Source organism: Lacinutrix jangbogonensis (genome assembly GCF_000797445.1).
Classification (GTDB): domain Bacteria; phylum Bacteroidota; class Bacteroidia; order Flavobacteriales; family Flavobacteriaceae; genus Lacinutrix; species Lacinutrix jangbogonensis.
In genome coordinates this window covers 1-57,671 of record NZ_JSWF01000035.1, presented here as the reverse complement: position 1 = coordinate 57,671, position 57,671 = coordinate 1, and the positions used below count along the sequence as shown (strand labels likewise).

The 57,671-nt window shown below is 32.6% G+C and carries 60 protein-coding genes, 1 tRNA gene and 2 pseudogenes (1 of these 63 running past the window's edge); 19 read left to right on the top strand and 44 right to left on the bottom strand.

All coding sequences use genetic code 11. From position 1 onward, the window contains the following. From RH82_RS14540 to RH82_RS14530, 3 genes are all read right to left on the bottom strand, one after another. Nucleotides 1–1,482 carry the 5' portion of an efflux RND transporter permease subunit gene (locus RH82_RS14540; protein WP_034057067.1) on the bottom strand. The gene continues 1,713 nt to the left of window position 1, outside the view, so 1,482 of the gene's 3,195 nt are visible here — the first part of the coding sequence; it begins with the start codon at nucleotides 1,480–1,482; the stop codon falls past the left edge of the window. A gap of 178 nt (nucleotides 1,483–1,660) precedes the next feature. Next, nucleotides 1,661–2,737, bottom strand: a complete 1,077-nt coding sequence (locus RH82_RS14535; protein ID WP_034057069.1) for an efflux RND transporter periplasmic adaptor subunit — start codon at nucleotides 2,735–2,737, stop codon at nucleotides 1,661–1,663. Between the two features lie 65 nt (nucleotides 2,738–2,802). After that, complete coding sequence (locus RH82_RS14530; RefSeq protein WP_034057072.1) at nucleotides 2,803–4,107, bottom strand: TolC family protein; 1,305 nt, start codon at nucleotides 4,105–4,107, stop codon at nucleotides 2,803–2,805. A gap of 138 nt (nucleotides 4,108–4,245) precedes the next feature. Between RH82_RS14530 and RH82_RS14525 the strand changes: the two genes are divergently transcribed. After that, on the top strand, nucleotides 4,246–5,244 hold the full coding sequence (locus RH82_RS14525) for a metal-dependent hydrolase (protein ID WP_034057074.1): 999 nt from the start codon (nucleotides 4,246–4,248) through the stop codon (nucleotides 5,242–5,244). A gap of 247 nt (nucleotides 5,245–5,491) precedes the next feature. On the opposite strand, the gene RH82_RS17985 is transcribed toward RH82_RS14525, so the two are convergent. From RH82_RS17985 to RH82_RS14485, 9 genes are all read right to left on the bottom strand, one after another. After that, nucleotides 5,492–6,256: a hypothetical protein gene (locus RH82_RS17985; RefSeq protein WP_156112375.1), complete on the bottom strand. Its 765-nt coding sequence runs from the start codon at nucleotides 6,254–6,256 to the stop codon at nucleotides 5,492–5,494. 243 nt (nucleotides 6,257–6,499) lie between these two features. Further along, nucleotides 6,500–6,817, bottom strand: coding sequence for a hypothetical protein (locus tag RH82_RS17980; RefSeq protein ID WP_052158125.1), 318 nt, complete (start codon nucleotides 6,815–6,817; stop codon nucleotides 6,500–6,502). 71 nt (nucleotides 6,818–6,888) lie between these two features. Further along, nucleotides 6,889–8,010 (bottom strand): ABC transporter permease, encoded by a 1,122-nt coding sequence (locus RH82_RS14515; RefSeq protein WP_034057079.1) that lies wholly within the window; start codon nucleotides 8,008–8,010, stop codon nucleotides 6,889–6,891. Next, a complete protein-coding gene (locus RH82_RS14510; protein WP_034057081.1) occupies nucleotides 8,010–9,116 on the bottom strand; it encodes an ABC transporter permease in 1,107 nt (368 codons plus the stop codon). Before RH82_RS14510 ends, RH82_RS14515 begins: the two co-directional genes overlap by 1 nt. Then, the gene (locus tag RH82_RS14505) at nucleotides 9,113–9,841 is read right to left on the bottom strand and encodes an ABC transporter ATP-binding protein (protein WP_081979141.1); all 729 of its coding nucleotides are present in this window, start codon (nucleotides 9,839–9,841) and stop codon (nucleotides 9,113–9,115) included. Before RH82_RS14505 ends, RH82_RS14510 begins: the two co-directional genes overlap by 4 nt. Next, a complete protein-coding gene (locus RH82_RS14500) occupies nucleotides 9,841–10,743 on the bottom strand; it encodes an ABC transporter ATP-binding protein (RefSeq protein WP_034057086.1) in 903 nt (300 codons plus the stop codon). Before RH82_RS14500 ends, RH82_RS14505 begins: the two co-directional genes overlap by 1 nt. Before the next feature lie 3 nt (nucleotides 10,744–10,746). Next, the gene (locus RH82_RS14495; RefSeq protein WP_034057089.1) at nucleotides 10,747–11,637 is read right to left on the bottom strand and encodes an HlyD family secretion protein; all 891 of its coding nucleotides are present in this window, start codon (nucleotides 11,635–11,637) and stop codon (nucleotides 10,747–10,749) included. A 10-nt stretch (nucleotides 11,638–11,647) separates the two neighbouring features. Further along, nucleotides 11,648–12,898 (bottom strand): TolC family protein, encoded by a 1,251-nt coding sequence (locus tag RH82_RS14490; RefSeq protein ID WP_034057091.1) that lies wholly within the window; start codon nucleotides 12,896–12,898, stop codon nucleotides 11,648–11,650. Between the two features lies 1 nt (nucleotide 12,899). Continuing rightward, the gene (locus RH82_RS14485) at nucleotides 12,900–13,511 is read right to left on the bottom strand and encodes a TetR/AcrR family transcriptional regulator (RefSeq protein ID WP_034057094.1); all 612 of its coding nucleotides are present in this window, start codon (nucleotides 13,509–13,511) and stop codon (nucleotides 12,900–12,902) included. 140 nt (nucleotides 13,512–13,651) lie between these two features. On the opposite strand from RH82_RS14485, the gene RH82_RS17975 reads away from it, so the two are divergent. Together RH82_RS17975 and RH82_RS14475 are read left to right on the top strand one after the other, a co-directional pair. Then, nucleotides 13,652–13,963, top strand: coding sequence for a hypothetical protein (locus tag RH82_RS17975; RefSeq protein WP_052158126.1), 312 nt, complete (start codon nucleotides 13,652–13,654; stop codon nucleotides 13,961–13,963). A 128-nt stretch (nucleotides 13,964–14,091) separates the two neighbouring features. Continuing rightward, complete coding sequence (locus RH82_RS14475) at nucleotides 14,092–16,194, top strand: TonB-dependent receptor domain-containing protein (RefSeq protein WP_034057097.1); 2,103 nt, start codon at nucleotides 14,092–14,094, stop codon at nucleotides 16,192–16,194. Between the two features lie 77 nt (nucleotides 16,195–16,271). On the opposite strand, the gene RH82_RS18625 is transcribed toward RH82_RS14475, so the two are convergent. The 19 genes and pseudogenes from RH82_RS18625 to RH82_RS14395 form a co-directional block, all read right to left on the bottom strand. Continuing rightward, the gene (locus tag RH82_RS18625) at nucleotides 16,272–16,421 is read right to left on the bottom strand and encodes a hypothetical protein (RefSeq protein WP_164483823.1); all 150 of its coding nucleotides are present in this window, start codon (nucleotides 16,419–16,421) and stop codon (nucleotides 16,272–16,274) included. Between the two features lie 83 nt (nucleotides 16,422–16,504). Beyond that, the gene (gene trxA / locus RH82_RS14470; protein ID WP_034057100.1) at nucleotides 16,505–16,801 is read right to left on the bottom strand and encodes a thioredoxin; all 297 of its coding nucleotides are present in this window, start codon (nucleotides 16,799–16,801) and stop codon (nucleotides 16,505–16,507) included. An 8-nt stretch (nucleotides 16,802–16,809) separates the two neighbouring features. Then, on the bottom strand, nucleotides 16,810–17,079 hold the full coding sequence (locus RH82_RS14465; RefSeq protein WP_034057102.1) for a heavy-metal-associated domain-containing protein: 270 nt from the start codon (nucleotides 17,077–17,079) through the stop codon (nucleotides 16,810–16,812). A gap of 608 nt (nucleotides 17,080–17,687) precedes the next feature. Further along, on the bottom strand, nucleotides 17,688–19,088 hold the full coding sequence (locus RH82_RS14460) for a hypothetical protein (RefSeq protein WP_034057106.1): 1,401 nt from the start codon (nucleotides 19,086–19,088) through the stop codon (nucleotides 17,688–17,690). Between the two features lie 126 nt (nucleotides 19,089–19,214). Beyond that, entirely contained in the window at nucleotides 19,215–20,045 is an 831-nt protein-coding gene (locus RH82_RS14455) for an MBL fold metallo-hydrolase (RefSeq protein WP_034057109.1), read from the bottom strand. Nucleotides 20,046–20,235: 190 nt separating this feature from the next. Further along, nucleotides 20,236–21,576, bottom strand: a complete 1,341-nt coding sequence (locus RH82_RS14450; RefSeq protein WP_034057110.1) for an amidohydrolase — start codon at nucleotides 21,574–21,576, stop codon at nucleotides 20,236–20,238. A gap of 19 nt (nucleotides 21,577–21,595) precedes the next feature. Next, on the bottom strand, nucleotides 21,596–22,372 hold the full coding sequence (locus RH82_RS14445) for a hypothetical protein (RefSeq protein ID WP_034057113.1): 777 nt from the start codon (nucleotides 22,370–22,372) through the stop codon (nucleotides 21,596–21,598). 154 nt (nucleotides 22,373–22,526) lie between these two features. Continuing rightward, a complete protein-coding gene (locus RH82_RS14440) occupies nucleotides 22,527–24,245 on the bottom strand; it encodes an amidohydrolase (protein WP_034057116.1) in 1,719 nt (572 codons plus the stop codon). 125 nt (nucleotides 24,246–24,370) lie between these two features. Beyond that, nucleotides 24,371–24,532, bottom strand: coding sequence for a helix-turn-helix domain-containing protein (locus RH82_RS19285; RefSeq protein ID WP_394330735.1), 162 nt, complete (start codon nucleotides 24,530–24,532; stop codon nucleotides 24,371–24,373). A gap of 10 nt (nucleotides 24,533–24,542) precedes the next feature. Then, nucleotides 24,543–25,346, bottom strand: coding sequence for a hypothetical protein (locus RH82_RS14435; protein ID WP_156112376.1), 804 nt, complete (start codon nucleotides 25,344–25,346; stop codon nucleotides 24,543–24,545). A gap of 424 nt (nucleotides 25,347–25,770) precedes the next feature. After that, complete coding sequence (locus tag RH82_RS14430; protein WP_034057120.1) at nucleotides 25,771–26,046, bottom strand: ATP-dependent Clp protease adaptor ClpS; 276 nt, start codon at nucleotides 26,044–26,046, stop codon at nucleotides 25,771–25,773. A 27-nt stretch (nucleotides 26,047–26,073) separates the two neighbouring features. Beyond that, nucleotides 26,074–26,910 carry a 50S ribosomal protein L11 methyltransferase gene (prmA, locus tag RH82_RS14425; RefSeq protein ID WP_034057123.1) on the bottom strand — a complete coding sequence of 279 codons (837 nt, stop codon included), beginning with the start codon at nucleotides 26,908–26,910 and terminating at the stop codon, nucleotides 26,074–26,076. A 210-nt stretch (nucleotides 26,911–27,120) separates the two neighbouring features. Then, entirely contained in the window at nucleotides 27,121–27,870 is a 750-nt protein-coding gene (gene tpiA / locus RH82_RS14420) for a triose-phosphate isomerase (protein WP_034057124.1), read from the bottom strand. A 46-nt stretch (nucleotides 27,871–27,916) separates the two neighbouring features. Further along, nucleotides 27,917–28,411, bottom strand: a complete 495-nt coding sequence (locus RH82_RS14415; protein WP_034057232.1) for a TlpA family protein disulfide reductase — start codon at nucleotides 28,409–28,411, stop codon at nucleotides 27,917–27,919. An 8-nt stretch (nucleotides 28,412–28,419) separates the two neighbouring features. Further along, nucleotides 28,420–29,496 carry an ABC transporter permease gene (locus tag RH82_RS14410; protein ID WP_034057125.1) on the bottom strand — a complete coding sequence of 359 codons (1,077 nt, stop codon included), beginning with the start codon at nucleotides 29,494–29,496 and terminating at the stop codon, nucleotides 28,420–28,422. Nucleotides 29,497–29,500: 4 nt separating this feature from the next. Continuing rightward, nucleotides 29,501–30,451, bottom strand: a pseudogene (locus RH82_RS19150) (DoxX family protein); the annotation flags it as partial. Continuing rightward, nucleotides 30,390–30,746, bottom strand: a complete 357-nt coding sequence (locus RH82_RS19145; RefSeq protein ID WP_394330734.1) for a MauE/DoxX family redox-associated membrane protein — start codon at nucleotides 30,744–30,746, stop codon at nucleotides 30,390–30,392. The pseudogene RH82_RS19150 and the gene RH82_RS19145, both read right to left, overlap by 62 nt. Before the next feature lie 171 nt (nucleotides 30,747–30,917). Further along, nucleotides 30,918–31,271 (bottom strand): four helix bundle protein, encoded by a 354-nt coding sequence (locus RH82_RS14400; RefSeq protein WP_034057128.1) that lies wholly within the window; start codon nucleotides 31,269–31,271, stop codon nucleotides 30,918–30,920. Between the two features lie 57 nt (nucleotides 31,272–31,328). Continuing rightward, on the bottom strand, nucleotides 31,329–31,877 hold the full coding sequence (locus RH82_RS14395) for a DUF1599 domain-containing protein (protein ID WP_034057129.1): 549 nt from the start codon (nucleotides 31,875–31,877) through the stop codon (nucleotides 31,329–31,331). 105 nt (nucleotides 31,878–31,982) lie between these two features. Here RH82_RS14395 and folP point away from each other — a divergent pair, with 105 nt between their 5' ends. The 4 genes from folP to RH82_RS14375 are packed head-to-tail and all read left to right on the top strand — an operon-like array spanning nucleotide 31,983 to nucleotide 35,124. Further along, nucleotides 31,983–32,804, top strand: a complete 822-nt coding sequence (gene folP / locus RH82_RS14390) for a dihydropteroate synthase (RefSeq protein ID WP_034057132.1) — start codon at nucleotides 31,983–31,985, stop codon at nucleotides 32,802–32,804. Continuing rightward, entirely contained in the window at nucleotides 32,804–33,499 is a 696-nt protein-coding gene (locus RH82_RS17970) for a hypothetical protein (protein ID WP_052158127.1), read from the top strand. The genes folP and RH82_RS17970 overlap by 1 nt, the downstream gene beginning before the upstream one ends. 35 nt (nucleotides 33,500–33,534) lie before the next feature. Continuing rightward, nucleotides 33,535–34,326 (top strand): diadenylate cyclase, encoded by a 792-nt coding sequence (locus RH82_RS14380; protein ID WP_034057134.1) that lies wholly within the window; start codon nucleotides 33,535–33,537, stop codon nucleotides 34,324–34,326. Next, entirely contained in the window at nucleotides 34,327–35,124 is a 798-nt protein-coding gene (locus RH82_RS14375) for a DUF3667 domain-containing protein (RefSeq protein WP_081979142.1), read from the top strand. On the opposite strand, the gene RH82_RS14370 is transcribed toward RH82_RS14375, so the two are convergent. Together RH82_RS14370 and truA are read right to left on the bottom strand one after the other, a co-directional pair. After that, nucleotides 35,121–36,887 (bottom strand): ABC transporter ATP-binding protein, encoded by a 1,767-nt coding sequence (locus tag RH82_RS14370; protein WP_034057136.1) that lies wholly within the window; start codon nucleotides 36,885–36,887, stop codon nucleotides 35,121–35,123. The genes RH82_RS14375 and RH82_RS14370 overlap by 4 nt on opposite strands. Further along, the gene (gene truA / locus RH82_RS14365) at nucleotides 36,880–37,632 is read right to left on the bottom strand and encodes a tRNA pseudouridine(38-40) synthase TruA (RefSeq protein WP_034057137.1); all 753 of its coding nucleotides are present in this window, start codon (nucleotides 37,630–37,632) and stop codon (nucleotides 36,880–36,882) included. Before truA ends, RH82_RS14370 begins: the two co-directional genes overlap by 8 nt. A 234-nt stretch (nucleotides 37,633–37,866) precedes the next feature. Between truA and RH82_RS14360 the strand changes: the two genes are divergently transcribed. Then, nucleotides 37,867–38,364, top strand: a complete 498-nt coding sequence (locus RH82_RS14360; RefSeq protein WP_034057139.1) for a metallophosphoesterase family protein — start codon at nucleotides 37,867–37,869, stop codon at nucleotides 38,362–38,364. 337 nt (nucleotides 38,365–38,701) lie between these two features. Here the strand turns inward: RH82_RS14360 and RH82_RS19020 are convergent, their stop codons facing one another. Together RH82_RS19020 and RH82_RS14355 are read right to left on the bottom strand one after the other, a co-directional pair. Next, nucleotides 38,702–38,833: a hypothetical protein gene (locus tag RH82_RS19020; protein ID WP_262494833.1), complete on the bottom strand. Its 132-nt coding sequence runs from the start codon at nucleotides 38,831–38,833 to the stop codon at nucleotides 38,702–38,704. Nucleotides 38,834–38,943: 110 nt separating this feature from the next. Beyond that, entirely contained in the window at nucleotides 38,944–39,354 is a 411-nt protein-coding gene (locus RH82_RS14355; RefSeq protein ID WP_034057141.1) for a DUF4293 domain-containing protein, read from the bottom strand. Between the two features lie 204 nt (nucleotides 39,355–39,558). Between RH82_RS14355 and rho the strand changes: the two genes are divergently transcribed. Together rho and RH82_RS19280 are read left to right on the top strand one after the other, a co-directional pair. After that, nucleotides 39,559–40,929 (top strand): transcription termination factor Rho, encoded by a 1,371-nt coding sequence (gene rho / locus RH82_RS14350; protein ID WP_394330714.1) that lies wholly within the window; start codon nucleotides 39,559–39,561, stop codon nucleotides 40,927–40,929. A gap of 109 nt (nucleotides 40,930–41,038) precedes the next feature. Next, nucleotides 41,039–41,317, top strand: a complete 279-nt coding sequence (locus tag RH82_RS19280; protein WP_394330715.1) for a hypothetical protein — start codon at nucleotides 41,039–41,041, stop codon at nucleotides 41,315–41,317. Between the two features lie 202 nt (nucleotides 41,318–41,519). Here the strand turns inward: RH82_RS19280 and RH82_RS14345 are convergent, their stop codons facing one another. The 4 genes from RH82_RS14345 to proS form a co-directional block, all read right to left on the bottom strand. After that, nucleotides 41,520–41,885, bottom strand: a complete 366-nt coding sequence (locus RH82_RS14345; RefSeq protein WP_034057143.1) for a hypothetical protein — start codon at nucleotides 41,883–41,885, stop codon at nucleotides 41,520–41,522. Between the two features lie 168 nt (nucleotides 41,886–42,053). After that, a complete protein-coding gene (gene rpsT, locus RH82_RS14340; protein WP_034057236.1) occupies nucleotides 42,054–42,305 on the bottom strand; it encodes a 30S ribosomal protein S20 in 252 nt (83 codons plus the stop codon). Between the two features lie 31 nt (nucleotides 42,306–42,336). Further along, a tRNA-Glu gene (locus tag RH82_RS14335) sits at nucleotides 42,337–42,408 on the bottom strand. Between the two features lie 149 nt (nucleotides 42,409–42,557). Continuing rightward, nucleotides 42,558–44,036: a proline--tRNA ligase gene (proS, locus tag RH82_RS14330; RefSeq protein WP_034057145.1), complete on the bottom strand. Its 1,479-nt coding sequence runs from the start codon at nucleotides 44,034–44,036 to the stop codon at nucleotides 42,558–42,560. A gap of 99 nt (nucleotides 44,037–44,135) precedes the next feature. Here proS and RH82_RS18910 point away from each other — a divergent pair, with 99 nt between their 5' ends. Both RH82_RS18910 and RH82_RS14320 read left to right on the top strand, forming a co-directional pair. Further along, entirely contained in the window at nucleotides 44,136–45,122 is a 987-nt protein-coding gene (locus RH82_RS18910; protein WP_034057148.1) for a hypothetical protein, read from the top strand. 39 nt (nucleotides 45,123–45,161) lie between these two features. Continuing rightward, nucleotides 45,162–46,679, top strand: a complete 1,518-nt coding sequence (locus tag RH82_RS14320) for an OmpP1/FadL family transporter (RefSeq protein WP_034057150.1) — start codon at nucleotides 45,162–45,164, stop codon at nucleotides 46,677–46,679. Between the two features lie 89 nt (nucleotides 46,680–46,768). Here the strand turns inward: RH82_RS14320 and RH82_RS14315 are convergent, their stop codons facing one another. Continuing rightward, nucleotides 46,769–47,782, bottom strand: coding sequence for a glutamine synthetase beta-grasp domain-containing protein (locus RH82_RS14315; protein WP_034057152.1), 1,014 nt, complete (start codon nucleotides 47,780–47,782; stop codon nucleotides 46,769–46,771). Nucleotides 47,783–47,974: 192 nt separating this feature from the next. Between RH82_RS14315 and RH82_RS14310 the strand changes: the two genes are divergently transcribed. The 3 genes from RH82_RS14310 (at nucleotide 47,975) to RH82_RS14300 (ending at nucleotide 52,430) form a co-directional block, all read left to right on the top strand. Then, a complete protein-coding gene (locus RH82_RS14310) occupies nucleotides 47,975–50,161 on the top strand; it encodes a glutamine synthetase III family protein (RefSeq protein WP_034057154.1) in 2,187 nt (728 codons plus the stop codon). 123 nt (nucleotides 50,162–50,284) lie between these two features. Further along, nucleotides 50,285–51,463 carry an AIR synthase related protein gene (locus tag RH82_RS14305; RefSeq protein WP_034061748.1) on the top strand — a complete coding sequence of 393 codons (1,179 nt, stop codon included), beginning with the start codon at nucleotides 50,285–50,287 and terminating at the stop codon, nucleotides 51,461–51,463. Between the two features lie 25 nt (nucleotides 51,464–51,488). Further along, a complete protein-coding gene (locus tag RH82_RS14300; protein WP_034057155.1) occupies nucleotides 51,489–52,430 on the top strand; it encodes a DUF3078 domain-containing protein in 942 nt (313 codons plus the stop codon). Here the strand turns inward: RH82_RS14300 and RH82_RS14295 are convergent. Beyond that, nucleotides 52,427–52,717: a hypothetical protein gene (locus RH82_RS14295; protein ID WP_034057157.1), complete on the bottom strand. Its 291-nt coding sequence runs from the start codon at nucleotides 52,715–52,717 to the stop codon at nucleotides 52,427–52,429. The two genes, RH82_RS14300 and RH82_RS14295, sit on opposite strands and share 4 nt — an antisense overlap. Nucleotides 52,718–52,827: 110 nt before the next feature. Between RH82_RS14295 and prfA the strand changes: the two genes are divergently transcribed. The 3 genes from prfA (at nucleotide 52,828) to RH82_RS14280 (ending at nucleotide 55,658) form a co-directional block, all read left to right on the top strand. Beyond that, complete coding sequence (gene prfA, locus RH82_RS14290; RefSeq protein ID WP_034061746.1) at nucleotides 52,828–53,904, top strand: peptide chain release factor 1; 1,077 nt, start codon at nucleotides 52,828–52,830, stop codon at nucleotides 53,902–53,904. A gap of 93 nt (nucleotides 53,905–53,997) precedes the next feature. Continuing rightward, nucleotides 53,998–54,819: an orotidine-5'-phosphate decarboxylase gene (pyrF, locus tag RH82_RS14285; protein WP_034061744.1), complete on the top strand. Its 822-nt coding sequence runs from the start codon at nucleotides 53,998–54,000 to the stop codon at nucleotides 54,817–54,819. A 47-nt stretch (nucleotides 54,820–54,866) separates the two neighbouring features. After that, a complete protein-coding gene (locus RH82_RS14280; RefSeq protein WP_034057158.1) occupies nucleotides 54,867–55,658 on the top strand; it encodes an ABC transporter substrate-binding protein in 792 nt (263 codons plus the stop codon). Here RH82_RS14280 and RH82_RS18455 read toward each other — a convergent pair. The 3 genes from RH82_RS18455 to RH82_RS14270 form a co-directional block, all read right to left on the bottom strand. Beyond that, the gene (locus RH82_RS18455) at nucleotides 55,633–55,779 is read right to left on the bottom strand and encodes a hypothetical protein (RefSeq protein ID WP_156112491.1); all 147 of its coding nucleotides are present in this window, start codon (nucleotides 55,777–55,779) and stop codon (nucleotides 55,633–55,635) included. The two genes, RH82_RS14280 and RH82_RS18455, sit on opposite strands and share 26 nt — an antisense overlap. Nucleotides 55,780–55,848: 69 nt before the next feature. Then, nucleotides 55,849–56,046 (bottom strand): Lacal_2735 family protein, encoded by a 198-nt coding sequence (locus RH82_RS14275; RefSeq protein ID WP_034057159.1) that lies wholly within the window; start codon nucleotides 56,044–56,046, stop codon nucleotides 55,849–55,851. A gap of 256 nt (nucleotides 56,047–56,302) precedes the next feature. Continuing rightward, nucleotides 56,303–57,010, bottom strand: coding sequence for a DUF4197 domain-containing protein (locus RH82_RS14270; protein WP_034061741.1), 708 nt, complete (start codon nucleotides 57,008–57,010; stop codon nucleotides 56,303–56,305). A 143-nt stretch (nucleotides 57,011–57,153) separates the two neighbouring features. On the opposite strand from RH82_RS14270, the pseudogene RH82_RS14265 reads away from it, so the two are divergent. Then, nucleotides 57,154–57,671, top strand: a pseudogene (locus RH82_RS14265) (transposase); the annotation flags it as partial.

Here is a 57,671-nt window from a genome sequence, read left to right as displayed (position 1 = left end):
TACAAATAGGGATAAAATCATTGCAATTGACGCTCCAATTGGCATTGGTGCCATATATGGTCCCATCAGTCCAGATACAAAAGCCATTGGTAATACAGATGCAATGACAGTAAATGTTGCTAGAATTGTTGGGTTTCCAACTTCGTTAATGGCATATAAGGCTGCTTGTTTAAAAGGCAAGCGTTTCATTTTATAATGCCTGTGCATGTTTTCGGCAATAATAATAGAGTCATCTACTACAATTCCTGTGACGAATACCAAAGCAAACAATGTGATTCTGTTTAACGTATAATCCATCATATAGTAACTCAATAACGTTAATGCAAACGTAATTGGAACAGATAAAAACACTACCAATCCACCACGCCAGCCCATCGCCAACATTACAACCAGAGTTACTGCAAAGATGGAGCCTATGAGGTGCCACAATAATTCGGACACTTTATTGGATGCAGTTTCTCCATAATTTCTAGTAACTTCAACATGTACATCGTCAGGAATTAAAGTAGCACGCAAATGTTCTACTTTATCTATAATGATTTCAGCAATTTTCATGGCATCTGCACCTTTTCTTTTTGCAACTGAAATGGTTACAGCAGGATATTCCGATTTATAATCTGAAGACTTTATACTTCCTTTTCCAAACCCTAAACTCACATAGTTTTGAGGTATTTCTGGACCATCAATAATTTCTGCGATTTGCTTTAAATAAATAGGCTGGTTTTGTTGTACACCAACCACCAAGTTTTCAACATCTGTAACAGATTCTAAAAACTTGCCAGTATTTATCAGGAATTCGGTATCGTTTTTATCAAAACTTCCAGCACTCATTTGACTGTTGCTTGATGTAATCATTTTAGAAACAGACAAGAAATCTAATCCGCTTGATGCTAGTTTATCTTTATCTAAAACCACACGTAATTGTCGATTTCTTCCTCCAATTTTATGCGTAATCGCTACATCGTTTACCTTTTTTATTTCAGCTTCAAGCTCTTGAGCCATTTGGTTTAATTGGTAATCATCATAATTCTCGCTCCACAATGTTAAGCCTAACATCGGGACATCATCAATAGCACGTGTTTTTACTAACGGAAACGTTACGCCTTCTGGCATTTCGTCCATGTGCTTATTAATTTCGTTGTATAATTTTACAAAAGAACGCTCAATATCTTCGCCAACATAAAATTGTACGATAACCATTCCTTGTTCTTTCATAGATGTAGAATACACATATTCCACGCCTTTAATATTCGAAATTAATTGCTCTAATGGCTTAATCACACGTGATTCTACTTCAGTAGGACTTGCACCAGGATAACCTATAAAAATGTCTGCCATTGGCACATCAATTTGTGGTTCTTCCTCACGCGGAATTAAAAACGAACTATAGACTCCAACGACCATAAACACAATCATTAACAATATTGTTAACTTCGATTGCATAAAGACTTTGGCTATTTTTCCTGCGATTCCTTCTTTCATTGCATTATTTTTTTTCCATTCCCACGAAGGTGAGAATCTCAATTCTGTATTTTTTTGGCCGTTTTAACAGGCTATCCACTATATCTTTTTACTTGTTCTCGATACAAATTTGCTAAGGCAAATGCACTCGAACTGACGTAAAAAGGATGCCGTTTCTATCCTTAACGGAACTTTTTAATTATTGAACACTAACTTTCGCTCCATTAAATAATTTTCCTTCGGCAGAAACAATGTAGGCTTCATCTGCATTTAAACCAGATAATACTTCTATTTGATTTCCAAAAGTTCTACCTAAACGCAACCAACGTAATAATGCTGTTCCACTTTGACTTACTGTGTAAATCCCAGATAATTGTCCTTTGGTTACTATTGCTTCAGTTGGAATTAGAACGAGTTCTGATTTTGCTTTTCTTTCTACAGGAAACTGAACCGTTGTAAACATTCCAGATAAAATATTTGCATCTGTTTTGTCTAAATCTATTTTTACTAAATATTGTCCTCCTGTATTTTTGGCAGATGTACTAATTTCTGTCACTTTTCCTTTAATAGTTTTGTTAATGGACTTTACTAAAACATCAACTGTAGTCCCTTGTTTGATTTCAGATATCTCTGTTTCTGGAACCATTGCCATCACTTCAAAATCACCTGGAGTTTCAATACTTATTAGTGGTATTCCAGGATTTGCCATATTTCCAGCTTCAACATTTTTACTAGTTATTGTTCCGTTAAAAGGTGCTGTAATATTACTATACACAAACTGTGCATTAATTTCGTTTTTCATTTGGTTTGTAGATTCTAAACGTGCTTTTGCTATTTCAAAATTAGCAGTCATATCGTCCATTTCTTTTTGCGATGCACTATTATCAGCAAACAAGTTTTTAAAGCGTTTGTAGTCTTTTTGAGCATTATTATAAGCAGCAGTAGCTTCTGTAATTCCTGCATTTACTTGAGCACGTTTTGCTTGTAGATCAGAATTATTTATGGACATTAATAATTGTCCTTTGCGCACTTTATCTCCAACATTGACGTGTATTTTATTAACGTAACCCATCATTCTGGTGCTTAAATCTGCACTATTTGTTGCTTGAATTTTTCCGCTAACGCTTAAAAACGGACTGTTACTATTGGCAACTACTTTGCTTGTTTTTACACTTATTGCTGGCGAATTGCCCTCAACTAATTTTTTATCTTCGCTACCACAACTCGCTAATAATAAAGCCACAGAAAGTGTAACAATTGTATATATTTTTTTCATCTTATATTTTTTTTAGCAAGAATATTTGTCTTGGCTCTTGGTTCTATTATCTTGTTTCTCTTTTATTATTTAGTTAAAAATTGTAAATACGCTTGTGTGTAATTGTATTCAAATATGGTTTGGTAATACTCTAATTGTTTTTGCGAATATTGTGTTTCAGCCATTAGTAAATCTGATGTTTTTTCTAAACCTTCTTTAAATCTGTTGGTTCTAATTCTTAAAGACTCTTCAGATTGTTTTAATGCTAAAGTTGTTAGTTTTAATTTGTTTTTAGCATCTAAAAAAGCACGTTTTGCTTTATTTAATTCTAAATTGCTTTTAGATACATATTGCTTGTATTCTAATTTAGATTGTTCGAATTTCGATTTGCTTTTTTGTGCTTTTCCAAAACGCTTAGAACCTTGAAAAATATCCCAACTTAATTGTGCTCCAAAAAGATAGCCATTAGAATCACCTTGAAAAATTTTGTCATCATACAGTTCATAACTTCCAAAAGCGTTTAGCCTTGGTAAAAAAGCCATTTTATCAGCTTTGGTGATAGCTTCGTAAGCATTTGAAGCTAGTTGCATTGCTTTGATGTCTGAACGGTTTTCAGAGATTACTTTGTCTTCAATTGTAACGTTTGAAACTTCCAAACTATCTGTTGGTGTGTATATCACATAGGACTCGTCATTCATTAAAAAAGATAAATAATTTGAAGCATTTTGCACATTACTTTTTGCTGTTTGTAACTGGTTTTGCACCTCTGTTACGCGTACTTCAACATTCAAAACATCTGCACGTTGTAAGTACCCTTGTTTAAAACGATTATCTGCTAATTTTTGATTAGCATTAGCCGCCGTTAACGCTTTTTCTAAAACAGCAACAGCTTTGTAGGCTAATTGCAACTGCATGTATGCTTTCTCAACCTCAAAAGCTAGAAAATCTTGTGTGCGTTCTGTTTTTAAAGAGATGGCTTCCATTTTCGACTTAGCAGCTTTACGTTGATAAATACCGTCTAAATTTATAAGTGGTTGCAAAATCTCAAACTTTGTAGCATAATTTTCAATTTGAGTAGGATCATTTAATAATGCAGGATTAAAATCGCTTTGAGTTAAAATTTCCTGATTTAATTTAGACCCAAAAGCCATTAACGGATTTGTAGTTGCCATTGCAGTATGACTAGCTGTAATGTTTGGCAGAAACACAGCACTAGTTTGTTTGTAATCTGCTTTAGCTTGCTTAAACTCTTCTTCAGAAATCTTAATGCTAGTGTTGTTTTCGGAGACTTTAGATAAGACTTCTGTTTTTGTAATTGGAACCAATTCTTGCGCTTGCGCGGATAAAGTAAAAACTGAGAGTAATAATGGTATATAAAAAGGGTTTTTCATTTAAACTAATAATTTGATACTACAAAAGTATACTTAAGAAAGGTAGAAGTCAGTAACAAAAGTTACCAACCAAAAAGGGCACTTATAAGAAAGTATAGTATGTTTTTTGGTTTGCATGATTTACTTTTGTAGAACACTATGGATTCACTTACTCAAATAATATTAGGAGCAGCAGTTGGAGAGGTTGTTTTAGGTAATAAAGTTGGAAATAAGGCTATGCTTTATGGTGCTATTGCTGGAACTATTCCAGATTTTGATGTTTTTGCTTCTTACTTTACAGATACTGTTACAGCACTTTCCATTCATCGTGGATTTACACATTCTATTGTGTTTTCTGTGCTTTTTGCGCCCATACTTGGTTGGCTTGTGTCGCGTTATGAAACTTTTAGAAATTTTAAAAGTTGGTCTTGGTTGTTTTTCTGGGCATTTGTAACACATCCTATTTTAGATGCGCATACTACTTGGGGAACACAATTATTTTGGCCTTTTGATTTAAGATTGGCTTTTAAAACCATTTTTGTTATCGATCCGCTTTATACTTTGCCTTTTTTAATGTTTTTAGTTTTGGCTATGCGACAAAAGCGAACGTCTAAAAAGCGTCAATTTTATAATAGAATAGGCTTAATGGTGAGTTCAAGTTATTTAGTGCTTACATTTCTTTTAAAATGGATTGCGTTTATTCAATTTCAATCTGCTTTAGAAATTCAAAACATAGAGTATTTGCAATTAGATACTAGACCTTCTCCAATGAACACAATCCTTTGGAGTGCTAATATTGAAACAGAAGATGCTTATTTATTGGGGAATTATTCATTTTTTGATACGCAACCAATAACTTTTGAATCTTATCCTAAAAACCATGAGCTATTAGGTAATCTTGTTAATCACGAAAATGTACAGCGGATGATTTCTATCTCTCAAGGATGGTACACAATAGCGAAAGAAAATGGGAGTCTTTATTTTAACGATTTACGCTTTGGTCTTTTAAGTTTGGAACCAAAAGCTCAAAACTTTGTTTTTAAGTATAAAATAGAAGGAGATGGTTTTGGAAATGTTCAATTTGTAGAGGCGCCTAAAGATAATCGTGATGGAAAAAAGTTGTTATCTCAATTGTGGTTGCGCTTAAAAGGGAATTAAAAATAGAAGTAGAATAGTTGTAAGATAACTGACAACAAAAAAGCACTTATAATTTCTTATAAATGCCTTTAACTAACTAACCAAAACTGATAACCACATCAGTTTACTTTTCTCGTGTCTCCGTGATCTTCAGTTACAACATTCATTATTTTTATATTTAAATAAATGAATTTAAAAAACTGAATGACTGGATTCATCGTTTTAAATTTTTGATATTTTGATTTGTATTTTTGATCATCTAATTATTTTAATTTTTATAAATAGTTACCTTAAAAACCTTACTGCTAGCTTTACTTTGACTTCCATTATTATTGAAGAAAATATTCTCTTTTGTACTCTCAATGGCACCATAAATATAACCGACTAGATTGTTTCCTTTTTTTAGCTTATTGAAATTTAAAATATCATTTTCCAAATACATGTTTTGACTTTTTATAGGAATAAACTCTGCTGCAGACCCTAAAAATCCTGGCATTTTTACGCCTAAATTTTTTTCTACCATAGTGCTGTCTTCATGTCTTACTATCATGCTAATTGTTTTAACAAAAGGAACATCGTCATCTTGAACTAACGCACCAGCTTCATTAAACTGAAATTGACTCATGCCACCAAAAAAGATGGTGTACATCTCATTTTTTTTAGAATCATACATAGGGATTTTTGCACTATGATATTGACTGAGAAGTTGACGAAATTCATTATTTACTTTATAACCACTTTCATTTATATCTACCGAGTTTAACCATGGGAGATTAACATCGTATTGAAAAACGCCACTAAAAATTGTAAAGCCTTGTTCACCATTTGGGAATATTTGAGGCACCATATTATAATCTCTTCGATGTAAGTTTTTTTGGTCTTTAGTGGCAGAATAATTGTTTATTGAAAGATTAATACCGTCATCACGGATTTCAAATTTTCTAATCTCATCTGTATAATTCTGTATAAACCCTGGTCCGTGATCTGGTTCCATTGGATTGTATCTTCCTTCAAAATATTGTCCTCCACACAAATAAAAGGTGTTATTTAAGTACCCTAACTGTCCACCTGTTACAGCTAAATTATCATTGCTTATTTGTCTAAAAAAAGGAGTAATGCTGGTTTTATTGATAATTGCATCTGCTAAGCCATCAATATCTATTGCTGTTAAATTATTGTATGTAACATGGTCCTGTGCAGTTTCACTGTAACCATAACCACCAATAACATATAATGTATTCTCTCTATGATGAAATTCTTGGTTTGTAGCTTGTAATTACTCAAAAATAGAAGGAGATAAAACGCTTAAATCTGTACTCCAGGTTTTATTGTTTTCTGGGTCTATTAAGAAAACATTTTTATTATTCTCATTTTGTCTAAAGGCTTCAAAAGGTCTCATTTTATGAAGTCCTTCAATTCTGCCTCCTAGTATTAACCATTTTCCATCACTTGTTTTCCCTAACGAATATGAGTGTACTCCTGGTGCATCTGTAATTGTTAATGGTTCAATTTTGACCATAGATTGTTCTTGAGCAGAGTTGCAGCTTATTATAAATAAAGCGATAAAAAACGAAAAAATTGTATTTGTTTTCATTGAGTATTATTAATTATAAAACAAATTTAGAATTAATAAAAAGCTTAAAATGTATCTAATGTTACACAAGGTTAATTAGTCTTCTTGTAGCTCCAAACAGCCAAACCATTCATAACTACAGCATATAACAATGTTTTTAGTAGTTGTGGAAGAATATCTGTAAATCCAGAGCCTTTTAGCATGACCATTCGCATGACTTCTACAAAATATTTTATTGGATTAAACTCGGTAAATATTTGAGCCCATTTTGGCATACTCTCAATTGGTGTAAATAATCCACTCATTAAAATAAAAATAACCTTAAAAAACCAAGCGATAAACATGGCTTGTTGTTGTGTGTCTGTAAAATTTGAAATGAAGAGTCCTATGCCTAAAATCACTAAAATATAAATGGACGTGTATAAATACATCAATGATAAACTACCAATCATAGGAACATTAAATATGAGTCTTGCTAATAGTAATCCAACAGTTAATAAGCCCATTCCTATAACCCAAAACGGAAAGAGTTTTCCAATAATAAACTGACTTTTCTTAATGGGTGTGACGTTTATTTGTTCTAAAGTTCCTATTTCTTTTTCGCGTACAATATTCATTCCTGAAAGGAAAAGTGTAATCATAGTTACCAATAAAACTAGTATTCCAGGAACCATAAATGTTTTATAATTTAAGGTTTTGTTATACCAAAACAGTGGAATGGTTTCTATAGTTATAGGCTGAACCTGTTGGTCTGAAACTTGTACTAAATCGACTTTTAAATGTTGATTAAAGTGTTGAATAACCTGCGTGACATATACATTTTCAACACCAGCTGCTGCGCCATCAATTGCGTTAATGGTAATGCCTAAATTATTGTGTTTTTCTTTTTGTAAATCGCGTTCAAAATAGTGTGGGATTTCTAAAATAATATCTACTTTTCCTTTTAGCATTTCCGAACTTGCTAATGCTTCCGAAGGAAAATCTGTTAATACATCAAAATAAGTAGAAGCATTAAATTTTTCGACTAATGCTCTAGATGTGGATGTGCGATCATTATCGATGTAGCCAAATTTGATATTCTTCACTTCAAAAGTTGCGGCATTTGATAATATAACCAGTTGCAATAATGGCAAAATGAATATTATAGGAAGCATGCCCTTATTTCTAAAGATTTGCTTAAACTCTTTTTGTATGATGTATAAGATTGTTTTCATTATTCCAGTCTAATTTTATATTTCTTAACACTTAATGCTATAAAAAACACAGTCATTCCCAATAAAATCAAGGTTTCTTTCCATATATATTGGAGTCCAACGCCTTTTAGCATGATACCTTTAATGATGATAATAAACCATTTAGCAGGAATAATATTACTAATCATTTGCAATGGTAATGGCATACTTGTAATAGGAAAAATAAATCCTGATAGTAAAATTACAGGAAGCATTAATCCCATTAAAGAAATCATCATGGCCGTTTGTTGTGTTGCTGAAATAGTTGAAATTAATATACCTAAAGCTAAAGCGCTTATTATAAAAAGAATACTTTCTAAACCTAATAAAAACAAGCTGCCTTGAACTGGCATTTTAAAAATAAAAATACTTAATAAGACGATTACTACTGCGTTAATAATGGATAGAAAAATGTAAGGAAATACCTTGCCAATAATGACCTGAATTGGTTTTAATGGTGATACTAATAGTATTTCCATTGTTCCTAATTCCTTTTCTCGGGTAATGGAAATGGAAGTCATCATTGCTGAAACTAACATTAAAATAATAGTCATTACTCCAGGAACAAACATATAGACACTCTTTAATTCTGGATTGTAAACCATACGTGTTTGTGGAACTATTTGGTATGCAATAGTAATGTCTTTATTTAATTCTTTTTGATACTTTTGAAGAATAGCATTTAGATAATTACTTATTGTATTTGCTGTATTTGGATCTGTAGCATCTGTAATAATCTGAACCGTTGCTTTGTGGTCTTTCATTAGGTTTTTACTGAAATCTTTTTCGAAATTTAAAACGGCTTTAACTTCACCTTTTTTAAATACCGAAGCAATATCTGCTTCGCGATCAACCATTTGTTTAACACTAAAATATTTTGAGTCTGAAATTTTATTGATAATTTCTTCTGTAGTTGCATCTTTAGAATGGTCTAAAACAGCAATATCTACATTGTTTATTTCGTTAGTTATTGCGAAGCCAAACAGCAATATTTGTGCGATAGGCATTCCGAAGAGAATAAACAACGAGCGTCTATCTCTAAAGATATGGTAGAATTCCTTTTTTATAAAGCCTTTGAAACGTTTCATCCTCTTGCTAATTTTAAAAACACATCGTTCATATTTGCAACCTTAAACTGTTCTTTTAGCTTTTTTGGAGTATCTAAAGCTTCAATTTTACCATTAACCATAATTGAAACACGATCACAATATTCTGCTTCATCCATATAATGTGTGGTTACAAAAACGGTTGTTCCATTGTTGGCTGCTTTGTAAATCATTTCCCAAAACTGTCTTCTAGTAATTGGATCAACGCCCCCTGTTGGTTCGTCTAAAAACACGATTTTAGGATCGTGAAGCAAAGACACAGAAAAGGAAAGTTTTTGTTTCCAACCCAATGGTAAGGAGCCAACTAATTTGTTTGCAACCTGCTCAAGGCCTAATTCTTCAATTAAAACATTCGATTTTTCTTTTATTCGTTTTCTCGGTAATCCATAAATACCACCAAAAAAAGTAATATTTTCTTTAACGGTTAAGTCGTCATACAATGCAAATTTCTGACTCATATAACCAATATTCTTTTTAATGTCTTCTGCATGTTTAAATACATCGAACCCTGCTACTTTTGCCTTCCCAGAAGTTGGTTTAGAAATACCAATAAGCATTTTCATAGCAGTGGTTTTTCCTGCACCATTTGCGCCTAGGAATCCAAATATTTCACCCTTATTAACTTCAAAAGTAATGTCGTTTACAGCTGTAAAATCTCCAAACATTTTAGTTAATCCTTCTACTTGTATGACTTTTTCGTTGCTCATTATTTTGCTAGTTCCATAAAGGTGTCTTCAATCGTTGCTACTGTTTTTTTAATTTCAATATCAATTAGACTTTTAGATTCTAAAAACACCTTTAAATTTTCAGGATTAAAATCTGTTCTACTGTTTGTATAATGCACAAACTCGCCAAAAGGATATACGCTATGGTTGTATTCGTATTCTTTTAAACTATTAATAAGTAGGTACATATTATTTGCACGTACATTATAAATTTGTTTTGTGTAATTTTTCACAATGGCTTCTGGTGAATCAATCTCCAAAATTTTCCCATCTTGAATTAATGCAATTCTATCACATAGAGCTGCTTCATCCATATAAGGTGTAGATACCAAAATGGTGATATGTTTTTGTTGTAATCGTTTTAACATGTCCCAGAATTCTTTTCTAGAAACAGGATCTACTCCTGTTGTAGGTTCATCTAAAAACAATACTTTAGGTTTATGGATTAATGCACAGCATAAAGCGAGTTTTTGTTTCATTCCACCAGACAATTTGCCAGCACGACGATCTTTAAAAGGTTCTATTTGTACATAGATTTCTTTTATTAAATCGTAGTTTTCTTCTATGGTTGTTCCGAAAATAGTAGCAAAAAATTTTAAATTCTCTTCAACTGTTAAATCTTGATAGAGCGAGAATTTTCCAGGCATATAACCAACATTTTTCCTAATGCTTTTGTAATCGTCAACCACATCAAAACCAGCAACGGTTGCATTACCTTCATTTGCGATTAAAAGCGTGGTTAAAACTCTGAACAACGTTGTTTTTCCAGCTCCATCTGGACCAATAAGCCCAAAGAGTTCACCTGGTTTTACATCAAAAGAAATGTCTTGTAAAGCTTTTGCTTTTTTGTAAGATTTTGATATGTTAGAAATGCTAATACTCATTCTTTAATTTGTTAGCCATAATTCTGCTGGCATTCCTATTTTAAGACTGCCATCATTTTTAACGTCAATTTTTACTGCATAAACCAGTGCAACACGTTCTTCTTTAGTTTGAATTATTTTTGGTGTAAATTCGGCTTCTGAAGCTATCCAGCTAACCATCCCATTATAAGATTTCATAGTATCTGCATCATCAATTTTAACAGAAACTTCTTGTCCTATTTTAATATTGGCTAATTGTGTTTCGCTAATGTACACGCGTAATTGCATGGTACTTAAATCTGCGATTTTATACAATGGTTTTCCAAAAGCGGTAATTTCATTGGGTTCTGTGTATTTGGTTAAGACTGTTCCGTTTATAGGATTTGTAATTTTGCTTTTCTGGATTTGGTCATCAATCTGTTTTATTTGAATATCAATAGATTTAAGTTCGTTAACCACGGGTGCATTTTGGATTTCTACACTTCTAATTTGACTTTTAATAACATCCATTTCTCCTGAAACATCGTCTAATTGCTTTTGCGTTCCTGCATTATCTCGAATTAGGTTTTCAACTCTAGTTTTGTTTATTTTGGCTGTTTTAAACTTGGAGTTTAGTACAGATATTTGAGATAGCACACCTTTTGATTTTGAGCTAATAACAGTTTTAGATACTTCTAATTGTTCACGTTTTAATGCCAGTTGAATAGTATCGATATAGCCTATAAACTGTTCTTCTTCGAGCACATCTCCTTCGTTAATAGTAAACGGCATTAGCTTTCCGTTAGTTTCCGCTGAAATGGTTATTTCTGTAGCTTCAAAATTTCCGTAACCATCTGCTTTTCCATTGTCGTTTTCACATGAAAACAAGCTAGTCGTCATGATGCTTAATCCTAAGATATAGTTGTAGTTTTTCATGTGTCTGTTTTTATTGTCCTTTGATGACATTGTAATTTGATTTTGTGAGTTTTAACTGAATTTCATGTCTTACCAACGTGTTTTCATCTTGGTATAAATTGGTGAGTTCTGTAACATATGCTGAAGACGTAATCACTCCATTTTTAAGTTGCGAATCGGCTGTTTTTAATACTTCTTTTCTAAGCTTAATAATTTTAGCATCAGATATAATGATCACTTCCATTTTATCTATTTCTTTTTGGAGCTGATTTAATTTGATATTGGTGTTTAGTTTAAAGATTTCAGTTTCATTATCTATAAGGTCTTTGTTGATTACTAAAGACTCACGTTGCTTCTTATTTGAATGCCAGTCAAATATATTCCAATGTAATTTTACGCCAAGTGTGTAGAATGTTTGAAACGAATTATCGAGCATATTCAATCCTGGATTACCATAGCCACCAGTTGCGAAACCAATTAATTTTGGTGCGTTTTGCTTGGAGATTAGTATTTCTGAACTTTCAATTTCTTCTTTTTTAAGTTGAAGTAATTCCAATTCAGGTCTTGATATTTCTGTTTGTAATTGTGTCTCTATAAGTGGGTTTTGAAATAGGGTAGCAGCATTTAATTGTTGACTTATTAAACTTGAAAGTGTTTCAATAAGTGCAATTTTATTGCTTTCTAATTCTTGAAGTTGCTGGCTTATTTTTATTAATTCGGCTTCCAATATTAAATCCGAAGTTGGTAAAATTAAACCATACTTAATCCCAGATTGTACTTCTTTGTGTTTTGCTTGCACTTGTGTTTGCTTGGCGTTTAATAATAATTCAGATTCCTGTGCGAGTAAAACAGAAAAATAGAGTTGATTGATTTGTTGTTTAAATTGATATAAACTTATTTCAACCTGTTTTTGTTTGGTTTTTAATTGAGCAGATTTAACCTGTAATGAAGCGTCCGTTAAACCTCCATTATAAATGATTTGATTTACTGAAACTGTGGCACGATATTGATCCTTGTTTAAAGGTTCTATATTAGCATTTGGTATAGGGATTTCGATAACTTCCGATTGATAAGTTACTTGAGCATCCATACTAAATTGTGGTAATTTTGAATTGGATATAACATCTGAATCTATCTTATTTTGATCTTCAAATAGTTTACTTTGTTTGGCTAAAGGGTAATTGGTTTCAACTAAGTTATAACACGTATTTAAAGTTATGCTTTCTTGTGCTATAACAGAGAAACTAAACGTTAGTGCTAATATGAATACTAACTTTTTCATCTTATTTTTTTATTGAGTTAATAATAAAGTTGGCAACTTCTATTTTGCGTGCTTCAATTATTTGGTTAAAAGTCACTTCATCAGTGTTAATTAGCGCTTTTATTAATGGTCTGCCCACAAAAGGGAACACACAAAGTGAGAGGGTATTTATAAATAATTGTTCTCCACTAATGGATGTTATAATGTCTTTTTTAACCTCTTCATAGACTTGCTTTTTAAACTTTTCTAAATTTGGAAAACCAGTGTTGTTCTTCATTTTTAAAATAAAATCTTCATTCCTATTAAGTTCCTGAATAATAAAATTTGGCAAATACGGATGCTTCATCATAAACGTAATATAGTTAGATGTGAATTTTTTTATTTTTTCCTCAATAGAGGAATCATCATTTAAAATAGCATTTAATTGCGGCGCTAATAGCGAAAATGCATTTGTAAAAACGGCTTCAAAAAGTAACTGTTTGCTTCTATAATAATAATGAAGCATGGCTTTATTAATTCCAGCTCTATCTGCAATTTCTTGCATACGTGCGCCATCCATTCCTTTAGACTGAAATATGTTTTTTGCAGCATCTAGTATTTTTACTTCAGTATTTTCGTCTTTCTTTTTTTTCATTTCAACTATACGGTTTAACCATTTGGTTAACAAATACACAAAAAATAATTATACTAGTATTTGTTTTGATTTTCAAAACTAAATTTAAAACATGACAAAAATCAGTTGTATTAAAAACACGATATATTATTTTTGTGCCAATGAAAATAAGTGCTTACATATTCTCTGTTATTTTAACAACACTACTACTTTTTAATAGTACTAGAGTTACATTAACTTATGCTTATTACAATATAGATCCTGTTGGTTTTATTGAGGCCCTATGCGAAAATAAAGACAAGCCAGAACTTAAATGTAATGGTAAGTGTCATTTAAAAAAAGTTACAAAGTCTCTAGATAAAGACCAAAAAACACCTGAGAGTATTATCGATTTTAAAGAGCTCATTTTATTTTCAAGTGCTTTTGAAGTTGTTGTGTTTCAAAAATATAACAACAAAAAAAAAGTCCTATAGTTTATCAAAACCTATACGCTTTTACAAGTGTAAACAATTGTTTTCATCCTCCTCAAGTATAGTTATTCTTTTATACGAGGTAGTTTTTTCTACCAAAATTACTTAAGTTAACTATAATATTACTATACATGAAAACATTATATAGTGTGTTGTTATGCGCACTAATTACAGCTATGTCTTTTGGGCAAGAACAAACCGAAACTCAAAAAGACACCACAAAACAAAAAATTAATACCTTAGACGAAGTACTTATTACTGGGAACCTAAAAAAAGATCCAGTACTTACAATTGTTGCCAATAATTATGAAAAGGATATTGTGCAACCAAAAAACGTAGCAGATTTATTTAATGACATCAACGGACTCTCTGTTATAAAAAGAGGGAATTACGCAATAGATCCTTCTTTTAGAGCATCTCAATACGAGCAATTGAATATTCAGTACGATGGTGGTACTAAAGCCATGCATGCGTGCCCTAACAGAATGGACCCAATTACAACACATATTATTCCAGAAGAAATTGCTAAAATTGAAATTATAAAAGGCCCATACACAGTAAGATATGGAGCAACTTTTGGCGGTGTTGTTAATTTGGTAACTCAAAAACCAGATTATGAAGATTATGGTTTACACGGAAAAGTTTCATCTGGATATGAAAGTAATGGAGACGCATTAGTAAACTTAGCACAATTACAATACATTCAAGAGAAATATGACATTGTAGCTAATGTTGGTTATAGAGATTTTGGTAATTATGAAGATGGAAATGCTATCGAAATACCTTCGTCTTTTAGAAGTACAGACTACGGAATCAAAATAGGTTATAATTTGTCTGAAGACGAACGTTTACAGGCACATTGGAGACAATCTTTTGGTCGCGATGTTTTACACGCTGCCTTACCAATGGATACTGAATATGACAACAGTAGTATTTTAGCTTTAGATTATAAACTGGATAATATTGGTGAAATAGCAAAATCATTAACTGCAAAAGCCTATTATAGCTATGTAGATCATTTAATGACAAACGATAATAGACCTTCTTTTATGATGATGGAAGCAGTTTCTGCAGTAGAAGCAACAACTATTGGTGGTAAATTAGAATTAAATTGGAAACCAGCAGAAAAACTGAATGTGTTTTCTGGTTTAGATGCCATGCATATTGCTAGAGATGGCGGAAGAACCAGACTCGTGAAAGTTATGAACGGAAGCCCATTACCGATGCCAATGACTTTTAATGATAAGGTTTGGCAAGATTCTTATATTACAGATTTAGGTGTGTTTACGGAAGCAAAGTATACTATTAATGCTAAAAACATTTTTACAGTTGGCGTTCGGTATGACAATGTAACTTCAGACATAAAAGATCCCGAAGCGGATTTTGCAGCGTTATACAAACTTGAAAAAAGAACAGAACATAATGTAAGCGGAACAGTCTCTATTAAAAACAGAGTATCAGATCGTTTTACTTTAGAAGCTGCTTTTGGACGCGGAGTGCGTTCTGCTAATATGATAGAGCGTTTTATTAACCACTTTACTGTTGGTCAAGATCCTTATGAATATTTAGGGAACCCAAATTTAAAAGCAGAAGTAAATAATCAATTTGAAATAGGTTTTAAAGGAAACGAACCGTTAGAAAATGGTTTTAATAGTTTTAAATATGAAACGTCCTTTTATTATTCATCATTCGAAAACTATATAGTTGGAGTAGTAGATCCTACAATTACACGCAAGTTTATGCCAATGGCACAACCGAAATATGTAAAAGTGTTTCAAAATATAGATGAAGCTTATAAAACCGGGTTTGAAGCTATGGCTCAAGTCGATTTTTTAAAGGATTACTATTTTAGAACTGAGTTTGCCTATGTTTATGCAAAAAACAAAGATTTAGGAGAGTCTTTACCTTTAACACCTCCTTTAAGTACCAAATTAAGTTTAGGCTTTCAAAAAGAGAAATTTTGGGCAAACATAAAGTATAACCTTATTTCTAAACAAGATAATATCTCTAAAAGTTTTGGTGAAACAGAAACCGATGGCTACCAAACTTTAGATATCCGTTTTGGTGTAAAACCAATAAAGAGTATAACGCTAGGTATTGCTGTAATTAATGCATTAGATGAAGCTTATAACAGTCATTTAAATTTCTCTTTTACTAATCAAGCAAATTTTGGAAGGACTCCAATTACAGAGCCAGGACGAAATTTTTCAGCGTTTTTACAATATAAATTTTAACACATAACTTTCGGTAACCAAAAAAGGAGTGCATTTTAAATGCGCTCCTTTTTTATAATTATTAGTTCAACTGTGAACTATCTTTCTTTAGGTTCATCTTTATCTCTATCACTAGTAGCCATAAATTTTATTAATAAACCGACAAGAATTGCACAAACGAGTGCAAAAACAGCGATCATTACTACTCCGTTATTATAGTTTTGTAACGCAATGCTTAGAGATGTCATAGTATTATAATTTAGTGTTATTTTAATAATGTAAAATTATTATATAGCTTTTATATTAAAGATGATATTTATCATTAAATCTATTAATTTGAAGCTTCTATTATTTTAATTATTTCATCTTTTTGTAATACACCAGATTGCCTCCAAACTTGTTTTCCGTTTTTAAACAATAGCATCGTTGGCACACCTTTAACTTGATACTTTGATGCCAACTCTTGGTTTTTATCTACATCTATTTTAATAATAGATACGTTTTCCTTTAATACATCTTTTACTTGTTTTAAAATAGGAGTCAATGCTTTACATGGTCCACACCATGTTGCAAAAAAGTCTACTAAAACGGGTTTGTCTTGGTTTATTATTTCTGAAAATTTACTCATAATTCTAATTATTTTGAAAATTTACCAGTCGCACAACTTACAAAAGATTTAGCTTTAGATGTCAATGAATTATTGGCTTCTATTGAAGGATAACCTAATGCTTTAAGTTTGTTTTTTACAGCTAGAGCATCTACTTCGTTTATATAATTGAATGATACTTTACTTTTATCTATACCTATATTAATATCTGAAATATTTTCAATTTCTGATACTTTTGAAGTAATTGTACTTGCGCAACCACCACATTTTAAGTTTTGTACTACTATTGAGGTTTTCATTTTTAAGGCTATTTTAAATTTCGGAAAATGAATTTTATTTATTTGCCATTCCTGTTAAATATATTTTACAAAAATAGGAAAACACTTTGTTTTACGCAGTAACATAAGTTACACTGAAGGCAATCTTTTAAAATAAAAGAAGATGATTTATTAAAAACAGATATGATTTAGAATGGATTATATAATCTCTGCACTAATTACAGATTATAAAGCGCTGTAATAGCGTTTTTACCGAGATTTAAAAATATATTATGGACTCTTATTCCAAGAATATATCGAAATAAGAACAAATAGGAGTTTTATGAATCTCATTGGTTTTACAATTAAAAGTTAGTAATAAAAAGACGAACAGGTAATATTCTAGTTTTCATCTCTATTTTAATTTATAGCTTATAAGCTACTCCCAAGCCTATTCCCCAAGAATTGTAACTGTTAAATTTTAAATCGTTGAGAAGGTTAGCAATCAGTTCTAAATTATGATTGATGCGCAGGCCATATTCTAAAACAGCTCTTACTATAAAAAAGGGCTGTTTTTTTGTGTATTCTGAGCCTAATAGGAAACTAAAATGATAAATATTATCGATTGTTTTTAATCTAGAAAATCAACTTTATTCTGTTGCCTTTTTTATTTTGTTCTTGATATTGTCTGCTAGCGGAATCTTTAAGCCGATTATAAATTGATAACGCTTATAGGACAGGCTAGAGTCTTGCGTGGTATTTAGGTCTAAACCTGATAAGTTTAAATTAAAGGGGTTTTGAAAACTTGAAGAACCAGAGGCATAAGTCACACCTAAAACAATATTTGCCCAAGACATTTTCCAATCAATTCCTCCGCTTAAATGATAATAGTCTGCTGCAATAGCTGTATTCTCTGCATCATCAGTACTAAGATCAAAAACTGTAGCACTAGATTTATAAGCATTGAAATCTGTTGAAAATCCAAAATAGGATTTAAATTTATCGCTAACATAGACCTCACCACCAACCCCAAAATTAAGTACAAATTGTCGCTCTTCGTTAAAAAATATGGGTGTTGATGAAGCATCTCCGATTTCAATATTGGGAACATTAATTCTTGAATAATTTGAAAGGCCAGAGACAAAATCTATGTTTAAATGAATTTTGCTTCTTTTAATTGGTATGCCTGCACCTAATGAAATACCTAATGGTTCTTTAAGGTTAGCACTAAGGTCCTCAAATTCGTAATCATAAAAAACATCAAATCCATTGCCTACTCCTGAAGTTACTTCATTGAAGTTATAGCCACCTTCGTTATAGATTTCTATATACGGGACGTTAATATTTAAACCTAAATCGATGTTATTTAGTTTATAAAAAGCACCAAGCTTTATATGAAAACCATACGACTTTTGATCAAAGCCTGTTTTAGTTAGAAAATAGGCGACAGCATCTTCATTGTACTGGATCGTATGATTTACACTTCTGACGCCATTATAACTATAGGATGATCCAAATACAGAAATTCCTAAACTAAAGTTTTTAGAAATTTCCTTTGCCCAGGTTAGACCGTACCAGTCTTCATCCACTTTGCTGTTTATTGAAGCTTTAAGATTATAGGTTTCAACATCAGGATATAATTCGGTAATATTATCTGTAATTTCTCGACTAGATAAACCTAAATTAAAGTTAGATCTTCTTCGGGCTAGAAAGGAGTATGCAAAGCGCTCACCAAATAATTTAAATGTTCCGCCTGCTAATGATGGAACGCCTCCAAAGGATGTATTGTCTAGTTGACGTTCTTCATCAAATATCGTAGTCAACTTTAAAGAATTTATCTGATAGGCTTTAGCGTTAAATTCAAACCCTATATTTTCTAATGCTGTTAATCTTGCTGGATTATAGTAAACGAGACCAATATCAGACACACTACCCGTAACATTTCCAGATAGCAAAATAGATCTGTTCCCAAAATTATTAAATTTATAATTGCCTTCTTGACCCCAAGAATACGCCGAAATAATAAGAAATAGGAGTGTTGTGGATTTCATTGATCTCGCAATTAAAAGTTAGCATTAAAAAGACAAATAGGAAAAATTCATTTTTATGTTAAGTTCTGGGTATTCTAATTATTTTCAAGTCTAGATTTTGATATTTGTAGCGTTCAATTGGCTATTTCAAAGTTCAATCGACATACCTTCACGAGCAAGTGAACAGTTTTTAAATCGAGCTTGGCATTCTTTTTCTATCTTCCTAAGACATTCATCATCATGATCGGGATCGTGATGTGTCATTATGAGTTGTTTCGCTCCAGCGCGTTCTGCCACTTCAATGGCTTGATTGAAACTACTATGGCCCCATCCTTTATGACGTAGTAACTCCTCATCTGTATATTGTGCTTCATGTATTAAAAGATCAGCATCTTTGGCAAAAGCAACGATATCTTCGTTAATAGTATCGCCATGTTCTAGGTCAGTACATACAACAATGATGCATCCTTCAACTTCAAGACGATATCCAAAGGATCCTCCAGGGTGATTTTGTTTAATTGTTTTGAGTAGGATGCCCTTGTTTTCATAAATGTTATCTTCTTTGAAATCAAAGTTGAATTTGGCTCCCATATTTTCGAGCTGAATCGGAAAATATTCTTCTATCATGAGATTTTTGAAAATTTTTCGAAGGTCTGTAAATTGACCACCCTCTCCTAAAGCCGCAATATTAATTGTTCGATTTGGATTATATGCAGGATCAAAAAACGGTAAGCCTTGAATATGATCCCAGTGAAAATGAGTAAAGGCGATATCAATAGCACTTTGCTCAGAAAAATTCTCATTAATATGTTTGCCTAGGGCTCTGATGCCTGTTCCCGCATCTAGGATGCTAATACGGTTGGTGCTATGCATAAGGAAAGCGATACAGGTGGTGTTACCTCCAAACTCAAGATATTTAGGGTCACAAATGGGAATAGACCCTCGAGTACCGTAAAAAGTAGTTGTGATGCGTGCCATAAATAATGTTTGTTATTATGAATATCAAAAAGTATGAACTATATCTGTCTTAAGCTTGTTTTTAAGTGTATCAGCTTTTAATCGTTTTCTTCTGAAATAGGCCTGACTCAAATAAGCCAATTCATTAAAAAGCACAGCATAGAAACTCTTTTATTTTGTTACAGTTGTTTTAATTTTAACACACGACAATCTATTGATTAAAAATCGCCAACATAGATGTTATAGCTACCTTAGAGCCAAATGGAATGGCAGTTAAATCAACTTCAAAATTACCGTTGTGATTATTAAAAGGGAGTTGTCCTTTTTTGAAGGCGTCTTCAAAACGTTTTGGATTGGCAATACCAACATTGATATAAGCGTAGTCTTTTTTAGCATTATTAATAACCAAATGATGGACATCCTCAGAACCCATAACTGATGGTACTACAGTTTCATCTAAAACAAACTTTTTATCTGAAACTAATGGATATATAGACTCCCTGACAACTTTAGTTAATTCCGTATTATTTTCTAGTGGATACGACCAGCCCTTAAATTTAATAGTAGGATATTTTTCCTTAGGTAAATCGTAGGCATGAGCGATACCTTCATTGATTCGTGTGATGCCATCAATCATCAACCTTCTGTCTTTCTCGGTAAACCATCTCAGATTAACTTTTAGTAATGCCGTATCAGGAATTACATTATTATCTTTTCCTGCTTCGATTGAACCTACCGTAATCACAGCAGCACTTTTTGCATCAATACCTCGACTTATTATAGCTTGATACTGCATGATTGCAGAAGCAGCCATAAGAATTGGGTCTTTAGATAAATGCGGATTAGAGCCGTGACCACCTATACCGTGAAAAGTGACATCAAATTGATCGGTTCCTGCCATTCTAACTCCTGAAGCAGCAGCGACCATACCTACTGAAATTGGCATAGAGTGAATTCCGAATAAATAATCTGGTTCTGGGATTTTATGTGTGGTGTATAAGCCATCTTTAACCATTGCCTCAGCTCCAAGTATTGGTTCTTCTGCAGGCTGACCAATAAATATAACAGTACCTTTCCAAAGCGACTTATGTTCTGCCATAAACTTTGCAGCAGATAACATCCAAGTTACATGCACATCGTGTCCACAAGCATGCGTGACCGGTGTTTCACTACCATCATCTAGCTTTACTATTTTAGTGCTTTTATAAGGTAAGTCGGTTAGTTCTAATACCGCATTGCAATCCATATCGGCACGATACATCACTATTGGACCATCTCCGTTTTTGAGTACACCGGCAACACCAGTGATACCAATTTTTTCTGTCACTTTATAGCCATACGACTTTAGTTCTTTAGCGACGATGCCAGCAGTTCTTATTTCCATAAACCCTAGTTCTGGGTTTTCGTGGATATCTTTGAAGATAGCAACGTATTTGTCGTTACTCAAATTTACGGCCTGCTCTATGGTTGTTTTTTGATTCTGTGCTATTAGTGCAGTTGAAAAAAATGAGAAGACTAAAACTAATACGCTGTTGAAATATTTGGTCTGCATAAGGTGTTGTTTTTAAAATTTATATGAAAAAAGTGGCCCCAAGTCTAATGGTATTCAATTCGTTAGTGAAATTAGGAAAGTATCCAATATTCGCTTTTAATTTGTTCTGAATAATCATATGGTTTAAGTTAAATTCCCCAGACCAAGCTTCGTTCCATTCACCATTTGTATTTAGCATGGTCACAATTGGATTAACAAAAAGAAACCAGCTTTTATTGAATCTTATACTCATATTGGCTTGAGTCAAAAAACCTGTACCTGAAAATTTAAACGCATCAGGAATTAAATCTGTACTAGGCTTTGTTACATGAACAGCACTCAAACCAGGGAATAGCATAATTTTTTTAGAAACTGAAAACCCATAAACAACGCCAGCAGATAACACAAAACTACTTGAGCCTAAACCGTTCTCAAAAGAACCAGTTGGTAAAGTAAGGTCAATAAAAGGTGCAATTACATGAAACTTTTCTGCAGTCATTACGCGTTTTGCAATTGTAAAATAACGGACTCTAATATCACTTAGCCCAAAAGAACTTGTGGCATCATTGTAGAGTAAAGGGATTTCTGCTAAGACTAAATTGTTAGGGTCGAATGAATATTGAACATTTGCCCTCATACCGTAGAGATGAGTACCATCTTTTAAAGATGTATATTCTCCTAATACATTAACTTGAGTATAAAGATTAGTTGGGTTAGAGGCATCAACCTCTGTTGATTCCGTGGTTGCTTTTTCTTGCGAATTCACTGTAGTTATTGAAAGAATAGCTAATAATAAAATTACAGTAAACTGTTTCATTTTAATTTTTATTGTTTTTTAGAAATACGATGTACTTCATTAATGATTTTTACCACATTATTGTATTTAATGGTTTTTCGGTCTTTAGTATTTCTACTTGTGTCATCTAATGCGGGTAAAATAGCAATTTTAATTCAAAGTCTTATAGTACTTACTATTCTCTCTCAAAAACAATAGTTCCTTCTTTGATTGTTTTTAATACCACAATATCTTTGATGGCATCAATATCAACTTTTAATGGGTTGTCAGAGAGCACCACTAGATCTGCTAATTTTCCTTTTTCTAAAGTCCCTTTTTTATCATCTTCAAAATGCGAGTACGCAGACCAATCGGTAATACATTTTAGCGCTTCATAAGGCGTTAATCTTTCATTAGCTCCCATCACCATACCACTTCTTGATGTTCTACTGGCAGCTATCCAGACTACTCGCATTAAGTTTGGTAAAGCAACTGGTGCATCTGAATGTATGGTTAGTCTTAAGCCTTTATCTAAAGCTGTACGTGTAGGACTAATTTTCTTAGCGGCTTCTTCACCAATGATTTCTACGTGCCAATCTCCCCAATAATAGGTATGCAAAGGAAAAAGTGAGACTGTAACATTTAGCTCTTTTAAAGCATCTAATTGGTCTGGTCTAATGTATTGCCCATGAAGTAAAACGTTTCTTAAATCCTTTTTACCATATTCCTTTTCTGCAGCTCTCAAACCTCTAATTAATTGGTCTATTGCGGCGTCGCCATTGGCATGAGAATTAATTTGCCAATTGTTTTTGTATACCATTTTGTATAAATCAGCAATTTCTTGCTCATCTGCTATTGCTGGATACCCTCTATAGTCTGCTTTACCTCCCTCTGGCGGCACTAAATAAGGTTCCGTTTTCCATGCGGTTTGTACTTGAGGCGCTCCATCTAGTGTCACTTTTAAACCTGCAACTCTGTAATGATTTTTATAATCTTTTGAATTCCATTCGGTGTCCATGTGTTGTGCAACCGTATAATCTAGGTACGACACAATATCAATATCAAATAATCCTTGATCAGCGAAAGCTGTTAAGGCATTAAATGTCTCCATGGTCTTTCCGTCTTGGAGTGTCGTATATCCATAACTTTTTGCCATTTCTACTCCCATTTTAGTCTGTTTTGCTAACTTTACTGGATCAGATGCAGCCAAAGCTGTGGCGATATGAGGTAATGCTGCTAGTTCTTCAAGCACTCCGTTTGGTTCGTTACTATTTGGCATTCTTCGAATAATACCGCCGTCAGGGTTTTGTGTATCTTTAGTAATGCCAGCTAACTCTAGTCCTTTACTGTTCATTACAACAAAATGTGCTGAAATATGCATAATGAGAACGGGATATTCTGTAGATACCTTATCTAAATCTTCTTTTGTAGGAAACCGTTTTTCTGCCAATTGCGTTTGATCGAATCCAAGTCCGAAAATCCAACCTGTAATCTCCAAGTTTTCCGGAGTTTCTGCCCAAGTTTTTAATTCATTAACGAGTTCATCTATATTTTTAACACCTCCATCCGGTGGTGGTAATAAATTTGTTCCAGTGGCTTGTGGTCCAAATGCAAAAAAGTGTGCATGAGCGTCAATAAAACCAGGAAGCATTGTTTTTCCTTTGAGGTCATTCATTTTATGACCTTCTCCCGCTATTTTCATAGCCTCTTCACTAGTTCCAATAAACAGAATAGTTCCTTCTTTTTCAACTAGTGCTTCTTGATAAGTAGGTTCGTCTCCAACCATATCAACGATATCTCCATTATAATATACAGTTGCTGTAGATGTGTTATCATCATTTTTGCTGTTACTCTTGTCGTCTTTGCAACTCGTTAGACATAATAAGAAAATGAATAAATACGTAAAATGCTTCATCGTTTATTTTTTAATTTATTAATAATCAAAAATAAGTCGATGTTAATATATGTGGAGTATAATTAAAGAAAAACCTGTTCAAGATTTAAAATTTGAACAACATTTATAAGTGTTTCAAGTGAAGCCTATGAAATCGTCTTTTTATATTGAGAAGGCGTAGTCCCTGTTTTTTCTTTAAATGCTTTTATAAAAGTGGTTCTAGATTTGAAACCTACTTCAAGGGCTACTCCTTCAAGACTATAATTTAACCAATCTAAATTACTAAACTTTTTTAGGACAACATCTATCCGTTTTTCGTTAATGAGTTGGTTGAAAATTTTTTTGGTAAAGTTGCGTCGTTATTTGAGATAATTCCTTTTTTGGAATGCTTATAAATTTTGCTAAATCGTCTTGTCTGAAATCAGGTTTTAGGTAGCTAATTTCAGAAGTAAAAAAACCTTCAATTTGTTCTCGGTAGCCAATTAAATCTTTAGGTTCAAATTCTATATTTGTGTCTTGAGTGCCGCTAATTTTTTTCTTAACATCGATTAAAGCGCCATATAAAATTCTTGGTTCAAAAAAAGGATATAAAAATATAATAATGATATAGAGTGCAAAAACATAAGACGCGAGTGAGTGCGTGTCGAAGGAGGTTGAATCAAAAAGGAGAGAGATTATACCTATAAAGTTTCCTATAAACATAAGTGACGATACGCAAATGAGCCAAATAATTTCACTTTTTGACTTGCTCTTATCTCTTATTCTTTTTGTAAGCATATATATGGCGGTAGAACTAAATAGCATACCTACCATAAACTGGGTTAAAAAATTCCAATAGGCAGATATATATCCTACGGTTATATAAAATATTGAATCTTCGTTATTCAGTATAAATTGGATATGATCTATTTTAAACTCAACGGACTGAAAATAGAAAGGAGCTACGCCTATGAAGATTAGTATAGGAATACACAACAAAATTAGGTCTATTCGTTTTGGTGCCTTAATATTTTTTACGGTACTACGCACAAACAGCATAAATGTTACAAGATGTACAAAGTTAACTGGTGGTCCCGTGCCTCGTAGATGAGGGTGATTTATAATTAAACCTGTTTTTACCAAATAAACTAAAGCAGAATAATAAGTTAAAGAGAGTACATATACTAAAAGTAAGATTTTTTGATAGGTGTTTCTCTTATGCTTAAATACAATAACCAAGAAGGTTATAACACCTATGATTACGGCACATATTTGAATTGTCTTTAGCATATAATCTTCTAAATAAACTAGATGTTGTGTTTGAAATTTGACATAAATTGATTTTAGAAAAAGAAAAAGAAAAAGAAAAAGAAAAAGTTAATTAATTTGAATTCTAAATAAGCGGGTTAAATACCAAAATGTTTGTTTCTTATTATTAGAAATACTTTTTAATTTTCGATTTATTTTAGGGCAAATATATTGAAAATTATGCTAATTGAATTTTGCCACATATTGAAAATAATAAACATTATTTTAACGTACTAAAGTCGTTTTGTCTCATGGTTTTTTAGACGATCTCAGCACTAAGTCCTGCTTCTAACAACATACTACATCTTGGTTTAAGTTCTTTTAAAGCACCAGTTTTAACGGTGCATTTTCCTTTGTAATGCACTAACAATGTACATTGTTCTGCCTGTTCTGGCGTATGATCACAAGCTTTAATAAGTGTTTCTATAACGTGATCGAAAGTGTTATAATCATCGTTATAAACAACAATTTCGTTGTTAGGTTTTTCTAAAGTCTCAACTTCGTGATGTTCTTGTATTTTTTCTTTTGTACTCATTCTTAAAGTTTTACAAACACTAAAATATTAATTTTCGAAATGCAATGCAACCCAATTGTTACGATTTAACTTATTTTTTAACTTTAAACCGTTTGTGTTACATTCGGCTTCTATTATCGCGATATCAGTTTCGTAGAAACCACTTAGAAAAAGAGAGCCGTTATTGTTTAGGCAATTGGCGTACGTTTTAATATCGTTTAAAAGTATGTTTCGGTTTATATTGGCTATAATAGTATCGTATTTTTTATTTTCTAGCAAACTAGCATCGCCTTCGTAAACACTAATATTTTTGCAGTTATTACGTTCTGCGTTTTCTACACTATTTAAATAGCACCAATTATCTATATCTATTGCGTCTATTGGGTTTGCGCCTTTCATTTCTGCTAGAATTGCCAAAACTGCTGTACCACAACCCATATCTAAAACAGATTTTCCTTGAAAATCGTTTGCTATTATATGTTGAATCATCATGTGAGTGGTTTCATGATGTCCTGTTCCAAAACTCATTTTTGGTTCGATAATAATATCGTATTCTGTATCTGGTTTTTCGTGAAATGGCGCACGAACAGAACAGAGTTTATCTACAATGATAGGATTGAAATTTTTCTCCCATTCGCTATTCCAGTTTACTTGTTCTATTTCATCGAAAGTATAAGAGATTTCAAACTCTTCGCTAGTTAAAACGTAAATATCTTGTAAAATGTTTTCACGCCACTCTTCTTTTTGAATGTAAGCTGTGACTCCAGTTTCGGTTTCAACAAAACTTTCGAATCCTGCATAACCAAGCTCTGCAATTAGAATTTCGGTTGCTGGTTGTAATGGTTTTACTGTAAAATAATAACCTATGTAAATTGTATTTGACATTGAATAGTCTTTGTTTCTAGCAGGTAATCCTGCGTTAGCGGTTGTAATGGCATCCTTTTTTTTGTTCTTAAGTTAATATCCTTTTTAAAAATTGAAAGAAGATTAGTTTAAAACGGTACTAAAACAAGTTCAGTATAAAAAAAAGATACAATGGAAGACGCGACCAAGTCCTGCTTTTTTGCAGGGCTTGGTAACGCCCAAATTATTTAATTAAAATGCGTTAATAATAGCGTAAAAATCTTCAGCGTTTAAAGCAGCTCCACCAATTAATCCTCCGTCTACATCTGGTTTTCCAAATATTTCTTTAGCATTAGCCGGTTTTACACTTCCACCATAAAGGATGCTCATGTCTTGAGAGACTTGCTCGCTGTATTTAGTATTTAGTGTTTGTCTTATAAACTTGTGCATGTCTTGTGCTTGCTCAGGACTTGCTGTTTCTCCAGTGCCAATGGCCCAAACAGGTTCGTAGGCTAAAACAATGTTTTTAAATGCTGATGCGTTTAAATGAAACAATGCATTTTTAATCTGATTCCCGACGACTTTTTCTTCGTTACCAGCTTTTCTATCACTTAATTCTTCGCCAAAGCAAAAGATTACTCGCATATCGTTTTTTAATGCTGTATCTACTTTTTTAGCAAGTAGTTCGTCAGTTTCATTAAAGTAAGCACGACGTTCGCTATGCCCTAAAATGACAGTGTTTATACCAACGCTTTTTAACATTGATGCACTAACTTCTCCTGTGTAAGCTCCGTTTTCTGCAAAGTGCATGTTTTGTGCTACAACTTCTATGTTAGAGTTTATTGTGTTATGGAACGCTTGAAAAAGATTTACTGCTGTTGGAGCAATCATAACTTCTGCACGCGACGTTTGATTCTGTTTTAATAAGTCTGCTATTAATGCTTCGGTTTGTGGTAAATCGTTATTCATTTTCCAATTCCCGGCTACTATATTCTTTCTCATATTAATATTCTTATTAAGCCTTTATAATGAAAAGGTTTTGTTGCTGTTATATTTTTAATGCTGATTTTAATTTTTGGTCATCTGCTTTTACTGCTCTAAACAGTTTTATGTTTCCTGTTTTGTCAATTACTAAATAGCGAGGAATCCAGTCTAAATCTAGAAAGGATGCGAATTCACTTTTCCAGCCAGATTTTATGAAATAATGTTCCCCTTCAATGGTATATTTCTTAATGCCTTTTTTCCATGCTTCTTCACTTTTATCGAGTGATAGAAAAAGAAAAACGGTCTCTTTATTGTTGGTTTGAAGTTTCTTAATTTTTGGCATTCCTTTTACGCAATCTTTACACCAAGAGGCCCAAATATCTATAACAATTTGTTTGCCCTTGTATGCTTTTAAAATTTTTGAAAAAGCAATTTCATCACCTTTTGTGTCAATAAAAATATCTGCTAAAGCTTTCTCAGTAAAAACTATTGGTTCTTCTTGAGCCTTGCAATTTGTAATTGCTATAAAAAGGATTAAAATAATGACAATTTTTTTCATAGTATTTTTTATTCTAATTTCACTTTTGGATCTAGCCAAGCGTAAATTATATCTACAAAAATATTGATAATTATAAAGAGTAAGGCTATAATTAACACAGAACCCATAATTACTGGTAAATCTAATGTGTTTAATGCGTTTACTATTTCTTTTCCTAATCCATTCCAGCCAAAAATATACTCTACAAAAACGGCTCCTGCTAACATAGAAGCAAACCATCCAGAAATAGCTGTGACTACTGGGTTTAATGCGTTTTTTATGGCATGTTTTTGTATGATTTGAAACTCGCTTAAACCTTTCGCTCGTGCGGTACGAATGTAATCTTGGTTAAAGACTTCTAACAACGAATTTCGCATAAGCTGAATGACAACAGCCAAAGGACGGATACCCAAAACAATAGCGGGAAGTATTAAGTTTTTCCATTTAATGTTTACTTTTTCACCAAAGTCATCAAGTTCGAAAAGGCTGCCTGTCATTTCTAGATTCGTATATTTATGAAGTACAAAACCAAAGAGCCAGGCAAATAAAATGGCACTAAAAAAGGAAGGGATACTCATGCCAATGGTGCTTAAAATTTGTATTGCTTTATCTATAAAAGTGTCTTTTTTTAAAGCAGAAATCACGCCCAAACTTATACCTAGTAGCAAAGCAATGCCAATAGCTGAAATTGCTAGAACGAATGTGTTTGGTAAAGTTTCGGATAGAACGGTACTTACTTTTTTTCCTTGTTTTGTAAACGATTCCCTTAAATACGGAAACTTTAAAGCGGTTGTTGTATTTCCAATGGTGAACAGTTTTACTGCTGAATATTTATGGTCTCTTAAAAACGTATAATCATCTTCTGTATTAGAATGAAACGAAATAGGAGCGAGGTCATTTAAGTAATAAAAGTATTGGGTACCTATAGATTTATCGAAACCGTACTTTTTTTTCACGATAGCTAACTGCTCGCTGTCTTCGTTTTGTCCCAACATCATTTGTGCTGGATCTCCAGGTAAAATATTAAATAAAAAGAATATAACAGTCACTACTCCAAATAATGTGAGTAGTGCATAGAATATTTTATTTAGTAGGTAGCTTAGCAGATTATTATTCTTTTAATGTGATTTTTATTAATCCTGTATAGTTGCTAGAGGTCATTGAATTAAGGATTTCTAGTTCTGGGCCTTCTTTTAAAACATTCATACCTCCTATAGTAGTAGGATCTAAAGCATCTATTTCTGCTTTTGTTACTTCTTCGTCATTAAGAAAGTACGCGATGTTATCTAAAACAACCGGTTCTGGTTTGCGTTCTACTTTTGGTAGCTCTAAATCCTCAGCATCATTAAAGTGTTCTTTTTGTATTACAGTTCCTTTTTCCAACTTTAAAATCCCTGGGTTAGAACGGATAACAGTTTTTAATGCTTTTTCATCACATAGGTAGAAATCGAAATTTAAGTCGTAAGTCTGTTTTATGTATTGTTTAGCTTCAGCACCAGAAGCCGATAAGCCAATTACTGTGTAACCATTTTTAATAGCTTTGTCTGTTACTTTTTTAATGTTTTTCAAGCCTTCTTCATTTGCTTTTTCAAGGCTGTAGGCCACAACCATAACGAGATGGTCTTCAGCTAAAAATTTAGCGGTGAAATCTTGATCAACAGTTTCAATAGAAAAATCTTTAACAGGAGGATCGTAAGCTTCTACTATAATTTTTGTTTCCACACCAACATAGTCTCCATCCACAGTTGGGTAACTTCCATCTGTAAGAAACTCTAGGTTTTCTCCACCAACATTAAAAGTCCATGTGAATTCTTGTACAGCCTTTTGCGCGTCTTCTGGTACAAGCATACCATCGGCAATATTTGCACCTACTTTATAGGCTCTAAAATCCCAAGTTGGTAAATGTGTTAACACATGGTATCCAAACCATAAACTACCAATAAAGCCTAATAAAGCTAAAAGTGTGGTTGGGAATTTGCCGAAAATTGGTTTTATGTGCTTAATTCCAAATACCAAAACAAGAATAAGAATAAGGAGTATTATGTCTTTTCTGAAACTCTCCCAAGGTTTTAGTTTTAAGAAATCTCCAAAACAACCACAGTCTTTTACTACTTCGAAAAAAAGCGGCGTAAAAGGTTAGGAATGTAAAAAATACAATCGTTGCTAAAAGCATCCAAATTGTGAATTTGCGCTTATACCCAAGTAATAAAAACACACCCAAAACAACTTCTAAAACAACCACAAATACTGAGATTCCTAAAGCATAAGGATCTAAAAAAGGTAAATTTAAAACCTCTGTGCTAAAATATTCCTGTAGTTTGTAGGAGAATCCTAAAGGATCGTTTAGTTTTATCATTCCCGAAAAAATGAATAATCCTCCAACTAATATTCTGCAAATGTGTACTAAGTATTTCATAAATTTTTTATTAAAAATTTTTAAATTCCAAATAACAAAAACTAAATTCCAAAAGGCTTAATCGGATTTATAAATTCCAAACTTGCTTAGGTGTTTTTAAAAATTCAAAACTTATTTTAATTTATTAATTATTGCTGATAATATTTTTCTTAATTCTGAAGCTTCAGCAATTAATTGTTCAATTTTTTGTGTTTTATCTTCATTTAGATCTCTCAATAATTTTAACCAATATTCACTTTCTTTAGCTTCCTTTCTTGATATTTTTAGTCTGAATTTTAAATCTTTATCTCCAAGTTTTTCATTCGCTTCTATATAATTCGCTCCAACAGATCCTGAAGATCTTATTAATTGTTTTCCATCTTCAATATTAGATGTTGTATTGTGTAAACTTCTAACCAAAAACCGACAATCTCTTGCAAATTCATAAGTGCGTTGTTCAAGATTATATTTTTTTTCGTTATTCAGAATTTTTAGATATTTTTATTTTTCAACACCAGAGTAAGTTTGGAATTTAGTTTTTTGTTATTTGGAATTTGATATTTCGAGATGAATCATTGCAAAAATCGCATAATTAATCATGTCTTGATAATTTGCGTCAATACCTTCACTTACAATTGTTTTACCAGCATTATCTTCAATTTGTTTAACTCTTAATAATTTTTGTAGAATCAAATCTGTTAAAGAACTCACGCGCATATCTCGCCAAGCTTCACCATAATCATGGTTTTTATCTTGCATTAATTGTTTGGTACTAGCTACTTTTTTATCGTATAACACGGTAGCATCTTCGGTGGATAAATCTGGTTGTTCTACAACACCTTTTTCAAGTTGAATAAGCGCCATAATAGAATAATTTATAATACCGATAAATTCGCTTTGCTCACCTTCATCAACCTTTCTAACGTCATTTTGTTGCAAACTTCTTATGCGCTGCGCTTTAATAAAAATCTGATCTGTAAGCGATGGTAATCTTAAAATTCGCCACGCACTTCCATAGTCACTCATTTTATTAATAAACAGACTGCGACAGGTTTCTATAACAGCATCATATTGTTTTGAAGTATCTTGCATATGTTGTTTCAAATTTCCGTAAATTTCGCATAAAATTGTTTAAAATTCAAGGTTTCACGTTTATAGTTTTTAAATGTGTTATAAACAACAAACTTAAAGGTATCAATGACCATTAATTGTAAAGGCAAACTTATCGATTTATATACTCCAAAAGTAATGGGTATTCTTAACGTTACTCCAGATTCTTTTTTTGATGGTGGTTTCTATAAAGACGAGTCTAAAATCATTAATCAAGTACAAAAAATGTTGAATGATGGGGCAACTTTTATAGATGTTGGAGCTTATAGTTCTAAGCCAAATGCAGATGAAGTGTCTCAAGAAGAAGAACTCCAGCGCATACTTCCAATTATTGAATTATTGATTAAACATTTTCCAGAGATTCTAATTTCTGTAGATACGTTTCGAGCCGAAGTTGCAAAACAAAGTATTGCAAAAGGTGCTGCGATTGTTAATGATATTTCTGCAGGACATTTAGATGAACATATGATGCAAACAGTTGCGAGTCTTCAGGCGCCATATATTATGATGCATATGCGAGGTACACCACAGACAATGCAACAACAGACTAACTACGATAATATTCTAAAAGATATTCTATTCTATTTTTCTGAAAGAATAGCATCTGCAAGGGCTTTAGGAATTAAAGATATAATTTTAGATCCAGGTTTTGGTTTTGCTAAAACATTAGAACAGAATTTTGTATTATTAAACGTGCTCGAAGGCTTTGAAATAACAGATTTACCATTATTAGCAGGACTGTCTAGAAAATCTATGATTTATAAAACACTGGTAACGTCTGCAACCGAAGCTTTAAATGGAACAACAGCATTACATATGATAGCTTTGCAAAAAGGAGCAAGTATTTTACGCGTTCACGATGTTAAAGAAGCTGTGGAATGTATTACACTTTATAATAAACTTAATTAATGAAACATCTATTATATACAATTGTTCTGTTTGTAGTATTCTCATGCGGAAATGAGAAGTCCGTATTACTTCCTGAAATACAGAATGCTGAAATTACTGAAATTAGAGACGTGTCTCCAGCTTATCTTTTTTATGATGAAACGAAGCCAGACAGTTTAGAATTAAACAGAAGTAATTTAATAATAACTACCAATTGGTTAGTAAATGTTGACAAGCGCTTAACACTAAAGCAAGCGATTCCTTCGATTATTAAGTTGCAGGATAAAAAAAGAAATTCTGGACATAAAAATAAAAGTGCTCGTAATTATTATACGTGTAACGACACCAGTATTAAAAACTTAGGATTTATTGATTTTACTGATGTGGTTTATAGAACATATCTGGATAAGGATGAAGGAATAATCCCTACAAATGATGCGCTTCATGTTTCTCTTATAATTAAAAATCTTGACGAAATATTTATCAGTTCTTATTTTAATCATAATACCATTAAAGTCAATGATGTTGTTAGTATTCTCAAAGAAGAATTAAATTCGCTAGATTTAGATGATCCAGATCATGGAGCAGATTTTATTTCGCTCAACTTAAGCTTTAATCGAAACTTAAGCTTTCAAGATTATATAAATATAAAATCGAAATTAGTTAATTTCGAGATGGAGAATGTAATAGTTAGAAACATCGAATACATTTATTAACTCAATTTCACTAAATTTACAAAAACCACTTTCTATTGGAAATTTTCGACAACATCTTAAACTTCGGTATAAAAGACTATATAGATGTCTTTCTTGTTGCCTTGCTTTTGTTTTATATTTATAGATTAGTAAGAGGAACGGTTGCTATTAATATTTTTCTTGGTATCGTCGTTATCTACTTTATTTATTTAATTGTAGAGGCTTTACAAATGGTGCTACTTACTAAGATTTTAGGTGGCTTTATTAGTGTTGGTTTTATTGCGTTAATAGTGGTGTTTCAGCAAGAGGTTAGAAAGTTTTTACTAATGATTGGTTCTACAAACTTCGCCTCTAAACGTGGTTTTCTAAAGCATATAAAATTTTTAAAAATGGATGGCGTTTCGGCATTATCAACAGATGTAGATGTGATTATTGCAGCTTGTAATAAAATGTCAACCACTAAAACTGGTGCATTAATTGTTTTAGAGCGAAACAATAATCTGGATTTTCTGGTAACGACAGGAGACGAAATGAACATTAAAGTGACGCAACCAATTATCGAAAGTATCTTTTTTAAAAATAGTCCACTTCACGATGGTGCTATTATTATAGAAAATAATATTGTAAAAGCGACACGTGTAATTTTACCTGTAAATAACGAAAAAACTATTCCGCAACGTTTTGGATTAAGGCATAGAGCTGCAGTTGGTATTACCGAAAAAACAGATGCTATTGCAATAACAGTTAGTGAGGAAACTGGTCAGATTTCATGTTTTAGAAATGGGACATTTGTCGCTTTTAAAGATCCTACAGAATTAATAGAAATTATAAAAGAAGATTTAATTTAAATGGTTTGTAAAAATTGTAAACGGTTATTACCACAACAAATAAGCTTCTGTAATGGTTGTGGAGCAAAAGTGATTAGAAATAGGTTAACGCTCCGTAATCTGTTTGAAGATTTTGCATACCGTTACTTGAATTATGAAAATCAATTTCTAAGAACTTTCTTGCACTTATTTACAAAGCCAGAACTGGTTATTGATAGTTATATAAGTGGTACACGTAAAAAGTATGTTAACGTTATTAGCTATTTTGCTATTGCGATAACATTAAGTGGTTTTCAAATTTTTATTCAACAAAAGTTTTTTCCTGAGTTAATGGATATGTCTGCATTTGCTCAAAAAGGACAAGAAGATGCGATGGCAGATTACATGTCATTTGTATCTGAATATCAATCATTAATATTTATTATCACAGTGCCGGTGTATGCCTTTATATCTAAAATTGTGTTTTTTAATATTAAGAAGTATAATTTTACTGAGCATTTGGTTTTAAACATGTACACGTCTGCTCATTTATCAATTTTAACTATAGTTATTGTTTTTATTTCTTTAATTTTTGGCATACAGGTTGTTGAGCTAAGTATAGCAATATTACCAATTCAGGTGCTCTATACGGCATTTGCTTTTAAGCGCGTTTTTAAACTGAGTTTTAAACGTATCGCTATAAAAACAATTCTGTTTATGGTTTTACTAACGACTCTTTTTATAATAGCAATGATAATTGGCGGTTTGTTAATGTTTGCTTTTGGAGGCTTAGACGAGATGATGGAGGCTGCTAAAGCAAAAAATGCTTTAAATAATTAAGCAACATCAACCTTTAAAAATTGAACCTCGTAAAGATTTCTGTAATAGCCGTCTTTCTTTTTCAGTAGCTCTACATGAGTGCCTTGCTCTACAATTTCACCAGCGTCCATAACAATTATTTTATCGGCTTTCTGAATAGTCGCTAGTCTATGTGCAATCACAATAGAAGTTCTACCTTTTGTAATTTTATCTGTTGCGTTTTGTATTAATTCTTCTGAGTACGAATCTACAGAAGAGGTTGCTTCGTCCAAAATTAAAATACTAGGATTTGTAACATAGGCTCTCAAAAAAGATATTAATTGTCGTTGCCCAGAACTTAACATGGCACCACGTTCTTTTACATTGTAATGATAGCCATTTGGTAAACTAGAAATAAATTCGTGAATACCAATATCCTTTGCTGCTTGTATTACTTGCGCTTCAGTGGTTTTTGGATGATTTAAAGTAATATTGGCCATAATCGTGTCTGCAAACAAGAAGACATCCTGTAATACCACAGCAATCTGACTTCTTAATGACCCTAATGTAACTGATTTAATATCAATGTTATCTATTGAAATTTTACCACTATTAATTTCGTAAAAACGATTTAATAAGTTGATAATAGTTGATTTCCCAGCGCCTGTTGAACCAACAATAGCTACTGTTTCTCCAGCTTTTACATCAAGAGAAATACCTTTTAGTACTTCTTCATTCTCAACATAACTAAAGTGTACCGTGTTAAAAGTGATACCGCCTTTAAAATGTGAAGCTTCTATAGTTCCTGAATCATCAATTTGTGATGTTGTATCAATAACTTTAAAAACACGTTTGGCTGCGACCATTCCCATTTGTAGCGTATTAAACTTATCTGCAATTTGCCTTAAAGGTCTAAACAATAGCGGAATCATCATCATAAACGAAAATAATTGACCTACAGTTGCAGTATTTTCAACAACAACCATTAATGCGCCGTAGTATGCCACTAATCCTGTAGTGATACTAGCGAGGAAATCTGCAATTGGAAAGAAAATTGAATTATACCATATAGTCTTTAGCCAACCTTTTTTATGTCGCTCGTTAATAGCTTTAAAGTTTTTGTTCTCTGTGTATTCTCGTGTAAACAATTGAAGAATTTTCATTCCTGTTACGCGTTCCTGCACAAACGAGTTAAGGTTAGAAACTTCTGTTCTTACTTCCTCAAAAGCTGTTTTCATATAACGCTGAAAAACCTTTGTAGCATACAAAACAATTGGCAAGGTTACAAACACTATTAAACTAAGCATTACATTTGTAGAGAGCATATAAATAGATATTACTAACATAACAGTTAAATCTCGCATAATCATAAACAAGCCTTGACCAAAAATATCGGCAATACGCTCCATATCAGTAACAGCACGTGTTATTAACATTCCAACCGAAGAATTGTCATAATACTTCATCTTAAATTTTAGCATATGATTAAACAATAGCACACGAACATCTTCAACAATATTTTGTCCGAGCCATGCGGCATAAAATTGAAAGAAAAATTGAAAAATTGTTTGCACTAGAAGCAAAGCAATCATTAAAATAATATAATACAAGAAACCTTCTTCTTGAACAGTTTTTATATGCTCGTCTATTACTATTTGCAATAGTTTTGGTGTCGCAATACTTAGACCAGCAATAATTAATACAGATAATAGCACACCGTAAAAAACAGTTTTGTACGGTTTTGTGTATTGAAACAAACGTTTAAATAGCGTGATGTCGAATATGTTTTCTTTTTTATTACTCAATGTTGTACTTTATAGTTTCTGGATATTCAATTTCTGTTAAATATAATGCGTGAGCAGGAACAGAAAATCCAGCTTCACTTCTGTTTTTAGATTTAATGATATCGTGAAGCATTTCTACTTCAACTTTGCCAATACCAATGTTAATTAAGGTTCCAACAATAGCACGCACCATGTTTCTTAAAAATCGATCTGCTTTAATTGTAAAATGAAGCTCATTTTCAACAACTTGCCATTCGGCTTTCATTATATTACAATTATACGTTTTTACGTCTGTATTACTTTTAGAAAAGCATTGAAAATCTTTATAGTCTAATAATATTGTGGTTGCTTCTTTTAGTTTGTCAAGATCTAATTTTGGTTTTAACAAAAAAGCGTGTTCAGTATTAAACGGATTCTTTTCTAGGGCAATTTTATATAAATACTGTCGACTGAGAGCATGAAATCTTGCATGGGCATCAGCCTTTACTTTAAAAATGCTTTTAACTGCGATATCTTCTGGTAAAAATGAATTTAATTTATATGTAATTGTAGATATGTCAAAAGAGGCTTCGGTTTCAAAATGTGCATACAGTTGTTTGGCGTGCACACCAGCATCCGTTCTTCCAGCTCCCATTGTAGTAATAGGTTCTTTTAATAAAGTTGAAACACTTTTTTCTAAAATTTCTTGTACAGAGATTGCATTAGGTTGTATTTGCCAACCATGATATGCTTTTCCGTTGTATGAAAGTTCTATAAAATATCGCAAAGAAACTTGTATTTTTGTTTTTTCTGAAGAAACAAAGATAATTGTTTTTGTTCCTAATGAAATGCTAAATAATAATTAAAAGACTTTCGTTTTCTAATTATAGAAATTGAAAAGAACGGTCACACACAGGATGTCGAAGTGCGTTTGAAAACAATTTTATTTTTAACAAATAATAAGATACTGAAAGTAATAATAGAATTCCCACTTTCGTGGGAATGAATTTAAAGAAATTCAATGAAAAAAATCCTACTACTATCAGACACGCATAGTCATATTGATGACGATATTCTGAAATACGTTAAACAAGCCGATGAGGTTTGGCATGCTGGAGATATTGGCGATTTAAAAGTAACAGATGCAATAGAAAAACTAAAACCACTAAAAGGTGTTTATGGTAATATTGATGGTGATAAAGTACGATTAGAATTCCCAGAGAACAATCGGTTTATGTGCGAAGATGTGGATGTATGGATTACGCACATTGGAGGCTATCCAAATAAATATAATGTAAGAGTAAGAGAAGAAATATATAAAAATCCACCACGTGTTTTTATTAGTGGACACTCACACATTTTAAAAGTAATGCCAGATAAAAAACTAAATCTAATCCACATGAATCCTGGCGCAGTAGGTAAACACGGCTTTCATAATGTAAGAACAATGTTGCGTTTTACAATAGACGGAAAGAAGATTGAGAATTTAGAAGTTATAGAGTTTCCAAAAAAACATTAAATAAAAAAGCCTAAGATCTTCACCTTGGGCTCTGTTTAAATTATTTTTGAATTTTAATCGCTAATAATTATTGTTCTGGTACAATCTTTAGTTCCTTCAGTACATTTAGTACATCCCTTTTTTGCGTTTGGAATACAGCCAGTTTCACTATTAGAACATGATGTAGAAGTACAAGATATTCCCTAGAAAACAAGCACTTTATTTGAGTTTACCTCTAATAAAGAAGTTGTTACTTTTTCTCCATGAAAAGATCTTAAATAATATTCTCCATCAATTTTAACAAGTTTTGACGATGTAAAGTTAATAGGGATTAAACTTTTCGTTGTAAAATCAGCTTCTAACAATTTAACAATTCTGTTTTTTCTGCGTCTAATAAAGAAGGCTCTTCATTATTTACGTCATCTTTATTACAAGAAATAAATATAATAGATACTAAAACAAGCATCATGATTTTTTTTAAGTGGTTCATAATATTATTTAGATTAAATATAATATAGTATAATACCCAAATTTTAGGGCACAAAAAAGCCCAAGATCTTCACCTTGGGCTCACGCACTAATACTACTAAGATGTTAGGTTTAACGTAACCTATCTACAGATTTTACGAGATCTTCATCCTTTTTAATAGCCTTATTAGCCAGAGCCAATAATACTATAGACAGAATCGGAAGAAAAATCCCAATACCTTTCTCAGAAACCAAAGCTTCTCCAGATACATTTAGAGATTGATATACAAAAAATCCTAGTAAAATAAAGTTTAATATCATATTAAGGCGTCCCAATACAAATTGCAACTTCCTGTTTTTGAACATAACTAAAGATAACAAAGACAAAGCTGAAGACCCTAAAAAGAGTCCAAAAAATAAAAGCTCATCCATAGCGAAGATTTTTACATCCTCGTTAGTTATCCATAAATGAAATACAAAAATCAATCCAGCCGAAATTCCAGCGGCAAGCAGTAAATAGACAGATTGAATACGTTGTATCATTTATTTTAATCGAATAATTTCAGCATCAAAAATATAACTTCTTTTGGGAAATGTTGCTAAAAACTTAAAATAAAGTCGTATTATTGCATAGGCGACTTGCAACTTTCACATTAGCAATGCGTTAATTCTTCAGAATCACAAAATATTTTTCTTCGGAAATTTTCAACAACATAATTTTTCAAAAAATATTCAATTAAACAATTCATGTTTGAAATCTCACAATTAAAAGAAATGAAGCTTCCTGAGTTACAGGACATGGCTAAAAAGCTAAGTATTCCAAAGTTTCGTTCATTAAAAAAATTAGACTTAGTTTATCAAATTTTGGATAAACAAGCAGCTAACCCAAAGGCCGTTGAAGTTGTAAAAGCAGATATTCCTGCTCCTGTAGCACAAGAGAAACCCAAAAGAGAACGTGTACAACGTCCTGCGGCAAATAAGCCAAGGCCTCAACCAAAAGCACAACCAAAACCTCAGGTAAAACCTCAGGCAAAAGTGCAACCAAAACCTCAGGCAGAAGTACAACAAGAAGCTATAGCTTTTAAAGAGGAGGAAAGCAGAGACACTACTGAAGTTAAAGACAGTATAGAATCAAAAGATAGTAAGGACGATAATAAACAAGTAAAAGAACCAGTTAAGGCACAACAGCCAAAGCCTCAGCATAAAAAACCTGTTCATAATCATCAAAATAAAAAAGACGACAAAAAGGATAATAATCCAAATCGTCAAAACACTCAGAATAAAAATCAGAATAAAAACCAGAATACTAATCAACGTAGTCAAGGTAAAAACGGAAACACACACGGAACCAGTGAAACACGAAACCGTTACCGTGAACCAGATTTCGAATTCGATGCTATCATAGAAAGTGAGGGTGTATTAGATGTTATGCAAGATGGTTATGGCTTTTTAAGATCTTCAGATTATAATTACCTGTCTTCTCCGGACGATATTTATGTATCGCAATCTCAAATTCGTTTATTCGGATTAAAAGTTGGAGATACAGTACTTGGAAATGTTAGACCTCCAAAAGAAGGCGAGAAATATTTTCCACTTATTAAAGTAAATAAAATTAACGGACAAAGTCCAGATGTGGTTAGAGATCGTGTATCTTTTGAGCATTTAACACCATTATTCCCAGAAGAGAAATTTAATATTGCAGGAAAGCAAGCAACAATTTCTACGCGTATTATGGATTTGTTTGCCCCAATAGGTAAAGGGCAACGTGGTATGATTGTGTCGCAACCTAAAACAGGTAAAACAATGTTGCTTAAGGATGTTGCTAATGCAATTGCAGCCAATCATCCAGAAGTATACCAAATGATCTTACTCATCGATGAACGTCCAGAAGAGGTTACAGACATGCAACGTAATGTTCGTGGAGAAGTTATTGCTTCAACTTTCGATAAAGAAGCTCACGAGCACGTAAAGATTGCAAATATCGTATTAGAAAAAGCAAAACGATTAGTAGAATGTGGACACGATGTAGTGATCTTATTAGATTCTATAACACGTTTAGCTAGAGCTTATAACTCAGTACAACCAGCTTCAGGGGAAAATACTTTCAGGTGGTGTTGATGCTAATGCATTACACAAGCCAAAACGTTTCTTTGGTGCTGCACGTAATATAGAAAATGGAGGTTCGCTTACTATTATTGCTACTGCTTTAACAGAAACTGGTTCTAAAATGGACGAAGTAATTTTTGAAGAATTTAAAGGAACGGGTAACATGGAGCTACAATTAGATCGTAAGATTTCTAACCGTCGTATTTTTCCAGCTATCGATTTAACATCGTCAAGCACACGTCGTGATGATATATTATTAGACAAGGTTACGATTCAAAGAATGTGGGTAATGCGCAAATATCTTGCAGATATGAATCCAGTAGAAGCTATGGAATTTATCAACGAGCGTTTTAAGCAAACAAGAAACAACGAAGAGTTTTTAATCTCAATGAATGGTTAGAAGTCTATTCTCAATTAAATTTAGGAATTCACTCCAAAAATAAAAAAGCCCTGATTTATAGTCAGGACTTTTTTTTTGCAGTCTAAAATCTTAGTTATTATTTTGAATCAACTTGAAAAGAGTTTGTAGAGTAATATAAACGAGCAAGCCTTTGTATCTATATACAAAGGCTTGCTCGTTGTATTTAAAAATATATTAATGTTTAATAAGCCATTAAAAGCTCTTTGTATTCTCTTAAGTCTGAAATATTGTCTTTGTTATTAAGGTTTTTTGTAAGCGATAATAAGTATTTAAGACTTTCTACTGGAGAAGCATCATTTTTTTCTTCAACGACATCTTCTTCTTCATCTATAGGCTCATCTTCAAGAACGGGTATAAGAAATGATTGGTGCTCTTCTATGTGCTCATAAGCAAGCCTAAGTACCTTAACCACTAAAGGCACTTCCTCTTCCAGAGCAAAAGCTCTTAATGCTTTAATATCATCTATTAGTGTCTCTGTATTGATGCCAGATTTATCAAGGTTTTTAATAATTTTATCAATTGCCTTAATTGCGTTTGTGTTTTCCAAAAGAGTTATATTTAAGTGAATGGTTAATTATTGCAAATTTATACTTTTTGAAATTAAATAACAGACCTTATTTCGAGTAAATTCCTTTATAAACTAAAAGAATTTTGAAGTAATAAAAAAGCCTATCGATTTCTCGATAGACTTTTATTTATTGTAGAATTAATTTAACTATATCGCTGAAACGAACTTAGTTAAACCAGACTTTAAGTTAGCAGCTTTGTTAGCGTGTATAACGTTAGTCTTTGCTAATCTATCTAACATAGAGCATACTGACGGTAAAAACGCTTCAGCTTCTTTCTTATCAGTTAACTCACGTAATTTTTTTATCGCATTACGAGTTGTTTTATGCTGATACTTATTTCTTAAGCGCTTAGTTTCGTTTTGTCTAATTCTTTTTAACGCTGACTTATGATTTGCCATTTGTTTCTTTGTTTCTTTATTATAAAAATTGTAGCCCGTAGGGGAGTCGAACCCCTCTTACATGGATGAAAACCATGCGTCCTAGCCGATAGACGAACGGGCCATTTATTTAAGAGTGTGCAAATATAAATTATATTTTTATTTCTGCAAAACTTTTCAAATAACTTTACAACGTTTCCATTGCGGATGCAAAAATACAACTATTTTCTACTTTTGCAATACCTAAGTAAACTTTTTTTAAAAAAAGTTTACTTAATATGCTTTTGCAAACAATACTCTACGTTTTGAAGGCTTTCCTGAATACACACAAACACCATCTTCTAGCTTCCCTTCTAATGGAAGACATCTAATTGTTGCTTTTGTAATTTCTTTTATTTTATCTTCAGTCTCTGGTGTTCCGTCCCAATGTGCTGAGATAAATCCTCCTTTCTCTTCTAAAACAGTTTTAAAGGTGTCGAAATTTTCAACTTCCGTTGTGTGAGTATCTCTATGATTTAAAGCTTTATTAAATAGGGATTCTTGAATTTCGGTCATTAACCCTTCAATCTTTTCAGTTAATGAATCTAAAGAAACAGTCTCTTTGGTTAAGGTATCTCTACGCGCTAACTCTACAGTTCCGTTTTCCAGATCTCTCGCTCCAATTGCAATACGTAAAGGAACACCTTGTAATTCGTGTTGCGCAAATTTTGCTCCTGGACGGTAGGTTGTTCTATTATCGTATTTAACAGTAATATGCTTTGCTCTTAAATCTGTTATAATGCTATTTACGACGCTAGTGATTTCTTCAAGTTGTTCTTCAGTCTTATATATTGGAACGATTACTACTTGATTAGGTGCTAGGTTTGGAGGTAATACGAGTCCTTGATCATCACTATGTGTCATGATTAAAGCTCCCATTAATCGTGTTGAAACTCCCCAAGAAGTAGCCCAAACGTAATCTTTTTTTCCTTCTTTATTAGTGAATTTCACATCAAAAGCTTTTGCGAAGTTTTGCCCTAAAAAGTGAGAGGTTCCAGCTTGTAATGCTTTTCCATCCTGCATTAATGCTTCAATACAGTAGGTTTCGTCAGCTCCAGCAAAACGCTCACTCTCAGTTTTTAAACCCTGAACTACTGGTATTGCCATGAAATTCTCAACGAAAGTTGCATAGACGTTATTCATAGTTTCTGCTTCAGTTATAGCTTCTGCTTTTGTTTCATGAGCTGTGTGGCCTTCTTGCCAAAGGAATTCTGCAGTACGTAAAAATAAACGTGTACGCATTTCCCAGCGAACAACATTTGCCCATTGGTTTATTAGTAAGGGTAAATCTCTGTAAGATTGAATCCATCCTTTAAAAGTGCTCCAGATAATAGCTTCACTTGTTGGTCTTACAACAAGTTCTTCTTCTAGCTTAGCTTCGGGGTCTACACGCAGTTTTCCTGGGTTATCAGGATCGTTTTGTAATCTATAATGCGTGACTACTGCACACTCTTTTGCGAAGCCTTCAGCATTTTTCTCTTCAGCTTCAAATAAGCTTTTAGGTACAAAAAGTGGGAAATAGGCGTTTTGATGTCCAGTTTCTTTAAACATTCTATCTAATTCTGCCTGCATTTTTTCCCAGATAGCATAGCCGTAAGGTTTTATTACCATACAGCCTCTAACCGCCGAGTTTTCAGCTAAATCAGCCTTTACGACCAATTCATTATACCATTTTGAATAATCTTCTGCTCTTGTAGTGAGTTTTTTGCTCATATATAGTGTTTGGCACAAATATTGTGATTATGTTAAAAAAAGAAATAGTTCGACAAAACTAACTATTTTTGTTTTGTTCAACACTAAAAACTAAGAGTTATGCAATTAAAAAAACACTTATTAAACAAACGACCAGCGATTGCTGTAATTTTATTTGCTATAGGACTTACTTCTTGTGGTTCTTACCAATATGTAGGGCAAGATAGTGATGGCGTTTATGGAGAGGATTATAGACAGGTTGATGTTGTTCAAGCTGATACAAAAGAGAGCGGCGACAATACTTACTACAAAAATTACTTTAGGGAGAAGTCTATTCAAATGGATACTAATGCTAATCAAGAAGTTTTTGTAGATATAGATTCTTATGAAGGCCAGTATTCAGAGGATAATGTACAAGCCGGTAATGTGGACACAGGTTATGGTTCTTGGGGAGAAAACAGTACTGAGGTTATTGTAAATGTCAACAATAATGGTTTTGGATGGAACAATGGTTTTGGGTGGAACAATGGTTTTGGGTGGAACAATGGTTTTGGGTGGAACAATGGTTTTGGGTGGAACAATGGTTTTGGATGGAACAATGGTTTTGGATGGAACAATGGTTTTGGATGGAACTATGGTTTTGGATGGAACAATGGTTTTGGATGGAACAATGGTTTTGGATGGAACAATGGTTTTGGATGGAACAATGGTTTTGGTTGGAATAATGGATACAGTTTAGCTTATAACTCTACACGAAGAGGTAACGTATATGGTAGAAACTCAGTTTTAGGACGAAGAGTTCAAACGCATGCTAGAACAAGAGCTAATTCAATAAGAACAAGAACTTCGACTACTCCTAGAACAAGAACTAGAACAACTACTCCTAGAACTAGGACTAGAGGAGCAACAACGCCAAGAGTAAGAACAACAGCGCCAAGAACTAGAAATAATAGTTCTACACCAAGAAGTTCTACACCAAGGGTAAGAACAACAACACCAAGGACTAGAACTTCTAATACTAGATCATCATCTCCAAGAAGCTCTACAAGATCCTCTTCTAGATCCTCCTCTTCTAGGTCTTCCTCAGGAGGAAGACGAAGAGGGTAGTGGTTAGTTTTTCAAAAGAGAAATAATTAAATAATTAATATGAAAAAAGATATATTTTTATTCATAGGTTTTATGTCTATGATTACAATTAACGCTCAAGATATAAACGATGCTTTACGTTACAGTAATGGGGAAATTATAGGCTCTGCAAGATATAGAGCGCTTAGTGGGGCATTTGGAGCTCTTGGAGGGGATTTAAGTGCGGTAAGTGTAAATCCTGCTGGTTCAGCGATATATAACAATAGTTTTGCTTCGGTTTCATTAAATATTAGTGATGTTGATAATGAAATGGGTTATTTTGGACAAACAAATGCTTCGTCAGATTCAGATCTATCTCTAAATCAGGGAGGAGGTCTTTTTGTCTTTAAAAATAGAAATGAGAATTCGCAATGGAGGAAATTCGCATTTAGTGTAGGGTTTGATAATACCAAGAATTATGACGATAATTGGAGGTCTAGAGGAACAAATTCAACCTCTATAGATCAATATTTTTTAAATAATGCACAAGGGTTGAGGTTGGATGAAATTTCTGCATTGCCAGGAGAGTCTTCTTCTAGCGCATATGCTGGTATTGGAAATGCTTATGGTTACGTTTATCAGCAAGCTTATTTAGGTTACGACTCTTATATTTTAGAACCAGTTAGCGATACTGATGATAATACGTTGTACACTTCAAATATTGCAGCTGGAAATTTTGATCAAGAATATAATTATTCAGCAACTGGATACAACGGGAAAATCGCATTTAATTTAGGTGCTCAATATGGAGATGACTTGTATTTAGGCCTGAATTTAAATTCTCATTTTCTAAATTACGAGCGTTCTACGTTTTTATATGAACAAAACAACAATACAGGCTCTGTTGTAAACCAAGTGGGTTTCGAAAACAATATTGTTACTAACGGTTCTGGATTCTCGTTTCAACTTGGTACAATCTATAAGTTGTCAAATTCCTTTAGAGTTGGATTTACATATGATTCTCCAACCTGGATGACTATTACTGAAGAAACGTCTCAATATATAGAAACAATTAGAGTAGATGGAGAGGAGAATATTTTGCAAATTGTAGATCCCCAAATAGTAAATCTATTTCCAGATTACAATTTGCAATCACCTTCAAAAGTAACAGGTAGTTTAGCTTATATTTTTGGAAAGCAAGGTGTGTTGAGTTTCGATTATTCTAGAAGAGATTTTAGTAAAACAAAATTTAAGCCAAAGTCTGATGCTTATTTTAGAGCGCAAAACGATATTATTGCAAATAATTTAGTAGCGGCAGCAACCTATAAATTAGGGGGGGAATTTAAAGTTAATCAGTTTAGTTTTAGAGGTGGTTATCGTTTTGAGGAAAGTCCTTATAAAAACGGGAAAACTGTAGGAGACTTAGAGGGGTACTCTTTTGGATTGGGTTATAACTTTGGTAATACAAAATTAGATATAACTTACGATGCCTTTAATCAAACAAGAGCACATCAATTGTATAACACTGGATTGACTGACGCTGTAGCCATTGATGCTAATAATTCTAATATTACTCTAACATTAGGCTTTCGATTATAGAAAAATTAAAGTAAATTTATAATCTTTAATAAAATAAAAAAAGCGTTTAAAAATTTTCAAACGCTTTTTTTATGGATGTAATTTTTGTTTTAGCTAATATTGGCAGATTTTACTGTCTTTATAATACGGCCTGCAATTTTGTATGGGTCACCATTAGAAGCTGGGCGTCTATCTTCTAACCAGCCTTTCCAGCCTTGTTCTACTGTAATAATAGGGATGCGTATTGATGCGCCTCTGTCTGAAACGCCAAAAGTGAAATCAGAAACGTGAGCAGTTTCGTGTAAACCAGTCAAGCGTTCGTCATTAAATTCACCATATACGTCCATGTGCTCTTCAGTAACCGGTCTAAATGCTTCACATATTTTTTCGTAAATTTCTTTAGAACCACAAGTTCTTAATGTGGTGTTAGAGAAGTTGGCGTGCATGCCAGAACCATTCCAATCTCCTTTAACAGGTTTTGGGTGGTATTCTATATAGTAATTGTATTTTTCTGTTAATCTGTCTAATAAATACCTTGATATCCAAATTTCATCTCCAGCTCGTTTAGCTCCTTTAGCAAATAATTGATATTCCCATTGTCCTGGTGCAACTTCTTGGTTAATACCTTCAAAGTTTAATCCAGCGTCTATGCAAAGGTCTGCATGCTCTTCAACAAAATCTCTTCCCCAAGTATAGCGTCCTCCAACAGAACAGTAATATTTTCCTTGCGGTCCAGGAAAACCTCCTCTCGGGAAACCTAAAGGTAAGTCTGTTTTTGCATCCATTAGGAAGTATTCTTGTTCAAATCCAAACCAGAAATCCTCATCATCATCATCTATAGCAGCTCTTCCGTTAGATGAATGCGGTGTTCCATCTGCGCTTAAAACTTCTGCCATTATTAAAAACCCATTCTTTCTTACAGGATCTGGAAAAATAGCTACAGGTTTTAGTAAACAATCAGAAGCACCTCCCGATGCTTGTTCAGTTGATGAACCATCAAAAGACCAAACTGGACAATCTTCTAATTTTCCACTAAAGTCGTATTCAACTTTAGTTTTACTTCTCATGTTTTGAGTTGGTTTGTGGCCATCTAACCATATATACTCTAATTTAAATTTTGCCATAGTTATTTGTAAATAAATAGTTAATAATACAAATGCAAATATAAATTAATTTTAAAACAGCTATTAAAAAAAAAGGGTTAAAATTATTATTTTTATTAATATGTTATTAACAGCCCTATTTTTTTTGGGGTATAATTAGTTTTTGTTAAAAAAGAAGATTCAAATTGATATATTTGTAAAAAATTGATAATTATGTCTACACTTAGATTCTTCGCCATAAAAGAAACGCTAAATAGGAAGCCGCTCAAAATTACTGAGAAAAAGAAACGTTCAGAATTATTTGGGCAGAATGTTTATAGTCAAGCTAAAATGCGTCAAACATTAACCACTAGTGCGTATACAAGTGTAAGTACTGCGATAGAAAAAGGATCTAAAATAGATAGAAATATAGCAGATCAAATTGCATCAGCAATGAAGGACTGGGCATTAGCTAAGGGAGTTACACATTACACACATTGGTTTCAGCCATTAACAGGAGCTACTGCAGAAAAGCATGATGCTTTTTTTGAAACTATTGAAAACAATGGCGCTATAGAAAAATTTGGCGGTACTCAATTGGTGCAACAAGAGCCGGATGCTTCTAGTTTTCCAAATGGAGGTATTAGGAATACATTTGAAGCACGAGGTTACACTGCTTGGGATCCAACATCACCAGCTTTTATATATGGTACTACTTTATGTATTCCTACGGTATTTGTGTCTTATACAGGTGAAGCTCTTGATTATAAAACACCTTTATTAAGAGCTTTACAAGCTGTTGATAGTGCTGCAGTAGCCGTTTGTAAGTATTTTGATAAAAATGTAAAAAAGGTAAATGCTTCTTTAGGTTGGGAGCAAGAGTACTTTTTAATAGATAGTGCTTTGGTCTCTTCTCGTCCAGATATTCAATTAACAGGAAGAACGTTGTTGGGTCATGATTCGGCAAAAGGACAACAATTAGACGATCATTATTTTGGAACCATTCCTAATCGCGCAATGTCTTATATGCGCGATTTAGAGACAGAATGTATGTTGTTGGGTATTCCTGTAAAAACAAGACATAATGAAGTTGCTCCAAATCAATTTGAACTCGCTCCTATATATGAAGAAGCAAATTTAGCTGTTGATCATAATGCGTTGCTAATGGATGTTATGGATAAGGTAGCAGAGCGTCACGACTTTAAAGTGTTATTTCACGAAAAACCTTTTAAAGGTATTAATGGTTCTGGTAAACACAACAATTGGAGTTTAAGTACGGATACAGGAGTGAATTTATTGAGTCCTGGAAAAACACCAATGAGTAATCTTCAGTTTCTAACCTTTTTTATTAATACAATAAAAGCTGTGAATGATAATGAAGAATTACTTCGTGCAGCTGTAGCTTCGGCAAGTAATGATCATAGATTAGGGGCAAATGAAGCGCCTCCAGCAATCATTTCGGTATTTATAGGAGAACAACTCACACATGTTTTAAATGAATTAGAAAACGTAACTAACGGGAAATTATCGCCTCAAGAAAAAACAGATTTAAAACTTAACGTAGTAGGGAAAATTCCAGAAATACTTTTAGATAACACAGATCGAAATAGAACCTCTCCTTTTGCTTTTACTGGAAATAAATTCGAATTTAGAGCTGTAGGTTCTAAAGCTAATTGTGCAAACCCAATGACCTTGCTTAATTCAATAGTAGCAAAGCAACTTATAGATTTTAAAATTGAAGTAGATGTGTTAATAGCTAAAAAGGATCTTAAAAAAGACGAAGCTGTCTTTAATGTTTTAAGAGAGTATATTAAAAAGAGTAAAACTATTTTGTTTGAAGGCAATGGTTATGGAGACGCATGGGAAAAGGAAGCGAAAAAAAGAGGGTTAAGTAATAATATATCTACACCAGAAGCTTTAAAAGCTAAAATTTCTAAGAAAGCATTTTCTTTATATAAGGACTTAGGTGTTATGAATGAGACCGAAGTACAAGCACGTTACGAAATAGAACTTGAAGATTATATTATGCGTATTCAAATAGAAGGACGTGTACTTGGAGACTTAGCAAGAAACCACATCGTGCCAACAGGAGTTAAATACCAAAATATATTAATTGAAAATGTAAAAGGGTTAAAAGATATCTATGGAAAGGAATTTAAAAAGTTAGCGCAAGCGCAATTACATTTAATTGAAGAAATTTCTAGACATATAGAATCGATAAACAATTTGGTGACAAAAATGACAGAGGCTAGAAAAAAATCCAATCAAATTAAATCTTTAGAAGATAAAGCTATTGCTTATTGCAATACTGTAAAGCCCTTATTGGAAGACATAAGATACCCTTGCGATAAGTTAGAATTATTAGTTGATGATGAACTTTGGCCGCTAACTAAATATAGAGAATTGCTCTTTACTAAATAAACTATTTTAGATTCTATTTTTAAGTTATAAATGATGAGTTGTATATATTGATAATTATTTTTTTTAATCGTGATTTAGAGTATAACTACTAATAAAACTATCTTTGCACCTTAATACACAACTATGAGTTCGGAAATAAGTAAACGTTACAGTCAAAGAGGTGTTTCAGCTTCAAAAGAAGATGTGCACAATGCTATAAAAAACATAGATAAAGGCTTGTTTCCAAAGGCGTTTTGTAAAATTGTTCCAGATTACCTTACTAATGATGAAGATTATTGCTTAATCATGCATGCAGATGGTGCAGGAACAAAAAGTGCTTTAGCTTATATGTATTGGAAAGAAACTGGAGATGTATCAGTTTGGAAAGGTATCGCTCAAGATGCTTTAATTATGAATATCGACGATTTATTATGTGTTGGTGCAACAGATAATATTATGTTGTCTTCAACTATTGGGAGAAATAAAAACCTAATTACTGGAGAAGTCCTTTCCGCTATAATTAACGGGACAGAAGAACTTATAGAAGATTTAAAAACATTTGGTGTTACCATACATTCAACAGGAGGAGAAACTGCAGATGTTGGTGATTTAGTGCGTACAATTATTGTAGATTCGACTGTTACAGCTAGAATGAAACGTAGCCATGTTATCGATAATGCTAATATAAAAGCAGGAGATGTAATTGTTGGACTAGAAAGTTTTGGTCAGGCTACTTATGAGAAAGAATACAATGGTGGCATGGGAAGCAATGGCTTAACTTCTGCTCGACATGATGTGTTTGATAATTATTTAGCAAAAAAATATCCTGAAAGTTTTGATGCTGCAGTGCCAGAAGATTTAGTGTATTCAGGACAAGTGAAACTAACAGATGCGGTAGAAAATAGTCCAATAAATGCAGGGAAGTTAGTGTTGTCTCCAACACGAACTTATGCTCCAATAATAAAAGAAATTTTATCAAAGTTTAATTCTGAAACTTTACATGGAATGGTACATTGTTCTGGAGGAGCACAAACTAAAATACTTCATTTTATAGATAATTTACATATAGTAAAAGATAATTTGTTTCCAATTCCGCCTTTATTCAAATTAATACAAGAACAGTCTGAAACAGACTGGAAAGAAATGTATCAAGTGTTTAATTGTGGTCATAGAATGGAAGTGTATGTCTCACCTGAAATAGCCGATGAAATTATGTCAATTTCTAAATCTTTTAATGTTAATGCTCAAATTGTTGGAAGAGTTGAAGCTTCAGAAGATAAAAAACTTACTATAGAGAGCCCATTCGGGACATTTATTTATTAATTACACTTTTATAAAACATAATAAAATGAGATTCTGTTTGTTGTTTCTTTTTATATTCTCTTTTCAAGCTGTAAAAGCTCAAGATTCAGTTGTCAAGGTTTTGGACACTGCAAAATGGGTGCAAATAAATAGAGCAGGCTTAGATCTTAATGAAGTTACATTTGTTAATTGGAATGCAGGTGGAAGTAATTCTGTTTCAGCACTTTTTAATGTGTTTTCAAGTTTACGATACAAGAAAGATAACCTTATTTGGATAAGCTATATTAGAACACGTTATGGTGTTAATAAACAAGAAAGTCAGAAACTAAGAAAAACGGAAGACGAATTTGAGTTAATTTCAACTATTGGATTTAGAAAAGATACTTTAACCAATTGGTATTATTCTGGAAGACTAAATTTTAAAACACAGTATTCAAAGGGTTTTAATTATCCAAATAGAGACAATCCAATTTCACGTTTTATGGCTCCTGGCTATCTATTTATTGGAGGAGGAGTAGAATATGGTAAAAATTTAGAGAGATTCTCCTTTTATTTCTCACCATTAACCTTTAAAGGAACATTTGTTTTAGATCAAGATTTAGCAGACTCAGGATCTTTTGGTGTGCAAGCAGCAGAATATGATGCGTTACAAAACAGAATTAAAAAGGGGGAAAATGCTAGAACAGAAATGGGTTTGTTAGTAACAAACACTTACGAAGCCGAAGTGTTTGAAAATATTCACATCAGAAATCAATTTAGTGTATATACCGATTATTTCAATAGTTTTGGCAATATGGACATCGATTGGGAAGTGATTTTTGATTTTAAAGTTAATAACTATGTTAAGGCTACTCTAGGATCGCATATTAGATATGATAATGATATTAAAACTCAAGAAGAAACAGATGTTGTAGATGTGTTTGTAGGAAGAGGTGCCAAATTACAATGGAAGCAGCTTTTAGGAGTAGGTGTTACAATGGAATTCTAAATAAAACCTTTTATTAATAACAAGAAGCTACAAGTAAGAAAACAATCAATTATATACAGCATTACTACTAATCTAAAATTAGATACACCAACCATTTTATAGAATTTCAACTTCTTTCTAATGCCTTTATCGTTAATCATTAACCAAAACAAAGCCATTAAAAACAGTTTTGTTAATAAAGCGCCAACAATTCCTGGATTATAAACAGTAAGTAATAATGTAACAGCAAAAGACCAAATGGCAAGTGGTCTGTAATAATATAGTATCGCACGAAATTTGTTTAGCATATAGAATACAACGTAATTTTTTAGCAATTATTTTTCAAAACTTGAAACACGTTATAAACCATTGCTAGTTGATAAATTATCGTATTTTTGTTACACAATTTTAGATATAGATGTTAGATAAATTACAAATAGTAAAACAACGTTTTGATGAGGTGAGTGATTTAATCATTCAACCGGATATTATTTCAGATCAAAAACTTTATGTTGAGCTAACTAGAGAATATAAGAGTTTACGTTTGTTAATGGATAAGCGTGAGTTGTATATAGAGCAGACAAATAATTTAGCTGAAGCTGAAGAGATAATTGCAGATGGTAGCGACTCAGAAATGGTCGAAATGGCTAAAATGCAATACGACGAAGCTAAAATTGAAATTCCATTATTAGAAGACGAAATAAAGGTCCTCTTAATTCCAAAAGATCCTCAAGATGCTAAGAATGCTGTTGTAGAATTACGCGCAGGAGCTGGTGGAGACGAAGCAAGTATTTTTGCAGGAGATTTATTTAGAATGTATAGTAAATACTGTGAAGGCAGAGGCTGGAAAGTAGATACTGTAGATTATAGTGAAGGTACAAATGGCGGATTTAAAGAAATACAATTTGAAGTTTCTGGAGATGATGTTTACGGAACTTTAAAATTTGAAGCAGGAGTTCACCGCGTTCAACGTGTTCCACAAACGGAAACTCAAGGACGTGTGCATACAAGTGCAGCAACTGTAATGGTTTTTCCTGAAGCCGAAGAATTTGATGTCGTAATTGAGGCAAAAGATGTAAGAATCGATTTTTTCTGTTCGTCTGGACCTGGTGGACAATCTGTAAACACAACCTATTCTGCAGTGCGTTTAACGCACACACCAACAGGACTAGTGGCGCAATGTCAAGATCAGAAATCGCAACACAAGAATAAGGAGAAAGCCTTTAAAGTATTACGTTCGCGTTTATACGATTTAGAATTGGCTAAGAAAAATGAGGAAGATGCCGCTTTAAGAGGTACCATGGTAACTTCTGGAGATAGAAGTGCTAAAATTAGAACGTATAACTATTCTCAAGGTCGTGTAACAGACCATAGAATTGGATTAACACTTTACGATTTACAGAACATTGTAAATGGCGATATTCAAAAAATATTAGATGAATTAATGCTTGCCGATAATACCGAGAAATTAAAGGCTAACAGTGATATAATGTAAATTTAAAGCCTCTTTTTTTAAGAGGCTTTTTTATCATATAAAGTTAAATTATTTGTCATTCCGCGAGTGATGCGGAATCCACAATTTTCGAAAATGACAACACAACAACTAACATCTCAAATTAAAAAAAAGAACTCTTTCCTATGTATTGGGTTAGACGTCGATTTACATAAAATCCCTAAACATTTATTAGAAACCGAAGACCCAATCTTCGAATTCAATAAAGCCATTATTGATGCCACGCACCACTTATGTGTAGCCTATAAACCTAACACAGCATTCTACGAAGCTTATGGAATAAAAGGTTGGCAAGCATTAGAAAAAACAATCAAATACTTAAACAAAAATCATCCAGATATTTTTACAATAGCAGATGCAAAACGTGGAGATATTGGCAATACAAGCACAATGTATGCAAAAGCTTTTTTCGAGGATTTAGCTTTCGATAGTGTAACTGTTGCGCCTTATATGGGGAAAGATTCTGTAGAGCCTTTTCTTGCCTTTAAAAATAAGCATACGATCATGCTAGCGTTAACATCTAACGAAGGTGCATTCGATTTTCAAACAAAAAATGTAGAAGGTAAAGAATTGTATAAGCAGGTTTTAGAAACGTCTAAAAGCTGGAAAAATGCTAAAAATTTAATGTACGTTGTTGGTGCAACAAAGGCAGAATATTTTGCAGATATTAGAAAAATTATTACAAACAGTTTCTTGTTAGTTCCGGGAGTGGGAGCACAAGGCGGAAATTTACAAGAGGTTTGCAAATATGGAATGACTACTGAGAATGTTGGATTACTAATAAATTCTTCAAGAGGTATTATTTATGCTTCACAAGATGAAGATTTTGCTCAGGAAGCAGCTAATAAAGCACAGGAATTACAAAAGCAAATGGAAGTGATATTAAGTAAAAGCTAAAACGTAATGTCATTCTCAGGAGTGATAGCGACGTAAGAATCTCAATAATGATAATTACCGATCAAATAAATAGAGCACTAACCATAACTTCAACTCCAAAGCGAATTGTAAGTCTTGTGCCTTCCCAAACCGAATTACTCTTCGATTTAGGTCTGGAAGATTCTATAGTAGGTATTACAAAATTCTGCGTACATCCAATGCATGCTAAAAGCACAAAAAAATTAGTTGGAGGTACAAAGCAAATTAATATTGAAAAAATAAAAGCACTCAATCCAGATATTATTCTTTGTAATAAAGAAGAAAACACAAAAGAAATAGTAGAAACTTGTGAAGCTATTTGTAACACTCATGTTTCAGATATTGCAACTATAGAACATTGTCTGGAGGTTATTAATCAATACGGTATTATCTTCGATAAACGAAAAAGTTCATTAGAAATTTCAGATAAAATCAGTTTCAATTTACAAGATTTTAAAACATTTATAAAAGATAAACCGACGTTAAAGGTTGCTTATTTTATATGGAGAAATCCATGGATGGCAGCAGGAAATGGAACATTTATAAATCATTTATTAGAACTTAATAAATTCGATAATATTTATAAAAATAGAGAACGTTATCCAGAAATAGAATTAAAAAAATTGTGCTTAGAAGGCGATCCAGAAATAGTATTGTTGTCTAGTGAACCTTACCCATTTAAAGACGAACACGCTTTCGAGATTGGTAGTGTTTCCCATCAAGCAAAAACAATATTTGTAGATGGAGAACTGTTTTCGTGGTATGGATCTCGACTTATTATGTCTTTTAGTTACTTTAAGACGCTACGTCAAAACCTTTAGCAGTGTTTTTATTACGCACAACTTCTAAAGACTGGATAGTCTTTTCTTTAATTGTCTTTAAATTAAATGACTTATTTAAATTAGGTATTATTCTTCCAACTTTACAAAAATGTGTACTCATAGTTTCCTTTTTTATAAATACGTGGAATTTATCTACTTAGACGTTTTTATAGAAAAATAATGCTAATTTTTATATTATGGGTTGAGAATTATCTCTTGATAGAAACCTAATCTGGTTTAATTTGTGCAACAATTTCATGGCTTTATACTCAGAGTCATCACTAAATGCATGATCTGTTTCCCTTAAATTATATGCCTGTTCTACTAATTGCTTATAACGCTTGTTTAGTTTTTGTTGATGTGATTTTAATAAATTTTTTCTGCTCATGTTTGACTTGTCAATTAGTCAAATAAATGTACGTTAAATATTGGTAATAAGCAAGTTGTGTTTTATTTTGAGTATTTTTAAAAATAAAAAGCCAATCTTGAATTCAAGATTGGCAATAATTTTATTCAAATAAACTAACTCAAGTAAATATGGAGTATTGAACTTGAACAGTAAAAGTATATTAATTACTATTATTTTATGTTAACTAAACTTTAGCTTAATATTAATAATAGGTATGATTTAGAGTATGCCATTTTTAATCCTGTAAAGCAAAAACCTTTTGCAATAAGCCTGTTGTTCTAGAGGATACTTTTTCTCTAATCTCTAATTCCTCAACGGCAATCATTCTGTAAACACCTTGTAAAGCCTGATTCGCAACATAATCTGTTAAATCTGGATTTACATTATTAGTAAAAGGCATTGCGTTGTATTTATTAATTAAATTCGACCAAATTTGATCTGCACCAACTTTAGCAAAACTATTTTTAATCACAGGATTAAATTTTGCATAAAGTGCAGTTTTTGTTTTTCCGTTTAAATATTGAGTTGCAGCATCTTTGTTGCCTAATAAAATTGTTTTAGCATCGTTAAAAGTAATACCCTTTACTGCATCAATAAAAATAGGAGTTGCTTGGCTTACGGCGTCTTCTGCCGCACGGTTTAGTACTTTTAAACCTTCATCGGCTAAGCTTCCAAGGCCAATATTTCTTAATGCTTTATCTACCTTTTTCAATTCTTCGGGTAGTAAAATTTTTACTAATTCATTTTTGTAAAAACCATCTTTTAAAGTCAGTTTACTGACTTGCTTTTCTATACCTAAATCAAGTGCTTGTCGCAATCCGTTACCAATATCTAATTGAGAAATACCTCCACCACCTTGAGGTAATTGGTCTACAACCTGCTGTAATTCTGCGCAAGCAGTTAAATTTAAAACAGCTACAAAAACTAATAATCTTTTAAACATAATGTCATTATTTGTTACAAATATATAATTTTAATTAGTCTTGCAATTGAAATCTAAGTTCAAGTTATAAGTGCAACACGAATATTTAAAATAGATGGGGCTAGCTCCATCTATTTTAGGCTCAATATTTATATTCGTTTTGAATGAAACATTATAAACAATTAGCCTTGTCACAAAGGTATCAAATCTCTGCATTATTAGAGACAGGAATAACTATTACTCAAATTGCGCAGATCATCGGTTTTCATAAAAGCACGGTATCGAGAGGATTAAAGAGTAACACACCAAGTAGAGGTACAACAGCTGGTAATTATATAGCAAAGAACGCTCAACAAAAAACTGAGCAAAGACATTGCAATAAGCCCAAGTATATTCTATTGACAGAAGCCCTCAAAAAGCGAATTGCTGGCTTGATGGAGTATGAAAAATGGAGACCTGAACTCATAGCAAAGCGGCTTAGTAAGGAGTCAGAAGTTTGTGTGAGCCACGAAACTATTTATAAATGGATATGGACTGCAAAGCATAGCAATCATAGAAAACATAGCTACTTATAAAAAATTACATAAGCATCTACGCCACACAGGTAGGAGGACAAAGAGAAATAATATCAAGAATAAACGTGTTGCAATTACTGGTCGTGTGGGTATTGACAAGCGACCCA

Bases quoted from the DNA above. Each gene is read 5' to 3' on its own strand.
- RH82_RS14460 (WP_034057106.1), bottom strand. From the start codon at position 19,088: ATGAAATCCACAACACTCCTATTTCTTATTATTTCGGCGTATTCTTGG.
- RH82_RS17975 (WP_052158126.1), top strand. From the start codon at position 13,652: ATGAAAATAAGTGCTTACATATTCTCTGTTATTTTAACAACACTACTA.
- RH82_RS14455 (WP_034057109.1), bottom strand. From the start codon at position 20,045: ATGGCACGCATCACAACTACTTTTTACGGTACTCGAGGGTCTATTCCC.
- RH82_RS14415 (WP_034057232.1), bottom strand. From the start codon at position 28,411: ATGAAAAAAATTGTCATTATTTTAATCCTTTTTATAGCAATTACAAAT.
- rho (WP_394330714.1), top strand. From the start codon at position 39,559: ATGTTTGAAATCTCACAATTAAAAGAAATGAAGCTTCCTGAGTTACAG.
- RH82_RS14280 (WP_034057158.1), top strand. From the start codon at position 54,867: ATGATAATTACCGATCAAATAAATAGAGCACTAACCATAACTTCAACT.
- RH82_RS14300 (WP_034057155.1), top strand. From the start codon at position 51,489: ATGAGATTCTGTTTGTTGTTTCTTTTTATATTCTCTTTTCAAGCTGTA.
- RH82_RS14440 (WP_034057116.1), bottom strand. From the start codon at position 24,245: ATGAAGCATTTTACGTATTTATTCATTTTCTTATTATGTCTAACGAGT.
- prfA (WP_034061746.1), top strand. From the start codon at position 52,828: ATGTTAGATAAATTACAAATAGTAAAACAACGTTTTGATGAGGTGAGT.
- RH82_RS14395 (WP_034057129.1), bottom strand. From the start codon at position 31,877: ATGCAAGATACTTCAAAACAATATGATGCTGTTATAGAAACCTGTCGC.
- RH82_RS14445 (WP_034057113.1), bottom strand. From the start codon at position 22,372: ATGAAACAGTTTACTGTAATTTTATTATTAGCTATTCTTTCAATAACT.
- RH82_RS19145 (WP_394330734.1), bottom strand. From the start codon at position 30,746: ATGATAAAACTAAACGATCCTTTAGGATTCTCCTACAAACTACAGGAA.
- RH82_RS14275 (WP_034057159.1), bottom strand. From the start codon at position 56,046: ATGAGCAGAAAAAATTTATTAAAATCACATCAACAAAAACTAAACAAG.
- RH82_RS14355 (WP_034057141.1), bottom strand. From the start codon at position 39,354: ATGATACAACGTATTCAATCTGTCTATTTACTGCTTGCCGCTGGAATT.
- RH82_RS17980 (WP_052158125.1), bottom strand. From the start codon at position 6,817: ATGAAAACAAATACAATTTTTTCGTTTTTTATCGCTTTATTTATAATA.
- RH82_RS14475 (WP_034057097.1), top strand. From the start codon at position 14,092: ATGAAAACATTATATAGTGTGTTGTTATGCGCACTAATTACAGCTATG.
- RH82_RS14320 (WP_034057150.1), top strand. From the start codon at position 45,162: ATGAAAAAAGATATATTTTTATTCATAGGTTTTATGTCTATGATTACA.
- RH82_RS18455 (WP_156112491.1), bottom strand. From the start codon at position 55,779: ATGAGTACACATTTTTGTAAAGTTGGAAGAATAATACCTAATTTAAAT.
- RH82_RS14430 (WP_034057120.1), bottom strand. From the start codon at position 26,046: ATGAGTACAAAAGAAAAAATACAAGAACATCACGAAGTTGAGACTTTA.
- proS (WP_034057145.1), bottom strand. From the start codon at position 44,036: ATGAGCAAAAAACTCACTACAAGAGCAGAAGATTATTCAAAATGGTAT.
- RH82_RS14295 (WP_034057157.1), bottom strand. From the start codon at position 52,717: ATGCTAAACAAATTTCGTGCGATACTATATTATTACAGACCACTTGCC.
- RH82_RS14530 (WP_034057072.1), bottom strand. From the start codon at position 4,107: ATGAAAAACCCTTTTTATATACCATTATTACTCTCAGTTTTTACTTTA.
- RH82_RS14490 (WP_034057091.1), bottom strand. From the start codon at position 12,898: ATGAAAAAGTTAGTATTCATATTAGCACTAACGTTTAGTTTCTCTGTT.
- rpsT (WP_034057236.1), bottom strand. From the start codon at position 42,305: ATGGCAAATCATAAGTCAGCGTTAAAAAGAATTAGACAAAACGAAACT.
- RH82_RS19020 (WP_262494833.1), bottom strand. From the start codon at position 38,833: ATGAACCACTTAAAAAAAATCATGATGCTTGTTTTAGTATCTATTATA.
- pyrF (WP_034061744.1), top strand. From the start codon at position 53,998: ATGACAACACAACAACTAACATCTCAAATTAAAAAAAAGAACTCTTTC.
- RH82_RS14315 (WP_034057152.1), bottom strand. From the start codon at position 47,782: ATGGCAAAATTTAAATTAGAGTATATATGGTTAGATGGCCACAAACCA.
- RH82_RS14310 (WP_034057154.1), top strand. From the start codon at position 47,975: ATGTCTACACTTAGATTCTTCGCCATAAAAGAAACGCTAAATAGGAAG.
- RH82_RS14505 (WP_081979141.1), bottom strand. From the start codon at position 9,841: ATGAGCAACGAAAAAGTCATACAAGTAGAAGGATTAACTAAAATGTTT.
- trxA (WP_034057100.1), bottom strand. From the start codon at position 16,801: ATGAGTAAATTTTCAGAAATAATAAACCAAGACAAACCCGTTTTAGTA.
- RH82_RS14360 (WP_034057139.1), top strand. From the start codon at position 37,867: ATGAAAAAAATCCTACTACTATCAGACACGCATAGTCATATTGATGAC.
- tpiA (WP_034057124.1), bottom strand. From the start codon at position 27,870: ATGAGAAAGAATATAGTAGCCGGGAATTGGAAAATGAATAACGATTTA.
- RH82_RS14465 (WP_034057102.1), bottom strand. From the start codon at position 17,079: ATGAAAACCTCAATAGTAGTACAAAACTTAAAATGTGGTGGTTGCGCA.
- RH82_RS14535 (WP_034057069.1), bottom strand. From the start codon at position 2,737: ATGAAAAAAATATATACAATTGTTACACTTTCTGTGGCTTTATTATTA.
- RH82_RS14375 (WP_081979142.1), top strand. From the start codon at position 34,327: ATGGTTTGTAAAAATTGTAAACGGTTATTACCACAACAAATAAGCTTC.
- RH82_RS18625 (WP_164483823.1), bottom strand. From the start codon at position 16,421: ATGACATCTCTAAGCATTGCGTTACAAAACTATAATAACGGAGTAGTA.
- RH82_RS14485 (WP_034057094.1), bottom strand. From the start codon at position 13,511: ATGAAAAAAAAGAAAGACGAAAATACTGAAGTAAAAATACTAGATGCT.
- RH82_RS14450 (WP_034057110.1), bottom strand. From the start codon at position 21,576: ATGCAGACCAAATATTTCAACAGCGTATTAGTTTTAGTCTTCTCATTT.
- RH82_RS14270 (WP_034061741.1), bottom strand. From the start codon at position 57,010: ATGTTTAAAAGATTATTAGTTTTTGTAGCTGTTTTAAATTTAACTGCT.
- RH82_RS14515 (WP_034057079.1), bottom strand. From the start codon at position 8,010: ATGAAAACAATCTTATACATCATACAAAAAGAGTTTAAGCAAATCTTT.
- RH82_RS14495 (WP_034057089.1), bottom strand. From the start codon at position 11,637: ATGAAAAACTACAACTATATCTTAGGATTAAGCATCATGACGACTAGC.
- RH82_RS19280 (WP_394330715.1), top strand. From the start codon at position 41,039: ATGGACGAAGTAATTTTTGAAGAATTTAAAGGAACGGGTAACATGGAG.
- folP (WP_034057132.1), top strand. From the start codon at position 31,983: ATGACCATTAATTGTAAAGGCAAACTTATCGATTTATATACTCCAAAA.
- RH82_RS14510 (WP_034057081.1), bottom strand. From the start codon at position 9,116: ATGAAACGTTTCAAAGGCTTTATAAAAAAGGAATTCTACCATATCTTT.
- RH82_RS17970 (WP_052158127.1), top strand. From the start codon at position 32,804: ATGAAACATCTATTATATACAATTGTTCTGTTTGTAGTATTCTCATGC.
- RH82_RS18910 (WP_034057148.1), top strand. From the start codon at position 44,136: ATGCAATTAAAAAAACACTTATTAAACAAACGACCAGCGATTGCTGTA.
- RH82_RS14525 (WP_034057074.1), top strand. From the start codon at position 4,246: ATGGATTCACTTACTCAAATAATATTAGGAGCAGCAGTTGGAGAGGTT.
- RH82_RS14500 (WP_034057086.1), bottom strand. From the start codon at position 10,743: ATGAGTATTAGCATTTCTAACATATCAAAATCTTACAAAAAAGCAAAA.
- prmA (WP_034057123.1), bottom strand. From the start codon at position 26,910: ATGTCAAATACAATTTACATAGGTTATTATTTTACAGTAAAACCATTA.
- RH82_RS14305 (WP_034061748.1), top strand. From the start codon at position 50,285: ATGAGTTCGGAAATAAGTAAACGTTACAGTCAAAGAGGTGTTTCAGCT.